39 protein-coding genes and 1 pseudogene (2 of these 40 cut by a window edge) are annotated in these 57,671 nt (G+C 73.4%); 10 read left to right on the top strand and 30 right to left on the bottom strand.

Going from position 1 to position 57,671, the window contains the following annotated elements:
- From ACZ42A_RS28190 to ACZ42A_RS28170, 5 genes are all read right to left on the bottom strand, one after another.
- A protein-coding gene (locus ACZ42A_RS28190; protein ID WP_468530076.1) for an arginine deiminase crosses the window boundary here: on the bottom strand, positions 1-1,021 show its 5' portion. The gene continues 203 nt to the left of window position 1, outside the view; only the first 1,021 of its 1,224 coding nucleotides appear in the window; it begins with the start codon at positions 1,019-1,021; the stop codon falls past the left edge of the window.
- Positions 1,022-1,087: 66 nt separating this feature from the next.
- On the bottom strand, positions 1,088-2,782 hold the full coding sequence (locus tag ACZ42A_RS28185; protein ID WP_468530075.1) for an HEXXH motif domain-containing protein: 1,695 nt from the start codon (positions 2,780-2,782) through the stop codon (positions 1,088-1,090).
- Between the two features lie 237 nt (positions 2,783-3,019).
- On the bottom strand, positions 3,020-3,259 hold the full coding sequence (locus tag ACZ42A_RS28180) for a hypothetical protein (RefSeq protein ID WP_468530074.1): 240 nt from the start codon (positions 3,257-3,259) through the stop codon (positions 3,020-3,022).
- A 100-nt stretch (positions 3,260-3,359) separates the two neighbouring features.
- Positions 3,360-4,478 (bottom strand): effector-associated domain 2-containing protein, encoded by a 1,119-nt coding sequence (locus tag ACZ42A_RS28175; RefSeq protein WP_468530073.1) that lies wholly within the window; start codon positions 4,476-4,478, stop codon positions 3,360-3,362.
- Complete coding sequence (locus tag ACZ42A_RS28170; protein ID WP_468530072.1) at positions 4,475-5,656, bottom strand: alpha/beta fold hydrolase; 1,182 nt, start codon at positions 5,654-5,656, stop codon at positions 4,475-4,477. The genes ACZ42A_RS28175 and ACZ42A_RS28170 overlap by 4 nt, the downstream gene beginning before the upstream one ends.
- 119 nt (positions 5,657-5,775) lie before the next feature.
- Here ACZ42A_RS28170 and ACZ42A_RS28165 point away from each other — a divergent pair, with 119 nt between their 5' ends.
- Positions 5,776-7,077, top strand: coding sequence for a cation:proton antiporter (locus ACZ42A_RS28165; protein WP_468530071.1), 1,302 nt, complete (start codon positions 5,776-5,778; stop codon positions 7,075-7,077).
- A 553-nt stretch (positions 7,078-7,630) separates the two neighbouring features.
- On the opposite strand, the gene fxsT is transcribed toward ACZ42A_RS28165, so the two are convergent.
- The 6 genes from fxsT to ACZ42A_RS28135 form a co-directional block, all read right to left on the bottom strand.
- Entirely contained in the window at positions 7,631-12,208 is a 4,578-nt protein-coding gene (gene fxsT / locus ACZ42A_RS28160) for an FxSxx-COOH system tetratricopeptide repeat protein (RefSeq protein ID WP_468530070.1), read from the bottom strand.
- The gene (locus tag ACZ42A_RS28155; protein ID WP_468530069.1) at positions 12,209-13,261 is read right to left on the bottom strand and encodes an AAA family ATPase; all 1,053 of its coding nucleotides are present in this window, start codon (positions 13,259-13,261) and stop codon (positions 12,209-12,211) included.
- An 11-nt stretch (positions 13,262-13,272) separates the two neighbouring features.
- Positions 13,273-14,808, bottom strand: a complete 1,536-nt coding sequence (locus tag ACZ42A_RS28150; protein WP_468530068.1) for a VMAP-C domain-containing protein — start codon at positions 14,806-14,808, stop codon at positions 13,273-13,275.
- A gap of 165 nt (positions 14,809-14,973) precedes the next feature.
- On the bottom strand, positions 14,974-17,547 hold the full coding sequence (locus ACZ42A_RS28145) for a polynucleotide kinase-phosphatase (RefSeq protein WP_468530067.1): 2,574 nt from the start codon (positions 17,545-17,547) through the stop codon (positions 14,974-14,976).
- Positions 17,544-19,061, bottom strand: a complete 1,518-nt coding sequence (locus ACZ42A_RS28140; protein WP_468530066.1) for a 3' terminal RNA ribose 2'-O-methyltransferase Hen1 — start codon at positions 19,059-19,061, stop codon at positions 17,544-17,546. The genes ACZ42A_RS28145 and ACZ42A_RS28140 overlap by 4 nt, the downstream gene beginning before the upstream one ends.
- Positions 19,062-19,225: 164 nt before the next feature.
- Entirely contained in the window at positions 19,226-20,149 is a 924-nt protein-coding gene (locus ACZ42A_RS28135; RefSeq protein ID WP_468530065.1) for an LLM class F420-dependent oxidoreductase, read from the bottom strand.
- A gap of 262 nt (positions 20,150-20,411) precedes the next feature.
- Between ACZ42A_RS28135 and ACZ42A_RS28130 the strand changes: the two genes are divergently transcribed.
- Positions 20,412-20,606: a hypothetical protein gene (locus tag ACZ42A_RS28130; RefSeq protein ID WP_468530064.1), complete on the top strand. Its 195-nt coding sequence runs from the start codon at positions 20,412-20,414 to the stop codon at positions 20,604-20,606.
- 204 nt (positions 20,607-20,810) lie between these two features.
- Here ACZ42A_RS28130 and ACZ42A_RS28125 read toward each other — a convergent pair whose 3' ends face one another.
- The 6 genes from ACZ42A_RS28125 to ACZ42A_RS28100 all read right to left on the bottom strand — a co-directional run bounded on the left by ACZ42A_RS28125 (position 20,811) and on the right by ACZ42A_RS28100 (position 24,945).
- A complete protein-coding gene (locus tag ACZ42A_RS28125) occupies positions 20,811-21,281 on the bottom strand; it encodes a DUF6099 family protein (protein ID WP_468530063.1) in 471 nt (156 codons plus the stop codon).
- Positions 21,282-21,452: 171 nt separating this feature from the next.
- On the bottom strand, positions 21,453-21,818 hold the full coding sequence (locus ACZ42A_RS28120; RefSeq protein WP_468530062.1) for a nucleotide pyrophosphohydrolase: 366 nt from the start codon (positions 21,816-21,818) through the stop codon (positions 21,453-21,455).
- Positions 21,815-22,984: an AAA family ATPase gene (locus tag ACZ42A_RS28115; RefSeq protein WP_468530108.1), complete on the bottom strand. Its 1,170-nt coding sequence runs from the start codon at positions 22,982-22,984 to the stop codon at positions 21,815-21,817. Before ACZ42A_RS28115 ends, ACZ42A_RS28120 begins: the two co-directional genes overlap by 4 nt.
- Before the next feature lie 109 nt (positions 22,985-23,093).
- Entirely contained in the window at positions 23,094-23,489 is a 396-nt protein-coding gene (locus tag ACZ42A_RS28110) for a cell division protein SepF (RefSeq protein ID WP_468530061.1), read from the bottom strand.
- Positions 23,490-23,713: 224 nt separating this feature from the next.
- Positions 23,714-24,505, bottom strand: a complete 792-nt coding sequence (locus tag ACZ42A_RS28105; RefSeq protein WP_468530060.1) for a thioesterase II family protein — start codon at positions 24,503-24,505, stop codon at positions 23,714-23,716.
- On the bottom strand, positions 24,502-24,945 hold the full coding sequence (locus ACZ42A_RS28100) for a type II 3-dehydroquinate dehydratase (protein WP_468530059.1): 444 nt from the start codon (positions 24,943-24,945) through the stop codon (positions 24,502-24,504). The genes ACZ42A_RS28105 and ACZ42A_RS28100 overlap by 4 nt, the downstream gene beginning before the upstream one ends.
- A 222-nt stretch (positions 24,946-25,167) precedes the next feature.
- Here ACZ42A_RS28100 and ACZ42A_RS28095 point away from each other — a divergent pair, with 222 nt between their 5' ends.
- From ACZ42A_RS28095 to ACZ42A_RS28075, 5 genes are all read left to right on the top strand, one after another.
- Entirely contained in the window at positions 25,168-26,334 is a 1,167-nt protein-coding gene (locus ACZ42A_RS28095) for a DegT/DnrJ/EryC1/StrS family aminotransferase (RefSeq protein ID WP_468530058.1), read from the top strand.
- Positions 26,331-27,434, top strand: coding sequence for a Gfo/Idh/MocA family protein (locus ACZ42A_RS28090; RefSeq protein WP_468530057.1), 1,104 nt, complete (start codon positions 26,331-26,333; stop codon positions 27,432-27,434). The genes ACZ42A_RS28095 and ACZ42A_RS28090 overlap by 4 nt, the downstream gene beginning before the upstream one ends.
- 47 nt (positions 27,435-27,481) lie before the next feature.
- Positions 27,482-28,195, top strand: coding sequence for an HAD-IA family hydrolase (locus ACZ42A_RS28085; protein ID WP_468530056.1), 714 nt, complete (start codon positions 27,482-27,484; stop codon positions 28,193-28,195).
- A 253-nt stretch (positions 28,196-28,448) separates the two neighbouring features.
- Positions 28,449-31,190 carry a helix-turn-helix transcriptional regulator gene (locus tag ACZ42A_RS28080; RefSeq protein ID WP_468530055.1) on the top strand — a complete coding sequence of 914 codons (2,742 nt, stop codon included), beginning with the start codon at positions 28,449-28,451 and terminating at the stop codon, positions 31,188-31,190.
- Between the two features lie 79 nt (positions 31,191-31,269).
- Positions 31,270-32,040, top strand: coding sequence for an arylamine N-acetyltransferase family protein (locus tag ACZ42A_RS28075; protein WP_468530054.1), 771 nt, complete (start codon positions 31,270-31,272; stop codon positions 32,038-32,040).
- On the opposite strand, the gene ACZ42A_RS28070 is transcribed toward ACZ42A_RS28075, so the two are convergent.
- Positions 31,998-33,107: a terpene synthase family protein gene (locus ACZ42A_RS28070; RefSeq protein ID WP_468530053.1), complete on the bottom strand. Its 1,110-nt coding sequence runs from the start codon at positions 33,105-33,107 to the stop codon at positions 31,998-32,000. The two genes, ACZ42A_RS28075 and ACZ42A_RS28070, sit on opposite strands and share 43 nt — an antisense overlap.
- Positions 33,108-33,362: 255 nt before the next feature.
- Positions 33,363-34,841, bottom strand: coding sequence for an MFS transporter (locus ACZ42A_RS28065; protein WP_468530052.1), 1,479 nt, complete (start codon positions 34,839-34,841; stop codon positions 33,363-33,365).
- Positions 34,842-34,958: 117 nt separating this feature from the next.
- On the opposite strand from ACZ42A_RS28065, the gene ACZ42A_RS28060 reads away from it, so the two are divergent.
- On the top strand, positions 34,959-35,402 hold the full coding sequence (locus ACZ42A_RS28060) for a winged helix-turn-helix transcriptional regulator (protein ID WP_468530051.1): 444 nt from the start codon (positions 34,959-34,961) through the stop codon (positions 35,400-35,402).
- A gap of 28 nt (positions 35,403-35,430) precedes the next feature.
- On the opposite strand, the gene ACZ42A_RS28055 is transcribed toward ACZ42A_RS28060, so the two are convergent.
- From ACZ42A_RS28055 to ACZ42A_RS28045, 3 genes are all read right to left on the bottom strand, one after another.
- Complete coding sequence (locus tag ACZ42A_RS28055; protein WP_468530050.1) at positions 35,431-37,068, bottom strand: FAD-dependent oxidoreductase; 1,638 nt, start codon at positions 37,066-37,068, stop codon at positions 35,431-35,433.
- Positions 37,069-37,114: 46 nt separating this feature from the next.
- Positions 37,115-38,653 (bottom strand): FAD-binding oxidoreductase, encoded by a 1,539-nt coding sequence (locus ACZ42A_RS28050; protein ID WP_468530049.1) that lies wholly within the window; start codon positions 38,651-38,653, stop codon positions 37,115-37,117.
- 214 nt (positions 38,654-38,867) lie between these two features.
- A complete protein-coding gene (locus ACZ42A_RS28045) occupies positions 38,868-39,785 on the bottom strand; it encodes an ROK family protein (protein ID WP_468530048.1) in 918 nt (305 codons plus the stop codon).
- A 240-nt stretch (positions 39,786-40,025) separates the two neighbouring features.
- Between ACZ42A_RS28045 and ACZ42A_RS28040 the strand changes: the two genes are divergently transcribed.
- Positions 40,026-40,847: a lantibiotic dehydratase C-terminal domain-containing protein gene (locus tag ACZ42A_RS28040; protein ID WP_468530047.1), complete on the top strand. Its 822-nt coding sequence runs from the start codon at positions 40,026-40,028 to the stop codon at positions 40,845-40,847.
- Positions 40,848-40,945: 98 nt separating this feature from the next.
- Positions 40,946-41,992, top strand: coding sequence for a 3-dehydroquinate synthase family protein (locus ACZ42A_RS28035; RefSeq protein ID WP_468530046.1), 1,047 nt, complete (start codon positions 40,946-40,948; stop codon positions 41,990-41,992).
- 84 nt (positions 41,993-42,076) lie between these two features.
- On the opposite strand, the gene ACZ42A_RS28030 is transcribed toward ACZ42A_RS28035, so the two are convergent.
- From ACZ42A_RS28030 to ACZ42A_RS27995, 8 genes and pseudogenes are all read right to left on the bottom strand, one after another.
- A complete protein-coding gene (locus tag ACZ42A_RS28030) occupies positions 42,077-42,484 on the bottom strand; it encodes an Mpo1-like protein (protein ID WP_468530045.1) in 408 nt (135 codons plus the stop codon).
- The gene (locus tag ACZ42A_RS28025; RefSeq protein ID WP_468530044.1) at positions 42,481-44,205 is read right to left on the bottom strand and encodes a DUF6875 domain-containing protein; all 1,725 of its coding nucleotides are present in this window, start codon (positions 44,203-44,205) and stop codon (positions 42,481-42,483) included. Before ACZ42A_RS28025 ends, ACZ42A_RS28030 begins: the two co-directional genes overlap by 4 nt.
- On the bottom strand, positions 44,202-45,566 hold the full coding sequence (locus tag ACZ42A_RS28020) for a cytochrome P450 (RefSeq protein ID WP_468530043.1): 1,365 nt from the start codon (positions 45,564-45,566) through the stop codon (positions 44,202-44,204). The genes ACZ42A_RS28025 and ACZ42A_RS28020 overlap by 4 nt, the downstream gene beginning before the upstream one ends.
- Positions 45,563-46,678 carry a UbiA family prenyltransferase gene (locus ACZ42A_RS28015; protein WP_468530042.1) on the bottom strand — a complete coding sequence of 372 codons (1,116 nt, stop codon included), beginning with the start codon at positions 46,676-46,678 and terminating at the stop codon, positions 45,563-45,565. The genes ACZ42A_RS28020 and ACZ42A_RS28015 overlap by 4 nt, the downstream gene beginning before the upstream one ends.
- 227 nt (positions 46,679-46,905) lie before the next feature.
- Positions 46,906-48,519 (bottom strand): bifunctional 3-(3-hydroxy-phenyl)propionate/3-hydroxycinnamic acid hydroxylase MhpA, encoded by a 1,614-nt coding sequence (gene mhpA / locus ACZ42A_RS28010; protein WP_468530041.1) that lies wholly within the window; start codon positions 48,517-48,519, stop codon positions 46,906-46,908.
- A 43-nt stretch (positions 48,520-48,562) separates the two neighbouring features.
- A pseudogene (locus ACZ42A_RS28005) lies at positions 48,563-51,670 on the bottom strand (type I polyketide synthase); the annotation flags it as partial.
- 24 nt (positions 51,671-51,694) lie between these two features.
- Entirely contained in the window at positions 51,695-57,001 is a 5,307-nt protein-coding gene (locus ACZ42A_RS28000) for an SDR family NAD(P)-dependent oxidoreductase (protein ID WP_468530040.1), read from the bottom strand.
- Between the two features lie 40 nt (positions 57,002-57,041).
- Positions 57,042-57,671, bottom strand: the 3' portion of a protein-coding gene (locus ACZ42A_RS27995) for an SDR family NAD(P)-dependent oxidoreductase (protein WP_468530039.1). The gene runs 14,076 nt beyond the window's last position; the window shows 630 of its 14,706 coding nt (coding positions 14,077-14,706); the start codon falls outside the window, past its right edge — the gene reads right to left on this strand; the stop codon is at positions 57,042-57,044.

The raw sequence follows: 57,671 nt of genomic DNA, 5'->3' as shown, positions 1-57,671 counted from the left end.
CGGCGTGCACGTCCTGGGTGGCGGTCAGCACCCGGATCTCGCTCAGGCCCAGCGCGGCGGCGATCGCGCGGTGCATGTGCTCCGGCGGATGGTCGGTGACCTTCAGCTCCTTGTCCCCCGCGCCGGGTTCGATGGTGTAGGAGCGCAGCATGCCGAGCCCGGCGTACTGGGTGAACGTATCCCCGTCGACCATGGTCATCACGGTGTCGAGATGCATCAGGGCGCGCTTCTTCGGCATGTCGAGCGCCACGATCGTCTGCGCGGACCCGGCCGCGAACAGCTTGTGCGCGAGCATCTCGACGGCCTGCGGGGTGGTGCGCTCGCTCATGCCGATGAGGACGGCGCCGTTGCCGATGACAAGGACGTCGCCGCCCTCGATGGTGGACGGGTAGTCGGCCTGGCCCTCCGACCAGAGGTGGAAGTCCTCGCCGCGGAAGAGGGGATGGTGCCGGTAGATCGCCTCGAAGTGCACCGTCTCGCGCTGGCGGGCGGGCCAGCGCATGGCGTTGATGGAGACGCCGTCGTAGATCCAGGCGGAGGTGTCCCGCGTGAAGAGGTGGTTGGGCAGCGGGCGCAGCAGGAAGTCGTCCAGGTCCATCACATGGAACCGGACCGAGACCGGCTCCGGATGGGTGTCCAGGAACTCCCGCTTGGTCATGCCGCCGACCAGCGCCTCGGCCAGCTCGCGTGCGGGCAGCGTCTCGAAGGAGGCGCGGAGGTGGTCGGTGGCGAGCGGGCCGTACTCCTTCTCGTCGAAGACCCGGTCCAGGACGAGCGCGCGGGCCGCCGGGATCTCCAGGGCCTCGGTGAGCAGGTCCCCGAAGAGGTGGACGGTGACGCCGCGGTCGCGCAGCACGTCGGCGAACCCGTCGTGTTCGGCCCGCGCCCGGCGGACCCACAGCACATCGTCGAAGAGCAGGGCGTCCTTGTTGCTGGGGGTGAGCCTTTTGAGCTCGAGATCCGGCCGGTGCAGGATGACGCGGCGCAGCCGCCCGGCCTCGGAGTCGACATGCAGTCCCATGCCTCCATCCTGACCATTCGGGCGCGTGTTCACCCGCCTTTCGGGAGGACGGGCGCCGTCGGCCGCTCAGCCGCTGGGCTGCGGCTGGAGCAGCTCCGGCCGCGCCAGGAGGCGGCGGGCGGCGGGGCCGGGCTCCTTGGCGGCGCGGGCGACGATCCAGCCCGCCAGGAGATGGGGATCGGACGGGTGCTCGGCCAGGGCGTCGGCGTAGCGGGTGAGCGCGCCGGCCGGGTCCGCGGCGGCCAGGTGCTCGTCGGCGGTGCGCGGGGTGGCGGGGCGGACCGCGAAGGCCTGGGTGCGGCGGTCGGGCCAGTACTCCCGGGCGGCGCGCAGCCGGGGGGCGTCGCCCGGCCCGGGGGCGACGTTGCGCAGCCGCCATTCCGTGCGGTGCAGCGTGGCGGCCGTGCGGGCCCGGGCGAGGGCGTCGGGGGCGACGGGCTCGCGCAGCCAGACGTCCAGGGTGCGGGCGAGTCCGGTGACGAGCCGCCGCCCGGGCGCGGTGAGCCGGTCGCTGGTCAGCAGGGTCCGTACGACCAGCCGGCTCTGCAGGCGGCGCAGCGCGAAGTGGTACGCGGCCAGGTCGGCGTACCGCGGCTCGGCCATGCGGTCGCGCCAGAAGCCGGTGACGGCGGTGAAGGCGTAGGCGCCGTGCAGGAGGCCGGACAGGTGGCGCGGATCGGCGCGCCAGGGAGCGTAGTAGCGCTCGACCCGGTCGTCGTCGAGGAGCGGGAAGAGGTGGAGCAGCGCGCCGAGCTTGCTGTGCTGGAACTCGTGGACCAGCGTTTCGGCGAGGGCGAGCGCCGTCGCCGGGCGGGATATCACCATCCCGCCGAAGGAGTCCCCGCTGGAGGCGGACAGCGGCACGGTCGGCGGGGCCGGGGGCAGCAGGCTGGTCCGCCCCCAGGGCACGACGGCCCGGATGAGGGAGGGGTCGAGCCGTCCGGGCTCACTGCCCTCCGCCCCGGCGAGCAGCGTGGCCGCCTCCTGGAACAGGTGCTGCCATGCCTCGGCCTCGTCGGCGTCGAGCCGGGCGGGTGGCAGCGGGACGTCCAGGTCCCGGTAGGGGTCGAGGTCGTCGAGGGGTATGGCCACGGTTCCGGCGGGGCCGGTGTGGGTGAGGGTGCGCAGGGGGACCCAGTGCGGGTCCAGGACCGAGCCGGGTTCCGCCGCCCCGGTGATCGCCGCCGTGCGCGGACGGCAGGTCACGGTCACCGGCCGACCGTCCCGGCGGGGGCCGGTCAGGGTCAGCTCGCCGCCCCGGGTCACGGCCCGGCCGACCGCCGTCCCGCGCGGCGCGTCGGGGAGGCACACCAGGCCGAGGCCCGGCAGTTGCAGTCGCCCGTCGGTGAGCGGCACCCGCAGATCGGTCTCCGTACCCGCGTGCACGGCCGCCGCCGCGGCCACCGCACACAGCTGTCCGGCCTCCGCCCACAGCGGCGGACCGGTCGCCGAACCGCGGTGCACCCGGCGCAGGATGTGGGCGATCCAGCGGCCGGTCGCGGGGCCGAGCAGCAGCCGCTCCACCGGTTCCGGCGCCCGCGAGGCCGCCGCCTTCACGGCCTGCCAGGCCTCGGCGGCCGGGGCCAGCGGAGTGGACATCCCCTCCAGCCGGTCCAGCAGGGTGCGCAGGAGCAGCAGCCGCCGTGCCCGCTCCCCCCGCGCGAGGAAGGCGACCGCCTCCGCCGAGCCGCCGCCGGTGGCCAGCTCCGCGAACAGCCGCTCTGGCATCCGGAACGGGGCAGGGTGCCGTTCGCTGCTCATGGCCGGGACCTCCGTCGTGTGTGCGGGCAGGGGTACCGCGCCGGGAACCCGCGGCCGGGCGCGGCCGGGGCCGGTCGTGCGGGTCAGGCCGGCTGCACGAACCGGGTCGGACCGGCTGCCCGGAACGGCGCGTTGCCGAGCGAAGCCGAGAGCTGGGGGGCAGCCGGCGACCGACGACAACGGCGGCAGCTGTGCGGGCCTGGCCCCGCGACGCCGGCGTGACCCGGAAGGCAGGCCCTATCTCCGGTCACCATCGCCACCGCCGCCCGTCTCGCCGCCGCCCCGGACGCCGCCGTGCGAGCGCAGGACTTCCTCGAGCAGACGGGCGGTGGGATCGAGCGGGGCGAGACCGTCCACGGCGGTCAACGGCAGCGCCGCCAGATCCGCCAGATCCGACTCCCAGCCGAGCACACCCGCCGTGGTGAACGGCTCACTGGCGGCGGCTTCGGCAGTGTGCAGTGCGGGCGGCTGGTCCAAGGTGCGTCCCCCTTCTCGCACGGTGGCACGCGATGCCCCGTGTCCAGTTCCATCATGGCCACTCATGCCCGCATCGGAAACCGTACGATCACGCCACCGATCATCCACGACCGCTACGACGGCCATCCCCCGACGCCAACTCCCGGAAGGCTGCGGCGAGTTCCCTTTGCCGCTCCGGATCGTCATCGACGGAGACCATGGCGTCGTACAACTCCCACAGGGCCTCGGGATGGTGTCGGGAGAGGGTGGTGAGGATGCCGGCGGCATCCGTGCGCGCCTTGGGGTGACGGGGCAGTGTCGCGGTGACGCGTGGGCTCAACGCGGCGACCACCGTCTGCCGTTCGGTGGGGTCCGCCATCAGCGGATACGCGAGCAGCGCGGCCACCGCCCGGACCAGCGGTGAGCCGGTCCGCTCCGGCTCCGCCCCTGCTGCGACCTGCACGATCTCCTCACGCTCGGGGCTGCGCAGTCGGATGTGCGGATACTGCAGAGTACGGCCCGCTTCTCTGAGGGCCGCGATGCGTGCCCGTACGGCCGGAAACAGTTCCTCCGGATCCGGCGGAGCGGGCAGCACGGCGGCGCGCTCCGCCAGCAGGCCGAGGAGGACCTCGGAGAACAGCCCGGTGGCCCGCACCGGGTCGTTGGCGGCGGCCCGGCCGCGGCCCGCGGCGCCCAGCAGGATCTGCCGGTGGACGAGGCTGCGCCGGCCCACGGGCAGCGCCTCGGCCGGCAGCGGATCACGGAAGTTGAGGGCCTCCTCGAAGGTCTCGCAGGCGTCCACGATCCACAGCTGCTCGGCGAATCCGGGGACGGCGTCACCGGCGTACCGGGTGAGCGCGGACTCCAGGTCGATGCCCACCTTGTCGGCGGTGGTGGCGTCGGCGCAGAACAGCCGCAGCCCGCCGGAGCGGTCCAGGACGCCGTGCCCGCCCCACCACACCCACAGGATGTCGCCGGGCTCGGCGGGCAGTTCGCGCACCAGGACGCGGCGCAGGGTGGCGTGGTCGGCGGGCTCGTACGGCACGTCGGGGACGTACGCCGGGAGCGGGGCGAGGTGCAGCCGGAGCCGGTCCTCGGGCACCCCGGCGGCGCGCAGCAGCCGGTGGAAGGCCACGGCGTCCCGGGCGGGCCCGGGCAGGTCCCAGCCCTCCCCGGCGTCGTACCGCTCGATCCCGACGATCAGGGCGTGCACCCGGGCCGGCTCGACGGGGCCCGTCACGGCAGCCGCTCCACGATGTGCCGGTACACGTCCGGGTTGGTCCAGTACGCGCTGTGCGCGGCCGGGAACGGCTGACGGCTGTCGACGGCGACGTCGGTGACCCGGCCGGGGAACAGCGCGCCGCCCAGATAGGCGAGGAGGTCGCGCGGGTCGTAGAGATTCAGCCAGTCGGGAACGTGCGGCGGCAGCGGCGCGGGGTGCTCCAGGGACGGCAGCGCACCGGACTCGTACAGGAACGCCCCCTGCGAGCCCGCCGTCACCAGCAGCCGCACGGCGGGCAGCGGCTCCTCGACCAGGGTGTCCAGCGCGATGATGCCGCCGAGGCTGTGCCCGACGAGGACGACGGGCGGCTCCAGGCCCGCCACCAGCGTGCGCAGCTCGGCGCGGACGGCCGCGCCGCGGCTGAGGTAGCGCATGATGTCCCCGGCGGTGGGATGGGCGGCCTCCGTCAGGGCGCGTCTGCGGCGCAGCGCGGCACGGGAGGCGGCCGCGCCCGCCGCCCGCAGCAGCAGGGAGCGCAGCCCCCGTTCCGTGCCCCGGGGTGGTGCGCCCAGTGCCACCGCGAGGCGTTCGGTGACGGCGTCCCGCACGTCACCGACCGGCACCAGTGGCGCGTCGGCGTCGAGGAGGCCGGCGATCAGCCGTGCGGTCAGCGCGCGGGCGGCCAGGACGGCCAGGTCCTCCGGCGGGACGGCGTGGGCGGCGGGGCCGAGCAGCGGGTGGGCGGCCAGTTCACGGACGGCGCGCGGCAGGCCGGGGCCCAACTCGGCGGCGGGTGCGTCCCCTTGGGCGGCGAGGGCGGCCAGCCGCGCCTGGATCAGCTCCTCCGGGGGCTGCCGGCCGGGGGGTGATTCCTCCGCGGTGCGTGCGGCGCCGGCGGCGCGGGACAGCTCGTCGTACGGGTCGGCGTACCGGGCGGCCCAGGCGGCGGCCGTGGCGTCGGCGTCGTCGGGCGCCGGGGCCTCCGCGAGGGCGGGGCCGCGGCCGGCGGCACCGGGGGGCGGCGGCAGGCTGGCGCCGCCGGCGGCGAGCGTGGCGCCGTGCACCGCGCCCCAGTAGTACGGCACGATACGTAATCCGTCGCGCAACGCGGTCAGCCCGGCCGCCACGCGCCCCGCCAGCGCAGAGAAGCCCGGTTCGCGTACGCCCGTGCCATGTATGAAGACGACCGCTGTCATGTGCCCCCCGTGAGCCCGGATCAGGGCTGTGTACGACTTCCGTCGGGACGTCAAATCAGAAGTATTCTAGGGAAGTTGACGCAAGTTCTGCCCCGACGACCGGACAGCGGGGAGACACCGTGAGCCCTGACGCGATGATCGCGCATTTCGTAGGCGCCTCGGCCCTGATCCTGGTGGCCGCCCATGCCGGGGGCTGGCTGGCCCGGCGCCTCAAACAGCCCTACATCGTCGGCCAGTTGGCGGCGGGCATCGCGCTCGGCCCCACCCTGCTCGGCGCGCTGACGCCGGACACGTACGACGCCCTGTTCCCCGACGCGATCCAGCCGGCGCTGACGGGTTTCGCGCAGTTCTCGCTCGTGGTCTTTCTGTTCGCGGTCGGTTACGAGCTGGATCTGAAGGTGCTCGGCGACCGGGCGCGCACGGCGGTGGTCACCGCACTGGCCGCCTTCGTGGTGCCCATGGCGGTGGGCTGCGGCCTCGCGCTGCTGTTCCAGGACTGGCTGCACGGGCTGGGCATGCCCCGGACCCTCACGCCGTCCATGGTGATCTTCGCCGGGGTCGCGCTGTCCATCACGGCGGTTCCGGTGCTGACCGCGATCGTCAGGGAGAACGGGCTGGCGCCGACCGTCCCGGGAGTGGTCGCGGTGTCCGCCGCCGGTCTGCTCGACGTGATCGGCTGGACGGTGCTCGCCGGGGCCCTGCTGAACAGCGGGCACGAGCAGTCGCTCGGCTGGGCCTGGCGGGCACTGCTCGCCGTCGGCTTCATCGCGCTGATGCTGGTGGCGGCGCGGCCGCTGCTGCGACGGCTGCTGTGGCGGACCCGGCTGGAACCCTCGCTGCGGCTGGCGCTGCTCATCGGCTTCGCGCTGGGATCGGCGTGGGTGACGCACACGCTGGGGCTGCATGTGATCTTCGGGGCGCTGCTCGCGGGGGCGGTGGTCCCGCGTGAGAAGGGCGGCACGCTCGATCCGGACCTGGTCCGGCCGCTGCACGACGTCGGTTCGCTGCTGCTGCCGTTCTTCTTCGTGATCTCGGGCCAGTCGGTCACGCTCCAGGGCGTCGACGGCGCGGGCTGGCTCACCCTGCTGGTGGTGACCGTGCTGGCGGTGGTCACCAAGGTCGGCAGCGGCACCGTGGCGGCGCGGCTGAGCGGTCTCGGCCGGCATGACGCGCGCACGGTGGGCGTGCTGCTGAGCGCCCGCGGCCTGACCGAGCTGATCGCCCTGAACGCCGGCCACCAGGCGGGGCTGCTGAGCGCGCCGCTGTACACCGTGCTGGTGTTCATGGCCCTGGCGACCACGCTGCTCACCCAGCCGTTGCTCCACCTGGTCCGCCATCTCGCCGCCCGCGCCCCGGAACCGCAGCCCGACCCGGCATCGGCCGCGGCACAGCCTTCTGCCCCGGCTCCCGAGGCGAGCTGACGCGCCTCGACGGCACCCGGTGCCCCGGTACACGGACCCGCCGCCGCCCACCGCCCTCCGGCGGGCAGGGCGGCGGTCGCACGTCCGGGGCGCGCCTGGGCCGTCCCGCGGCTAGGCCGTGTCCGCAAAGTCCCGTCGTCCGCCCGGAGGGCGGGCCCCACGGCGTCTGGTGCGTGCTCTCGGCGTGCCGGGCGGAAGCCCTCGTACTGGACGTACTTGGGCTTTCGCTCGGTGCGGCGAGAGCACGTGCCAGGCGTCGGGGGGCAGGCGGGACTTTGCGGACACGGCCTAGGGCCTGTCTTCCGGATCAGGCGGCTGCAAGAAGCGGTGCGTCTTGGCCGACCCGAGCGGGGGCGATGGGGGTGCCCCCGCGCGAGCCGAGCGAAGCCGGTTCGAGCGTGGGGGAGCGTGCAGCTGCAAGGCGGAGGAGGGAGTCGACGCGATGGGGGTCCCCCCTGCTCGAGCGAAGCCGAGAGCTTGGGGGAGACCGACGACAACGCGGCAGATGCGCGTGCCAGGCCCCGCGACGCCGGCATGATCCGGAAGACAGGCCCTACAGCGGCATCGGCGCCATGTCGCACTCGATCCGCCGCCGCTGGCGAGCCGCCAGCAGCCAGGGGTGGTTCGCGCGGACGACCCGGGTGAAGCCGTCCACCGCCCTGCGCTGGAGTTCGTCGGCCTCCGCGCCGCGGCCGAGGCCGCGCAGGTCGAGGGCGAGATTGGCGGTGCAGGACAGCGTCAGCGGGTGGTGCTCACCGGCGACCTGCGCGAGCTTCGGCAGATTGGCCTCGTCCAGCTCGTGGGCGCGGTCGAAGTCCAGCTGGGCGTAGGCCGTGTTGGCCTGGCCGATCGCCACGGTCAGCGTGGTCACGTGATCGGCGCCCACCGTCTCGACGAGCCGCTGGGCCGCGTCGTCCTCCAGTTCCTGTGCCGCGTCGAGGGCGCCGAGCGCCCGCAGGGTGGCGGCCAGGTTGGCCTTGGTCAGCAGCGTGTACGCGTGCTGCTCGCCGAGCCGTGCCGCATACCGCCGTGCCGTGGCCTCGCCCAGCTGCCGGGAACTCTCCAGCTCACCGGCGAGCCGCTGGTCGACGGCGTAGTTGACGGCCGTCGACAGCGAGTCGGCGTGGTCGGGGCCGTAGCGGGCGTTGAATCGCCGCAGGGTCTCCGCGGCCAGTTCGGCGGCCTCTTCGATCGCCCCGTCCCGGCGCCGGCACACCGCGAGGTTGCGGGCGATGCGCAGGGTGAGCGGGTGCTCGTCGCCGAACGCCGAACGCGCGCTGCGGTAGACGCCCTCCTGGAAGTCGCGGGCCTCGGGATAGTTGCCGTTCTCCCGCATGTCGATGGAGAGCCCGTTGAGGGTGTTGAGGGTGAAGAAGCTGGCCGGCCCGAGCAGCAGCTCACGCTGCCGGGCGTTCTCCTGGTCCAGCGGCAGCGCCTCCCGGAACTGGCCGCACAGCCGCAGGTCGACGCCCCAGCTGTGGGTGGCCCGCAGGGTAGTGGGGTCGTCGGGCCCGAACAGCGAGCGGGCCAGCTCGGTGGCCTCCTTGCCGAGGTCCCGGGCCTCCGCGAACCGGCCCTGGTACCGACGGGCATCGGCCATCTCGCACAGCGAGTCGATCAGGACCTCGGGGTCGACGTCCGTTCGCCGGGAGGCCTCCAGGGCCTGCTCGGTGATCGGGATGGACTCGGGGATCTGGCCGATCTGCCGCAGCATGAACGCATAGCTCTTCGCCATCCGCAGGACGTGCCCGTCCTCCTCGCCGGAGGCGGCGAGCCAGGCGGTCCAGGCCTGCCGGCCGAGGTCCGCGGCGCCCTCGTGGTCGCCCCAGTAGTAGAGGAACAGGGCGGTGGAGTAGACCAGTTCGCGGACGAACGTGTCGGTGCTGGTCACCGCGCGGGAGGCGAGGATGTGGGGCAGCAGCCGCTGATAGGCGCGCCACTCCAGGGAGGATCCGTAGTCGCCCGGCTTGGCGGCCGACAGCAGCAGGTGCGCCGCGTCCCGCATCCGCTCCCGCTCCGCGGGGGCGAGCTTGGCGAGCAGCACGGTCTGCAGCAGACGGTGCATCTGCAGGGTGTCGGACCGCGGGTCCACCTTGATCAGGGAGAACTGGCTGAGGTCGCGGATGGCACGGTTGAGTTTGATCGACTCGCGCAGCAGCGGGTCGACCTCGGGCGTGATGCTGATGCCGCGGCTGCCGCGCAGCATGGACCGCGGGATCGGCTCGGGCGCCATGCTGGCGCAGATGTCCAGGAGCTGGCGGGCGCCCGGGTTCTTCTCCTCGATCCGCTCCAGCGAGATGTCCCAGGCGGCCGCCACGTTGACCGGGTAGTCCGGGTGGCCGGTGTCCAGCTCCAGGATGTCGGGGCTGCGCTGCTCCAGCATGTCGAGGTACTCGTCGACGAGCATGCCGGTGACGGCGAGCCAGGCGCCGGCCTGCTCCACGGCGAGCGGCAGGTCGCCGAGGGCCCCGGCGAGCCGGTCGGCGTCCTCGTCCGCGAGTCCGGGCAGCCGCCGCTGGAGGAGTTCGATGGACTCCTCGCGTTCGAAGACGTTCACCGGGAGCGGGGTGGCGACCCGCTCCCAGCCGCGGTTGCGGGAGGTGACGATGACCTTGCCGGGCCCGTTGGCCGGGAAGTACCGCCGTACCACCTCGATGTCCTCGGCGTTGTCGAAGACCAGCAGCCAGTTGTCGTACGGCGCTCCGGCGCGCAGCGCTTCCAGGACGGCGGGCACGGCGGTGTTGGCGGTGGGGGCGCCCACGCTGTCCTGGCGCGGTGCGACGCCGAGTTGGGCGGCGAGGCCGGCCAGCGCGGCCAGGATCATGGGTTCGCGTTCGGCGGGGATCCAGCAGATCACCTTGTACTCGTGCTGGTGGGTGTAGATGTACTCCAGCGCCAGCTGCGACTTGCCGACCCCGCCGAGGCCGTGCAGCGCGTGCGGCAGCACGGCCGCGGTGTCCTGGGCGCTCAGCTGCTCCTCCACGGCCCTCAGCAGCGCCTGGCGGCCGACGAACGAGTTGTTCCGCAGGGGAACGTTCACCAGAAGGGCCGGCGTTGCGGTCGTGGTGCTCTGCATGAGCGGCTCAGCCTCCGGGGCTTCGTGTTGGGTCGCTTCGGTCAGCGGGCTCGGCACGGGTTCTCCAGGTGGATCAGGTGGATCGGATGGATCGGGGACGTTCGCCCCTGGATCACTGCCTGTTCCGCCGCCGGATGATCCCCCGTCGCCCTGGTGGTTCACCTCACCGGGTGTAATTCCGGACAAACCGGAGTATGTATCGGCGTCCACCCGTTCGGATGTCTCGGGCCCGGTCCCGGAGAGGCTGGGTTCGATCCGCTTCGCGCGTTCGGAGTACGGCCCCGACAGCGCCCGCATGACGGCCAGTTCGCTGCGCGCCCAGGCGCGCTCCGCCGGGTCGGGCAGGCTCGCGCCCATCGGGTCGCGCAGGGCGGCGCGCAGCGCGACCCCGCGCTCACCGGCCGCGGGCAGCTCGCCCACCAGGCTGACCGTGCGGGCGAGTTGAGTGCGGGTGGTGGTGGCGAGCAGCGCCTCGCGCACCCCTTCGGCGAACTCGGGGCGGCCCTCACCATCGCTGTCCCAGTCGATCAGCCCGCCCATCAGGATCTCGGCGAGATGATCCGGCCCCGTCTCGGGCATGGTGCGCCGCCGCAGCTGCTCCATGAGGTCGAAATCGAGGGGCACGGCGGCCAGTTGGGCGGCGAGTCGGCGCGCGGCGGGGGTGGCGAGGGTGAAGAACCGGCGGACGGCGGCCCGGGCGGCGCGCGGGAGGCGCGGGGCACGCAGTCCGGGCGCGGGCGCGCCCTTGGTCAAGGTGCCGGCCAGCACGACGGGCAGCGCGCGGCGCACTCCGCGATCGCCGGTGACGAGGTCGGCCCAGGCGGCGAGGGAGCCGGGCTTCAGGGACAGTACGGGCACCGGCACGGAGTCGTCGCCCCCGTCGGGCAGCGGACGCAGCGGGTCGGGTCCCTCGGCCGGCGCCCAGTGTCCGAGGCCGTCGTTGGGGGCGCCGAAGCCGCCCGCGTCCAGGACCGCCTGGTAGGGGTAGAGGGAGGTGCGGTGGCGCAGGTGGGGCGGCAGCAGGTGCACCAGGGCGGTGGGCCCGGCGTGGGCGAGGCGGCTCAGCAGGGCGTCGGCGGCGGAGGTGGCCCAGCCGTGGGCGAGTCCGTCGGTGACGACGAGGAAGATGCGGCCGCCGCGGCCGTCGAGGAGTTCGGCGGGGTCGGTGGCGGCCTGGCCGGTGCCCCAGCGCAGGGTGGCGGTACCGGTGCGCGGCACGTGCACCCGGACGGCGCGCACGCCCCGGAAGGCGCCGCTGTGCTCGGCGGCCTCGGTGAGGCGGGCGGTGGTGCCCTCCCAGATCCGCATGGTGGGGGCGTCGTCGACGAGCAGCACCAGGTCGAAGGCGGTGGTCCGGGCGGGGCGCAGGAAGGGTATCCACAAGCCGTCGACGACCCCCTGCTCGGCGGTGGTCTCCTCGTCCAGCTCCAGGGTGTCGCGGGAGGGCACGCGGCGGGCCAGCCGGTGCAGGGCGCGGGCGAGCAGCGCGGTGGGCCGGCCGGGAGAGGGCGGCGCGGGCTCGGTCTCGGGCAGCAGGGGGCGCCCGACGTGCAGGGTGAACGGCCCCTCGGGGTCGGGGACGGGTAACCGGCGTGCGGGACCCGACGGCAGCGGTCCGCCCGTGGCGGTGGCCGGCTCGCGGGGCGGCCTCCCGCCGGGCTCCCGGACGAGGTGTACGTCCGCCTCGGCGCCGGGGGCCGACGGCTCGGCGGGCGGTTCGGCGTCGTCGGCCGGGGGTGTCCGAGGGCGCGCGGCGTCCTCGGCGAAGGGCCCTTCGGGGCGTGGTCCGTCGGCGGCGTCCTCGCGGCCGGGGCCGGCCGGGCCGCCGTGCCGGTCCCAGTAGGCGGCGAGCCAGACGGCGTCGGCGACCTCCTGCCAGCGCGGCAGGAACTCCGTTTCGGCGTACGGCTGTGCGCGGTCGGGCGAGTCGCGCAGCGAGGCCTCGTCCTCGCGCGCGTACTCGTCGGACTCGGGGAACGCCGAAGGAGGCGACGAGCCCGAGGCCAGGCCACCGTCGCCGAGTCCGGATGCGCGCTCCCTGGGAAAGCCGTTCATTCAGCGGCCCTTCGCGAGGTCGCGGAGGAGCATTTCCACGAGCTTACGCCCGTGACCGTCGCTCTGGAAACCACCCACCGTAGTCATCTGGACAGCGTTCAGTAGCTGGTCCAGGGAGTGGGTGCCGCCCGCCTGGACCCGCTGGACGAACAGGTCCACCAGATCCTCGGCGCCCCGTGGACGCGTCCCGAGGTGCCCTTCCACCATGGCCAGAAGTTGCTCCCGGCTGGGCACGCGCATCTCCAGGGGCAGACAGCGCCTGCGGAAGGCGGCCGGGAACTCCCGCTCCCCGTTGCTGGTGATCACCACGACCGGGAACTCCCGGCACTCGACCCGCCCGTCGCGCACCACGGCGTGGCCGCCGGGGTCGTCGGTGTGGACGCGGGCGACCTCCGCGGCGTCGCGCACCAGTTCCGGGACGTCATAGCTACCGTTCTCCAGGACGTGCAGCAGGTCGTTCGGCAGGTCGATGTCGCTCTTGTCGAGTTCGTCGACGAGGAGCACACGGGGACGATCGTAGGGCAGAAGCGCGGTGCCGAGAGGCCCCAGGGTGATGAAGTCTCCCAACACAGGGGGGAGTTGAGCATCGCTGTGCTCGGACTCCGGTTCGGCCGCCTCGCGCAGTCCGGCCTGCCAGGCGGCGATGGCCTGGGCGCGGCCCATCGCGTCGTGGACGTAGAGGCCGTCGCGCAGGGTGGTGCGGCTGACCACGTTCCACTCCAGGACCCGGCCGAGCCCCAGCTCACGGGCGATCACATAGGCGAGTGTGGACTTGCCGACGCCGGGCGGGCCGGTGATCAGCAGCGGGCGGCGCAGCAGCAGGGCGGCGTTGACGGTGTCGATCTCGTCCTGGCCGAGCTGCGGGGTGATCTCGCCGGGGCCGAGCCGGCGCTCGGCGGCCTCCGGGTCGTCCGGCGGCGCGGGCTGGAGCGGGCCGCCGCGGAACCGGCGCCAGGGTGGAGGCTCGGGCAGGGCCGGGGGCACCTCGGGCGCCCGGCCGGTGGCGTGGAAGACGCGCCAGCCGCCTGGTTCCGTGTGCTCCTGCACGGTCATCCCGGTGCCTCCTAGCTGGCGAGGTCGTCGTGATCGAGGGGGTGGATGTCGACGGGACGCGTCGGATCGTCCCAGAAAAAGGCGATATGTCTACCCAGAAGATGCGGCTGGCTGTGGAGTTCGGCCTTCTGGCGCAGGCGGTGTATGGCCATCGGTATCTGCGCCGATGTCGGTACGGAGGCGAAGACGGCCGTGACCACTTCCCTGCGCTCCTCCATGAACACCCCCCTGCGATCCCAGACCGCGAGCCCTATGCCCTCCGCGATGGCCGCCTTCAGCGCCTCCCGGGCGAAATCGTCCGCCGGTGCGTCCAGCACCACCGCGGTATGTCTCGATTCCCCGGCGAGGGACATCTGCCACGCGTCGAGCCGCTGTGCGTCCGGTCCGCTCCAGCCGTGCACGGTGACGCCGTGCTGGCGCAGGGCGCGCCAGCGCTCCCGCCACTGGTGCCGGACCAGGACGTCGTCGGTACGCATCCGCTCCAGACTGCGCAGGTGGACCCCGTACTTCAGGCCGAGCGGCAGTGGACGCCCGTCGCCGGAGCGCACCGGCAGTCCCGCGACATCATGGTTGAGCAGGTCGTACGGAAGGACGAACTCGATGTACGGCGGCGGCTGATCGCGTCCGCCCGGCTCGGGGCCGCGCTGTGCCGCCCAGAGCCGGGCGCCCTGCTGGAGGGCTCTCTCCACGGCCGGTCCGAGGCCGTCCAGGGTGGTGACGGCCGGTTCCCCGGGCTGGGGGTCCCAGTGACCCGCGACGGTGTTGAGCCAGGTGCGGACGACGACCTGGTCCGAGCCGTCCCGGGTGGGCTCGACCGCGATGATCAGGCAGCGGGGGACATCGGGGTCGCTCGTCACGGCGGCCCGGTCGGCACGGCGCCTGCGGACCGCCTCGGTGAGTCCGGCGCGGTGGGCCCAGCCGTCGACCCAGGCGGTGAGGGCGGCGCGGTGGGCGGCGGGGGCGAGCCGGGCGGCGTGGTCGATCAGAAGCACGGCGGGCGGCAGTCCGTCGAGCTGGGTGCTCCACTCGACGACGTGGGTGAAGAGCTGTTCGGGGGTGAGGTTGTCGGGCAGCTGGAGGCCGTTGAGTTCCTCGACGAGGCCATCGCGCAGGCGGGTCGCGGACACCTCGCCCCGGACCTCGGTCAGTAACGCGCGGGCGGTGGCCTCGTCGTGGCCGGAGAGCGGGCCCGGCACGACGGGGGCGGGCGGGGCGGCCGGCTCGATCAGCCGGTGGAGATCGTCGGCCGCGGCGGGCCCCTCGAAAATTCTCACCACGGTGACCAGCACGCGCTCACCGTTCGGCACGTTCAGCGCCGCACGGACCAGCGTCACCACGTCCTCGCGGAGTTTGACGCCGCGGATGTCGACCGGCCGGTTCAGATGCTCGCCGAGGACCAACGCGAACTGCATCCGCTCCTGTGGGTCCGCCATGCAGCCCAGTTCGCAGAACGCGTCGGTCAGCCGTAAGAGGAGTTCCAGGCCCCGGGCGCGCGCGGCCTCGTCGTCCGGCTCACCCGCCGTACCGAAACCCGCGCCTGTCGTCACCGACCTTCCCCCTGAGCCGGTATGCCTGCCTGACCGACCAGCGAAGTTAGCACGGCATCAGCGGTTAAGACAGAGACGAGTGGGACCAGGACCAGGGGAACAGCGGGTCCGGCCGAGATCGCCCCCTTACGAGGACGACCTGGCCGGAAACCGTCGCTGCCACGCTCAGAGCCGGGGGTCCACCGGCTCCGACTCCAGTGCGAGCACCCCGAACACCGCTTCGTGCACCCGCCACAGCGGCTCGCCCTCCGCCAGCCGGTCCAGGGCCTCCAGACCGAGGGCGTACTCGCGGATCGCCAGCGACCGCTTGTGGTTCAGGAACCGCTGCCGGAGCCGGGCGAGGTTGTCCGGGCGGGTGTACTCGGGACCGTAGATGATGCGGAGATACTCCCTTCCGCGGCACTTGATACCGGGCTGCGCCAGACGCCCCTGTTCGTCCCGGACCAGCGCGCCGAGCGGCTTGACGACCATGCCCTCGCCGCCGCGTCCGGTCATCTCCAGCCACCAGTCGACGCCGGACTGGACCGACTCCGGGTCACCGGTGTCGACGTAGAGCCGCCGGGTGGTCTGGAGCAGTCCGGTGCCGTCGTGCTCGACGAGGCGGTCGAGCAGGGCCAGCTGCTCGTCGTGCGGCAGCCCGGCGAGGCTGCGGCCCTGCGCGGCGAGGATCTGGAACGGGGCGAGGCGCACGCCGTCCAGGCCGTCGGTGGTCCAGCAGTAGCGGCGGTACGCCGCGGTGAACGCGGCCGCGTCGGCGGCCCGTTCGCGCTGCCGGTCCAGCAGGTCGCCGACGTCGACCCCGCGGGCCGCGGCGCCCTCCAGCGCGGTCAGCACGCCCGGGAACACCGCCCCGGAGGCGGCGCCGACCGCGGCGTACTGGCTGCGGAGCAGTCCGGACGCCTTCAGCGACCACGGCATCAGCTCCGCGTCGAGCAGCAGCCAGTCGGTGTCCAGCTCCGACCACAGCCCGGCGGCGCCGATCGCCTCACGCAGCCGGTCGAGGATGGCCTCGGTGACCGTGTCGTCGGAGAAGAACGGCCGCCCGGTGCGGGTGTAGAGCGACCCGGTCGGACCGTCCACCCCGAACTGCTTGCGCGCGGCCTCGGCGTCCCTGCACACCAGCGCCACCGCCCGCGAGCCCATGTGCTTCTCCTCGCACACGACCCGGGCGACGCCGTCGCGGGCGTACTGCGCGAACGCCTCCGCCGGGTGCTCCAAGTAGCCGTCGACCTGGCTGGTCGCCGTCGGGGCCATGGTCGGCGGGAGGTAGGGCAGCAGCCGCGGGTCGACCGCGAAGCGGCTCATGACCTCCAGGGCGGCGGCCCCGTTCTCCTCGCGCACCGAGATGCGGCCCGCGTGCCGGGTCTCCACGATCCGCCGGCCGTGCACGTCCGCCAGGTCCAGCGGCCGCCCGTCGTGCCCGCCGGGGGCCTCGCTTCTGAGCGGCTTCGCCGGCTCGTACCAGACCCGCTCCGCCGGTACGTCGACCAGCTGCCGCTCCGGCCAGCGCAGCGCGGTGAGCTTGCCGCCGAAGACGGCGCCGGTGTCCAGGCAGATGGTGTTGTTCAGCCAGGTGGCCTCCGGCACCGGGGTGTGGCCGTAGACGACGGCCGCCCGGCCCCGGTAGTCCTCCGCCCACGGGTAGCGCACCGGCAGCCCGAACTCGTCGGTCTCCCCGGTGGTCTCGCCGTACAGGGCGTGCGAGCGGACCCGGCCGGAGGTGCGGCCGTGGTACTTCTCGGGCAGACCGGCGTGGCAGACCACCAGGCGGCCGCCGTCGAGGACGTAGTGGCTGACGAGTCCGTCGATGAACTCGCGCACCTCCTGCCTGAACTCCTCGCTCTCGCCCTCCATCTGCGCGATGGTCTCGGCGAGGCCGTGCGTGTGCTGGACGTTGCGGCCCTTGAGGTGGCGGCCGTACTTGTTCTCGTGGTTGCCGGGCACGCACAGCGCGTTGCCGGACTTCACCATCGACATCACCCGGCGCAGCACGCCCGGGCTGTCCGGGCCGCGGTCGACCAGGTCGCCGACGAAGACGGCGGTACGGCCCTCCGGGTGCACGCCGTCGACGTAGCCCAGCTTGCCCAGCAGCGACTCCAGTTCGGCGGAGCAGCCGTGGATGTCGCCGATGATGTCGAACGGGCCGGTGAGGTGGGTGAGGTCGTTGAACCGCTTCTCGGTGACGACGGTGGCGTGCTCGGCCTCCTCGACGCCCCGCAGGACGTGCACCTTGCGGAAGCCCTCACGCTCCAAGTGGCGTACGGACCGCCTGAGTTCGCGGATGTGGCGCTGGATGACCCGGCGGGGCATGTCGGCGCGGTCGGTGCGGGCCGCGTTGCGCTCGGCGCACACCTCCTCGGGCATGTCGAGCACGATGGCTATCGGCAGCACGTCGTGCTGCTTGGCCAGGTCGATCAGCTGCCGCCGGGACTCCTTCTGCACGCTGGTGGCGTCCACGACCGTACGGCGGCCGGCGGCGAGCCGCTTGCCCGCGATGTAGTGCAGGACGTCGAAGGCGTCCTTCGTCGCGCTCTGGTCGTTCTCGTCGTCGGAGACCAGGCCGCGGCAGAAGTCGGAGGAGATCACCTCGGTGGGCTTGAAGTGCTTGCGGGCGAAGGTGGACTTGCCGGAGCCGGAGGCGCCGACGAGCACGACGAGGGAGAGGTCGGTGACCGGCAGCGTGCGCGCCTTCACGGGGGACTCGGGGGACTCGGGGGTCTCGGTGGTGTCGGTGCTCATGCGGCCTTCGCCTCCTTCTCGTTCTTCTCGTTCTTCTCGTGCTTGTCGCGGTTCTCGGGCTTCTCGTTCTCGGTGTTCTTCAGGGTGAAGACGGCCATCTGGGTGGGCGGGCCGACCTCGGGGTCGTCGGGGCCGACGGGGCGGAACTCCACGTCGTAGCCGTGCCGGGCGGCCACCTGCGCCGCCCAGGTGCGGAACTCCTCGCGGGTCCACTCGAAGCGGTGGTCGCCGTGCCGGACGTGGCCGGCCGGGAGGGACTCCCAGCGGACGTTGTACTCGACGTTCGGGGTGGTCACGAGGACCGTGCGGGGGCGGGCCGCGCCGAACACCGCGTACTCCAGGGCGGGCAGCCGGGGCAGGTCCAGATGCTCGATCACCTCGCTCAGCACGGCGGCGTCGTAGCCCTTGAGCCGGCTGTCGGTGTAGGCGAGCGAGCCCTGGAAGAGCGTCACGCGCGAGGCCTGCCGCTCCCCCATGCGGTCCAGCCTCAGCCGCCGGGAGGCGATGGTGAGCGCGCGCATCGACACGTCGACGCCGACGATCTCCGTGAACCGCGGGTCCTTCAGCAGCGCCTGCACCAACTGGCCCTCGCCGCAGCCCAGGTCCAGGACGCGGGCGGCGGCGGACTCGGTGAGCGCCGCGACGATCGCGTCCCGCCGCTGCACGGCGAGCGGGGTGGGCTTCTCCTCGGCCTCGGTCTCCTCGGCGACGGCGTTGTCGATGGTCTCGACCTCGCTGTCGTCCGTCTCGGCCAGCCGCACCAGTTCCAGGCGCTCCATCGCCTGCCGGGTCAGCGACCAGCGGCGGGCCAGATAGCGGCTGGTGATCAGCTTCTGCTCCGGGTGCTCGGGCAGCCAGCCCTCACCGGCCCGCAGCAGCTTGTCGACCTCGTCGGGCGCCACCCAGTAGTGCTTGGCGTCGTCCAGGACCGGGAGCAGGACGTACAGATGGCGCAGGGCCTCGGCGACCGTGCGGGTCTGCGACTCCAGGGTCAGCCGTACGTAGCGGGAGTCGCCCCACTCCGGGAACGCGGTGTCCAGGGCGACGGGTTCGGCGGTGACCGTCCAGCCCAGCGGCTCGAACAGGCGCCGTACCAGCTCGGGGCCGCCGCGGGCGGGCAGCGCGGGCACCTCGACGCGCAGCGGCCGGGCCTGCTCCGGCAGTTCCGGCCGGGCGTGGCAGACGCCCCTCATCGCGCTCGAGAAGACGGCGCTGAGGGCTACCGCGAGCAGCGAGGAGGCGGCGTACGGGCGGTCGTTGACGTACTGCGCGAGCGCCGCGTCGGGGGCGCCGCCGCGGCCCTTGCCCTTGCCGCGCCGGACCAGTGCCACCGCGTCCACCTCGAGCAGCAGCGCCGCCGTGCACCGCTGCTCGTCCGCCTCGGGGTAGAGGACGTGCGCGGTGCCGTAGGAGGTGGAGAACGCCTGCGCCTTCTCGGGATGCTTGTGCAGCAGGAAGCCGAGGTCGGTCGCCGGGCGTTCGGGGGTGCCGGTGGTACTGATCGTCAGGAACATGCGAAGGGCCTCTCCGGCCGGTGGACAGGATGCGGTGATGGGATGCCGTGCGCGCGAAAGCCCCCGGGAAGGGTGATCCCGGGGGCCCGGCAGGACGACGGTCATACTGTCGCACATGCGGCGCGACCGGCGCCTTTGGTTATTCCGCCGGTTGTTCCGCGGCGCTACGACAGCTGCGACTGCACCTGCGCGGAGATCAGCTCCAGGTGGTCGAGGTCGGCGAGGTCGAGGATCTGGAGGTAGATCCGGCTCGACCCGGTCTCGGCGTAGCGGCCGATCTTGTCGACCACCTCGGCCGGGGAGCCGGCCAGCCCGTTGAGCTTCAGCTCGTCGACCTCGCGGCCGATGGCGGCGGCGCGGCGGGCGACCTCGGCGTCGTCCTTGCCGACGCAGACCACGAGGGCGTTGGAGTAGACGAGGTCGTCGCCCTTGCGGCCGATCTCCTCGGCGGCGGCCCGCACGCGGCCGAACTGGCGCGCGGTGTCCTCGACGGAGGCGAAGGGGATGTTGAACTCGTCGGCGTACCGGGCGGCGAGGCGGGGGGTGCGGGTGGCGCCGTGGCCGCCGATGAGGACGGGGACCTTCGGCTGGGCGGGCTTGGGCAGGGCGGGCGAGTCGGTCAGCTCGTAGTACGTCCCGTGAAAGTCGAAGGTCTTGCCGACCTCCGTCTCCCACAGGCCGGTGACGATCGCCAGCTGCTCCTCCAGGCGGCCGAACTTCTCCCTCGGGAAGGGAATGCCGTACGCCGTGTGCTCCTCCTCGAACCAGCCCGCGCCCAGTCCCAGCTCCACCCGGCCGCCGGACATCTGGTCGACCTGCGCGACCTGGATGGCGAGCACGCCGGGCAGCCGGAAGGTGGCGGCGGTCATCAGCGTGCCCAGACGGATCCGCTTGGTCTCGCGGGCGAGGCCGGCGAGGGTGATCCAGGCGTCCGTGGGGCCGGGGAGCCCATCGACGGAGCCCATCTTCAGATAGTGGTCGGAACGGAAGAACGCGTCGAACCCGAGATCCTCGGTGGCCTTCGCCACGGTGAGCAGGGTGTCGTACGTGGCGCCCTGCTGGGGTTCGGTGAAGATTCGAAGATCCATGGCTCCATCCTGCCTCGTGGGGCGGTGGGCGGGGTGGTGCGGGGTCCGGCGGGGCGCCCCCTGGGCCCTGCCGTGCGCCCGTCGTCCCCGGGCGGGTGAAAAACGTCAACCCCGGGGCGGGGGCGTGCCCGGGCCAGTGACCCGGTCTGGCGGTGATCGTTGGCTCGGGCGGAGTCGGACCGCCCGGCTCCCGCACCGGCGTGTCGCCGCCGGGCGCCACCCGTACCGGCTCCTCGTGGGGCCACGGGCCGAGGAGGCCGTCATGTCCGAAGAAACCGTGCCGCAGCAGGGCGGGTCCGCCCAGCCGAAGGGGCTGCTGCAGCAGATGGAGGAGCTGATGGCGGCCCTGAACGCGGACCTCTCCGCCCTGGACGCAGACCTCCAGGCCGCGGGCCGGGAGCCCGCGGGGGCGATCGAGGAGCGGGGCGGCAAGGGCACGGAGCCGCCTGTGGCGTGAGAGGGGGTATCCCGGTGTGAGAGGGGGATTCCTTTCACTCCGGCGCGGGGGCTCCGGTAAGGGGCGCGGGGCTGTGACATGTGCGGCTCCGCCGCGTGGGCGCGACCAGCCACATACAGCCCGCACCCGCGAGACGGCGTCGCACACAACGGCGAACAGGCGTCACAGCACCCCGGTGGAACCGAAGTTCGCGGGAGGGGGGACTCAGCCCGCCTCCCGCTGAGGTATCGCCTGCTCCCGATCCGCCAGCCTGCGCAGCAACTCGCGGACCCGGTCCCGCGACTCGTCCGCCGCGTCGATGGCTTCCATGCACTGCCAGTACGTCGCCTCGTCGGGCGCCGCGCAGGCGATGCCGACGAGGGCGATGCCGACCTCGCCGAGCAGCCCGCCGAGGTAGATCAACGCCTGGCGGGCGTCGCCCAGTTCGGTGAGCTGGGCCGCGCGCAGTTCGCCGGGGGCGAGGTCCGGTGCGTCCAGCACTCCGCAGCCGCGGCCCGCCAGTTCCGTCAACCCCAGGGCCTCGCCGCGCAGTTCCGGCGGGCCGAAGACGGCGAGGCGGCTGCCGATCGCCTGCGCCAGCGCCTGGGCCTGCCACACCTCCGTCATGATCTGCGGCACTTCGCCGCTCGCCGCAAGGGCACGCCTGCTCGTCACGATGAGCCGCACCGCGTCCATGCGCTGCCCCCGTCCGTCCCGACGCGCCCTCGACGCGTCCGCCCGACCTCCAGTGGTTCACTACCCAGAGTGAGGGCCCTTGAGACGAAAAGCCAGAGGAAGACGGAAATCTGTGGACAACAATTCGGATTCGGCAGGGGATTTGACTCCGGAGAGTGATAACGGACTGCCTTACTCCGGCGCCGGGAACCTCCGCTCGTTGCGGTCGATCTTCGCGGCCAGCGCGGCCAGCGGGTCGATGCCGAGCACCTCGCAGAGCTGGAGCAGATAGGCGAGGACGTCGGCGACCTCGTCCCTGACCCGGTGCGCGGTGTCCGGATCGGCCATCACCCGCGCCGACTCCTCCGGCGTCAGCCACTGGAAGATCTCGACCAGTTCGGAGGCCTCCACGCTGAGCGCGGCCACCAGGTTCTTGGGAGTGTGGTACGGCTGCCAGTGGCGGGCCGCGGCGAACTCGGCGAGCCGGCGTTGCAGGCTCGCCAAGTCCAGCGGTTCACGAGGGGATTCCTGGGGCTCTCGCGGTTCTCGGGAGGTCACGGCTTCAGGTGTACCACCGTCACTCCGCGCTCCCCCGCCGCCCAGGACGCGTCGCTCACCGCGCCGAGACAGCGGATGTGCCCGTCCTCCGCCGACCGCACCGCCAGCCGCAGCAGCGCCAGCCGCTGGGCCACGTCCACCTGCCGGTCGAAGCCGTCGGCGAGCACGGTCAGCGCCTGGAGCGCGGCGGGCACCTCGCCGGGCGGGTCGACCTCCAGCACACCGGGTCCGGTGAGCAGGACCAGCGCCAGGGCGATGTACCGCAGTTCGCCGTCGCCCAGCCGGGCGACGTCGGTGCGGAAGCCGTCGCCCCGGTCGAGCAGGGCGCGCACGGTGCCGTGGCCGGTCGGTTCGGCCAACACGTCCGCGACCGGCCCGGCACAGCCGGCGGCCACCGCCGCCACGAACCGGGCGTGCCGCCGCCCGCACTCCGCGCGGGTCCGCCACAGCACGTCGGCGAGGTTGTCGCAGCCGCCGAACAGCCGTCCGGAGCCGGTGGGCACGGGAGCGCGCATCCGGTCGGGCAGCGGGTCGCAGGCGAAGACGGACCGCAGGGCGACCACCATCTGCTCGGCGGCGGCGAGCACATGGCGCTGCCCGTCGGTCTTGCCCGCGACGCGCAGCGGCAGCAGCGCGGTGCCGAGCCGGTCGTCGGGCAGCGGCGCGCGGGTGACCGGCGCCGAGCCGGCGGTGTGCCAGGCGGCCTGGACGGTGCGCCGGGCCGGGTCGCGCAGGGCGGTCTCCAGCAGCACGACCCCGCGCGCGGTGAGCCGCTCCCCCACGATCCGCAGCTCCGGCTCGGCCTGCACGGCGACGTCCAGCCGGACCGGCCCCTCGGGCCCGTCGGCCGTGCAGCCGATCCGGAAGCCGCGCCGCTGCTGCGCGTCGGGCCGCGCCCGCTCGGGCACACAGGCCCCCGGATCCCGGAACGCCTCCCGCAGCCGCCCGCCCGATCCGAGCCGGGCCAGCGCCTCGTACGCCCGCAGAGCACTGGTCTTCCCGGTCCCGCTGGGCCCGGCGAACAGGGTCACGGGGCCCAGCGGAAACGCGGCCCGGCGGTGCCCCGCGAAGGCCGAGAGCCGCAGCTCGGTGAGGTGGGGGCGGGGTGGGCGGGGCGGGTCGCCGCCGGGTCGTTCCCGTGCGGGCGGGGTACGGGTGCCGGGCATGGGCGCCGTGGAGGAGACAGCCATATCCGGACCGTAGGACCCCGTCGCCGGGCGAACCGTTCCGCTTGTGCGCCCTTCCTACGATCGGGCGACCTGACCGGCGCGGTGCTCAGACGCCGGGCAGTCCCGCGCCCTCCATCAGCCCCTGGACCTCGGTGCCCGGCGGGGTGAGCAGGAAGACGTTGCGGTCGACGCGGTGCATGCCGCTGGCCAGGCCGAAGACGACGCCCGTGCTGAAGTCGAGGACGCGCTTGGCGACCTCGGTCTCCGCGCCGGTGAGGTCGAGGAGGACGGGGATCCCCGCCATCAGGGTCTCGGCGACCTCGCGGGCGTCCGCGAAGACGTTGACCCGCAGCACCACGAACCGGCGGCGGCGCTCCGTCTCCGCCTCGGGAAGCGTGCGGTGGTTCACCGCGGACGGCCAGGCGTCGCGGCCCCGGAGCGGCACGACCTGGGCGAGCCCTTCCCATTGTTCATCGGTGACGTCGTGATGGTGACTGTTCACCGGCTCCCCCCGATCTGACTCGCATTTATCGCCTGCACCAGCCAATTCTTACGCCAAGTCACCCGTTCGGCCCAACAGCGACACGGTGTGCGACAGGGCGTGGCGGCCGTCGTACGACAGCCCCGCACACGTACGCGCGGGGCGGACCCGGCGTGTCGCCCGGTCCGCCCCGCTCGGTGCCCGCGGGTGTGCTCCGCCTCACCCATGACCCGCGGTACCGGCTCTCACCCCCGTCCTTCGGCGACCGAGCGGATGAGGCCGAGGACCTCGGGGATGTGCTCGGTGAGGTAGAAGTGGCCGCCCGTGAAGGTGTGCTGGGCGAAGGCGGCGGTGGTGTGGGCGGCCCAGGCGGCGGCCTCCTCCGCGGTGACCTGGGGGTCGGCGTCCCCGGTGAGGACGGTGACGGGGGTCCGCAGCGGCGGGCGCCGCGGGTGGCGGTAGGTCTCGATCGCCTCGTAGTCGCTGCGGATGGCCGGGAGGATCATCGCGCGCAGTTCGGGGTCCTCGAGGAACGACCGCTCCACGCCGCCCAGCAGCCGGAGTTCGTCGACCACGCCCTCGTCGGGGCGGAGATGGACGGACTCGTTCCGGTAGCGCGAGGGGGCGCGCCGCGCGGAGGCGATCAGCGCGCGGGGCGCGGTGCCCGCCGCCTCCAGGCGGGCGGTGACCTCGTAGCCGAGCAGGGCGCCCATGCTGTGCCCGAACAGGACGAGCGGGCGGTCGGTCCAGGGGGCCAGGGCCTCCGTGACCAGGTCGGCCAGCCGGTCGAGCCGGGTGATGCCGGGTTCGTGCCGGCGGTCCTGGCGGCCGGGGTACTGGATCGCCAGGACGTCGACGTCGGGGGCCAGCGCCCGGGCGACCGGGTGGTAGAACGCGGCCGAGCCGCCGGCGTGCGGCAGGCAGACCAGGCGTACCGGTGCCTCGGGGGCGGGCTGGACGCGACGGACCCAGGCGTCGGGGTCCGCCGGGGGGCCGCCCGCGAACGGGCGGCCCTCGGTGAGCACGGTGCCGGTCATCGGACGCCGGCCGGCGTTTTCGCCATCAGCGCACGGGCCGCGAGCCGGTAGCCGTCGGCGCCGAGTCCGGCGATGAGTCCGGTGGCGATCGGGGCGATCACGGATTCGTGCCGGAAGGATTCCCGTGCCCAGATATTGGAAATGTGGACCTCGATCCACGGACGCGGGTAATTCGCCAGCGCATCGCGCAGACTCCAGCCCGCGATCATCAGGGCCCCGGGATTCACAATGGCCCCAACCGTGTCATAGCTTTCCTGAATCGCTCGTACCAGCTCTCCTTCCACGTCGTGCTGTACCTGCTTGACTTTCCAGCCCCGTTCCGCGACCTCCTCGGCGATCGAATCGGCGATGTCGGCCAGGGTCTCGGTGCCGTAGATCTCGGGCTCGCGGTTCCCCAGGATGCCCAGGTTCGGCCCGTTCAGCAGTAGCAGTTCGCTCATCTCGCCTCCAAGGTGACTCCACCAATGAAAAGGCTATTGCACACCTCGGGCGCACTTAATTGAGGCGGCTTCAGAAGTCCCATTCCCAGGGTGTATTAGGGGTCCCAGTAGGGGGATGACTGGCACTGCTTTCAGGCCTTACATTCGCTTTCGACAGCGGGTACGGACCCCAGCAGGATCCAGCCGCATCCAGCCGGATCACCACAAGGAGCGGAATACAAAATGACCCAGGATTCCCGGCCCAAGCCGAACTTCCCCGTGTGGCCCCAGTACGGGGACGAGGAACGCGTCGGCCTCATCCGCGCCCTGGAGCAGGGCCAGTGGTGGCGCATGGGCGGCAGCGAGGTCGACACCTTCGAGGAGGAGTTCGGCGCCTATCACGGCACCCCGCACGCCCTCGCCGTCACCAACGGCACGCACGCTCTGGAGCTGGCCCTCCAGGTGCTGGGCGTCGGCCCGGGCACCGAGGTCATCGTGCCCGCGTTCACCTTCATCTCCTCCTCGCAGGCCGCCCAGCGGCTCGGCGCGGTGGCCGTCCCGGTGGACATCGACCCGGGCACCTTCAACATCGACCCGACCGCCGCCGCGAACGCCATCACCCCGCGCACCGCCGCGATCATGCCCGTCCACATGGCCGGCCAGATCTGCGACATGGACGCGCTGGGCAAGCTGTCCGCGGACAGCGGCGTGCCGCTGATCCAGGACGCCGCGCACGGCCACGGCGCCGAGTGGGACGGGAAGAAGGTCGGCGAGCTGGGCGCGGTCGCCGCGTTCAGCTTCCAGAACGGCAAGCTGATGACGGCCGGCGAGGGCGGTCTGGTCACCTTCGAGGACGCCGAGCAGCGCGAGACCGCGTTCCTGCGGCACAGCTGCGGCCGCCCCAGCACGGACCGGCTGTACTACCACAAGACCTCCGGCTCCAACTTCCGGATGAACGAGTTCTCGGCGAGCGTGCTGCGTGCCCAGCTGGCCCGGCTCGGCGGGCAGATCGACACCCGCGAGCGCAACTGGCCGGTGCTGTCGCGGCTGCTGAGCGAGATCGACGGGGTGCAGCCGCAGGTCATCGACGAGCGCGTCACCCGCAACCCGCACTACATGGCGATGTTCCGGATGCCCGGCATGAGCGCCGAGCGCCGCAACCAGCTGGTCGACGCCCTGATCGAGCGCGGGCTGCCGGCCTTCGCCGCCTTCCGCGCGATCTACCGCTCCGACGGCTTCTGGGAGTACGCCGCCCCGGAGGAGTCGCTGGAGTCGATCGCGGCCCGCTGCCCCCACACCGAGGCGGTGTACGCCGACACGATCTGGCTGCACCACCGGACCCTGCTCGCCGAGGAGGAGCAGATGCACGTGATCGCGGACATCGTCGCCGACACCCTGGCCACGCTGTGACGCCCCCCGTCCGAGTGGCCGTGGTGGGGCTCGGCTGGGCGGGCCGGGAGATCTGGCTGTCCCGGCTGGCCCAGCACCCCCGGTACCGGGTGACCGCCGTGGTGGACCCCGCCCCGACGGCCCAGGAGGCCGCGGCGGCGGCCGGTCCCGACGTGCGGGTGCTCGCCGACGTCGGCGAACTGACCGCGCGGATCGCGGACCTCGCCGTCGTCGCCGTACCCAACCATCTGCACACCCCCGTCGCCGCGGGGCTGCTGCGCCGGGGCGTGAACGTCTTCCTGGAGAAGCCGGTCTGTCTCAGCTCGGCCGAGGCGGAGGACCTGGCGGCGGCGGAGCGCGAGGGCGGTGCGGTGCTGCTGGCGGGCAGCGCGGCCCGGCACCGCGCGGACGTGGCGGCGCTGGCCGCCGCGGTGGACCGCGAGGTGGGCGAGGTGCGGCACATCGAGGTCGCCTGGGTCCGGGCCAAGGGCGTCCCGGACACCGGCGGCTGGTTCACCCGCAGCAGCCTGGCCGGCGGCGGGGCCCTGGTCGACCTCGGCTGGCATCTGCTGGACACGGTCGGCTCGCTGCTCGGCCCGGTCGGCTACGAGCAGGCCCTCGGCACCGTCTCCGGCGACTTCATCAACGCCGCCTCGCACGGCACCTCCTGGCGCCGGCGCGACGAGCCGGCCACGGCGGGCGGCGGCGACGTCGAGGACACCGCGCGCGGCTTCCTCGTCACCTCGGGCGGCGTCTCGGTGGCGCTGCGCGCGAGCTGGGCCTCGCACGAGGCGCTGGACACCACCACCATCCGGGTCGAGGGCAGCGCGGGCGCGGTGTCACTGCGGTGCACCTTCGGCTTCAGCCCCAACCGGGCGGGCGGCTCCGAGCTGCTGCTGACCCGGGCGGGCACGACCGAGCCGGTGCGGTTCCCCGAGGAGCCCGTCGGCGCGGAGTACGACCGTCAGCTCGACGGACTGCCGGACCTGCTCGCCGATCCCGCGCAGCGGGGACGGGCCGTCGCCGACGCGGCGCGCACCATCGCCGTCATCGAACGCCTCTACGGCTCCGCCCGCCGGGCCCGGTCCGCTCTCGCGCGGCCGGCCGCCGCGGCGGTCTGACACCGCAACACGAGCTGCATGCGCACACCTTCGTCAGGGAGATCCCCGTGAACACTGGTACCGCCTTGTCCTCCGGAACCGTCACCGGCACATCCACCGGCCCGTTCCAGCAGCCCAAGAGCGTGGTCGTCTTCGATCTCGACGGTGTGATCGTCGACAGTTTCCCCGTGATGCGGGAGGCGTTCACCATCGCCTACGCGGAAGTCGTCGGGGACGGGCAGGCGCCGTTCGACGAGTACGAGCGCCATCTGGGCCGATATTTCCCGGACATCATGAAGATCATGGGGCTGCCGCTGGAGATGGAGCAGCCGTTCGTCCGGGAGAGCTACCGGCTCGCCGACCGGGTGCCGCTGTTCGACGGCGTCACCGGGATGCTCGACGAGCTGCGGCGGCGCGGCTTCCGTACCGCGATCGCCACCGGCAAGGCCGGCGACCGGGCCCGGCACCTGCTGGACAAGCTCGGCGTCATCCACTACTTCGACCATGTCATCGGCTCCGACGAGGTGGCCCGCGCCAAGCCGGCGCCCGACATCGTGGTGCACGCGCTGGACCTGCTCGGCGCGCGGGCCGAGGACGCGCTGATGGTCGGCGACGCGGTCACCGACATCCAGGCGGCGCGCGGCGCGGGGGTCGACGCGGTGGCGGCACTGTGGGGCGAGTGCGACACGGTGGAGCTGCTGGGCGCGGCCCCGGACGCGACCCTGTTCCGCCCCTCGGACCTGCTGGCCCTGTGCCCGGCGGTGGCGGAGGTGGTCGGCTGATCCCATCAACTGTCGAGCGCACTTCGCGGCGGGCTTCGGCGCCCGGACGGTGGCTCCCCCACACCGGCCGGGCGCCCTCGCGCGCCCGCGCGCCCCTCGGTTTCACGCCACGCCGCACGGCCCCCACCACCCCCTTCGACCCTTCGTTCATGGGCTTTTGTGTTCGAGTGGATGGGCGATTCCCGGCCGATGGCACACCCCTGCGGATAGTGGAGCGCGCCGCGAAGCGGCAACCATCAATGGGGGATCAGCCATGCTTGTCGAACGCGAGGAACATCTGGAACGGCTGCTCCGCGTCCAGGAAGCCGCGCTCGCCGGAAGAGGGCGGATGGTCCTGGTCGACGGCCCGTCCGCCACCGGGAAGACAGAACTGCTGCACGCCGTCGCGGACCGCGCGGAGGCCGCCGGGTTCCGGCTGCTGCACGCCATCTGCGCACGGCCCGAACGCACCCACGCCCTCGGCGTGATGCACCAGCTGTGCCGCTACGCCGGGATCCCCGGCTACGGCACGCCCGGCGGTCCCGGCCCCGACGCACAGTCCGCCGACGATCTGTGCGCCGCCCTGCTGGAACGTTCCGCCGAACAGCCTCTGCTCATCGCCGTCGACGACGTCCAGCACGCCGACGAACCGTCCCTGCGCCTCCTGCTCCACCTCTCCCGCCGGCTGCGCTCGGCCCGGATCGTCGTCCTGCTCACCGACAACACCGACGTCGCGTCGGCCAACCTCCAGCTGCGCGCCGAGCTGCTGCGCGAGACCGGGCTCACCCGGCTGCGCGTCGGCCCGCTCGGCGAGGCCGGGATCACCGCCTTCCTCACCCCCCGCCTCGGACCGGAGACCGCGCGGCGCCTCACCCCGTACTTCCGCGCCTCCACCGGCGGCAACCCGCTGCTGCTCGGCGCCCTCGCCGACGACTGGGAGGGCTCCGACGGCGACGAGGAGGCCGGCCACTCCTACGGCCTGGCGCTGCTGAGCTGCCTGCACCGCGGCGACGAGGCCGCGCTGGCGCTCGCCCGCGCCCTCGCCGTCCTGGACACCGAGGCGGACGACGACACGCTCGCCGCCCTGGCCGGGGCGCCCGTCGAGCCGACCGCCCGGGCGATGGCCGCCTGCGGGCTGCTCTCCGAGGAGGGCCGGTTCCGCCACCCGGCGGTGCGCCAGGCCGTCCTGGACGACCTCGCCCCGCGCGAACTGTCCGCCCTGCACCGGCGGGCCGCCCGGCTGCTCTACGACTCCGGGGCGCAGCCCGGCCGGGTGGCCCGGCATCTGCTGGAGTCCGGGCGCGCCGACGAACCCTGGGCCGTACGGGTCCTGGTGGAGGCCGCCGACCACGAACTGCTGGCCGACCGGCCCGCCGCGGCCGCCGCCTGCCTGGAGCTCGCCCAGCGCTCCAGCGGCGACCTCGCCGAGCGGGCCGAGATCCTGGCCCGGCTCGCCCACACCGAGTTCCAGTCCGACCCGGCCGCCGCCGCCCGGCATCTGCCGCAGCTGATCACCGCGGACCGGGCCGGACGGCTGCGCTTCCCCGAATCCGCCCTGCTGATACGGCAGTTGCTGTGGCACGGGCGGACCGAGGAGGCCGTGGACGCGCTGGAGCGCATCCGCAGCGGACCGGCCGGCCGCGCCGACGCCTCCGGCGAGATGGCCGACCTGGAACAGTGGCTGTCCTGGGCGTACCCGCCGCTGGCCCGCCCGGCGCGCCCCACCGTCCCCGGACCGCGCCGCGCCGGGAGCGGCCGGGCGGGCGAGGGCGCGGTGGTGGCGATGCTGCGCAGCGAACCGTGGCTGGGGCGGGCCGCCGCGCTCGCCGGACAGCTGGTCCGCGACCACCCAGAGGCGGTGGAGCGGGCCGAACAGGGCCTGTGGGACCTCCGGTTGAGCCGGTCCGCGTACTGGTCCGAGGAGGCCGCCGTCCTCGCACTGCTCACCCTGCTGCACGGCGACCGCGCCGACAGCGCCGCCGAGTGGTGCGAACGGCTCGCCGTCGACGCCGCCGAGCGCGCCACCCCGACCTGGCAGGCCGTCTTCCTCGCCGTGCGCGCCGAGGTCGCGGTCCGCCAGGGCGACCTCGCCACGGCGGCCGACCGGGCCCGTGCGGCCCTGGGACTGCTGCCGGCCAAGGCGTGGGGCGTGGCCATCGGGCTGCCGCTGTCGTCCCTGGTCGTGGCCACCACCCGGATGGGCCGCTACGACGAGGCGCTGCGCCATCTGTCCCAGGCGGTGCCGCCGACGATGTACGAGAGCTGGTACGGGCTGTCGTTCCTCCAGGCGCGCGGCGTCCACCACCTGGCCACCAACCACCACCGCGCCGCCCTCGGCGACTTCCTGTCCTGCGGGGAGCTCCAACGCAAGTGGGGCATCCAGGCGCTCGGACCGGTGCCGTGGCGGGCCGGGGCCGCCGAGGCGTGCATCCGGCTCGGCAACACCGACCGGGCCAAGCAGCTCATCCACGAGCAGCTGACCCGGCCCGGCGCGAGCGGCGGCCGCACCCGCGGCATCGCGCTGCGTCTGTACGCCGCGACCTGCGCGCCCGGACGCGGGCTCCAGCTGCTCGCCGAGGCGCTGGAGCTGCTGGAGTCGGCCGGTGACCGGTTCGAACAGGCGCGGGTGCTGGCCGACATGAGCCGGCTGTACAACGCGCTGGGCGAGCAGCGCCGGGCCCGCATGCTGTTCCGGCAGAGCCTGCACGTGGCCAAGGCGTGCGAGGCGCAGCCGCTCACCCAGGAGCTGCTGGCCGGATCCGACGGCATCACGCCGGTCGGCGCGGAGCCGATGCCGGAGCACCACCGGGCGCGCATCGACGAACTGACCGGCTCCGAGATGCGGGTCGCCTCGCTCGCGGTGATGGGCTACACGAACCGGGAGATCGCGGCGAAGCTCTTCGTCACGCCGAGCACGGTGGAACAGCATCTGACCCGCGTGTACCGCAAGTTGAAGATCCAGCGGCGTCAGGACCTGCCGTCGGATCTGTGGCCGAACGCGTCGAAGGCCGGCTGAGCCGGCCTTCGCACCTCTCTCACTCCACCACCTCCACCTCCACCACCACCGATGACAAGGCCAACCAAGGAGGCCCACCATGTTCGACGCAGACGCCTATCTGAAGAAACTGGGCTACGACGGTCCGCTGGAACCCACTCCGGAGCTGCTGCGCACCCTGCACAAGCTGCACCTGATGCGGGTGCCGTTCGACAACGCGCTGAACGCGGGACGCGGCCTGGACATCTGGGAGTACGTCGACATCGACGTCGACGCGACCTTCGACGCGGTCATCACCGGCGGCCGCGGCGGGGTCTGCCACGAGATCAGCGGCCTGTTCCGCACGCTGCTCGGCCGACTGGGCTTCGATGTCTCCATCATGTCGGCCGGGGTGCGGATGGCGAACGGCGAATTCGGCCCCGAGCTGGAACACATGTTCCACGCGGTGCGGTTCGGCGAGGAGCGCTGGCTGGTGGACGTCGGGTTCGCCGGGCCGTCGTTCATCGAGCCGCTGCGGCTGGCGGAGGGCGTGCAGGAACAGTACGGCTGCGCGTACCGCCTCGACCGGGACGGCGACTGGTGGGTCCTCAACCGCCGCCCCGCCGAGGGCGCGTGGGAGGTCATCTACCGCTTCCACGACGTGACCCGGGACCTGTCCGAGTGGCGCGGCGAGCCGAGCCTGCGCGAGTACGCCCGCGAGCTGAACTCCGCGGTCACCCTCATTAAGGGCCGCGCCCTGGAGAACGGCCAGCTCACGCTGATCGGCAAGCGCATGATCAAGGTGGTCGACGGCAAGCAGGAGATCCGCGTCCTGGTGAAGCCGGCGGACTACGAGGAGGCCGTCCGGACCATCCTGGAGCCCGCGTCCTGAGCCGTCCCCCGCTCCTCCCCCATGGACGATGCCCCATCCGGCCGAGCCGGGTGGGGCATCGTCAGTGGTGTGTGGACGGTGCCCAGGCGCTGAATGGTGAAGGTGCCGGACTGCCGGCCGGCGCCGTCGGACGCGGCGTCACCGTGGTAGCGGGTGGTCAGACCGTGGTAGTTCAGATTGCCGCTGATGAGGTGTCCGAGTTCCCTGAGATAACCGGGCACCGCGGAATGGACCGGCGTGTCGCGCCGCATGATTTCGGCACAGGTGCGGGAGAACTCATCCTCGGTCTCTCCGATCAGTTCGACGAGCCGGTCGACCGCCTGCTGCAGCGACAGTGACTCGCTCCGCATGAGGATCCACATGGCGTTCAGGGCTTCCCCTGCTTCGTATTCCTTGGGGAACGAATAGAGGTCGTTGACCAGTGTCATGTGATTGATGGCCAGGTCCCGGGCCTTCCCCAGCGCTTTGTCGGAGTCGAGTTCGTCGGTGAGGTCGCAGCCGAGGGCGTATTCGGTCTGGCAGGTGGACCAGTAGCCGAAGAGGTTGACGAGCCGGAGTTCCATGTAGTCGTCGAACGGCAGGACCTCGTCGTGAAGGCGGGCGCCGGCCTCGGTGACGGCGGACGCGACGATGTCCCGGTACGCCTGGCGGTAGCGCGCCGCCAGGTCCGGGGCCATCTGCGGCCACGCCGGAGCCAGTGCGTCGCCCAGCATCCGGCCGGCCGGGAAGTCGGGGCCGGCCGGCTCGCCGTCGAACACGGCGAGCCAGCGTCGCCGCAGCTCCTCGGCCCGGTGGAGGCTTTCCTGGATGCCGGGGCGGGAGAAGGAATCGTCGCAGATGCCGGCCGGAATCATGATGTTCGGCAGGGTGACGCACCGGTCGTCGAGCATGTGCGGATAGCAGAGGCAGGCCCAGTACGTCATGCGCTGCCGGATATAGCGGTCGGTGAGATCCTCGTCGGCGAAGTAGTCGACGAGATGCGGGCGGGCCCACGCGTAGCACTTCTTCTCGATGCGGAGGTGATCCGGGTGGGCGAGGAGAGGCAACCGCAGGGGAATGCGGGGCATTTCGTAGCGCGTTCCGGGCGCCAGCGAGACAAGCATGCTGTCGGACGAACTCATCGTTGCTCCGGGATTGTTCGAGCACCAGACGTCGGGTACTGAACGCTAGCCAAAGCGTGCTGGATCACCACGGAGACAGAACCGCCGAGTCGCGAAAAGACGGGTGGCGAAAAGACGAGTCGCCAAAAAAATGGGGCCCGCCACCGACGACGGGGGAGGCGTCGGTGGCGGGCCGTTCGGGGGGAGGGGATGGACGGGGTGTTACGCGGAGTGCGCGGTCTCGCGCTCGGGGGCCTCGGTGACGGCGTCCGTGGCCGCCTCCTGCTCCGCCGCCTTCTGGGACTTGATGCGGAAGGCCAGGAACGCGCCGGCGATGGCGGCGATACCGCCGACCAGGGCGGACAGCTGGAGGCCGTCGACCACGTCGCCGATCGGGTTGGAGGCGCCCTCGCTCAGGTCCAGGCCGGCGTTGGCGACGGCGATGAGCAGGGCCATGCCGACCGCGCCGCCGATCTGGGCGGACGTCTGGGTGAGGCCGGAGGCGACACCCTGCTCGTCCGGCGCGGCGTCGGAACCGGCGGCCATGAACATCGCCGGGTAGATCATGCCGGCGAACAGACCCCACAGCAGGACGCCGGGGAGCAGCGGCCAGAAGCTGGCGTTGGTGGACATGGTCGCCGACAGGACGATCATCGCGGCACCGACACCGATCAGGCCGGAGAACAGCGCCCCGCGGACGCCCCAGCGCTTGACGACGGCCGGCAGCAGCTTGCTGGATCCGAGCATGGCGACCGCGCTCATCGGCAGGAAGGCGAGGCCGGCCTCCAGCGGGCTGTAGCCGAGGACGTCCTGGAGCTGGATGAAGAACAGGTAGTGCAGGGTGTTGATGGCGCCCTGGAAGACGAAGATGATCAGGATCGCGGTGAGCAGGCCGCGGTAGCCGAACAGGCGCGGCGGGGCCAGCGGGTCGTTGGTCTTGGCCTCCAGGGCGAAGAACGCGACGCCCAGGACCAGGCCGACCGCGATCGTGGTCAGCGTCTGGGTGGAACCCCAGCCCGCCTCCGGGCCGTTGATCAGGCCGAAGACCAGCAGGGTGGAGGCGGCGGTGGCGAGCAGCGCGCCGGGGATGTCGAACTTGCGGGAGTCACCGGCGGTGACGTCGGTCGCGAGCCAGGCGTAGCAGCCGATGATGGCGAGCACGCACAGCGGCACGTTGACGTAGAACACCCAGGCCCAGCCCAGGTAGTTGGTGAGCAGACCGCCGACCAGGGAGCCGATGATGGCACCGGACGCGCCGGCCGTGCCCCAGACCGCGTACGCCTTGTTGCGGACCGGGCCCTCCTCGAAGCTGGTGTTGATCAGCGAGAGGGTGGCCGGGAAGAGCAGGGCGCCGCCGAGGCCCTGGACGACGCGCGCGGCGACGAGCAGGCCCGGGTCGGTGGCGAGACCGCCGGCGATCGAGGCGATCGCGTACAGGGCGAGGGCGAGGACCAGCATCCGGCGGGCGCCGAGCCGGTCGACCGCGCGGCCGCCGAGCAGCAGGGCGCCGCCGAGGCCGACGGAGTAGGCGCTGACGACCCACTGGAGGGACTGCGCGGAGAAGCCGACCTCACGGCCGATCTCGGGCAGCGCCACGTACACGATGTTGTAGTCGATGGAGAAGATGAGCATGCAGAAGGCCAGCAGTGCCATCTTCGGCCCGGGCCGTCCTCCGGGCCGGGCGAGAGCTTCGGCAGACATATGCCGTTTTCCTTTCTGAGGGGGGTTTATCTAGGTCCCTGTTCGTGAGCCCGGGTTACGGCTTGTTACTGGACTCATCATCTGTAACGATGGCTGACCAGGGAAGGAGGCACTTTCATGTCCCAACGGAACAGCGGTGTAACCGTCGAGGTCAGCCCGGACGTGGAGTTCGAAGATGTCGGGGAACCGTGTGCCGTGCGCGAGGTGCTGGACCGCATCAGCGGCAAGTGGAGCATCCAGATCATCCTCGCGGCGGCCGAGAAGCCGGTCCGCTTCACCGAGCTCGAACGCTCCATCCCGGGCATCAGCCGCCGGATGCTCACCCTGACGCTGCGCAGCCTGGAACGCGACGGTCTGCTGGTGCGCACCGTCTACCCCACCGTGCCGGCGAAGGTCGTCTACAGCGTGACCGACAGCGCCCGCGAACTGCACGACGCCTTCCTCACGTTGATGGACTGGGCGGAGCGCAACCGCAGCGCGATCAGCGCCTCCCGTGCCGCCTACGACGCGGCGCAGCTGGCGGAGCAGGATCAGGGAGAGCCGGCGGGCGGTCCGGCGTGAGCCGGAGGCCGCCCGCGTCCGGCGGCTGTCAGCCCGCATCGCCCGGAGCCTCGGAGGGCACCACGCGGAGCAGGGTCGGGTCGTCGGCGTCCGGGGTGGCGGTGAAGCCGGCCTTGCCGATGGCCTCGGCGTAGCGGTCCAGCTCCCCGGCCGCGATGAGGTCGCCGTCCAGGCAGGCGACCAGGATCGGCTCGCCGCCCTCGACGGCGAAGCCGGTCTGCCGGTCGCTGAACTCGCGGCAGCCCGCCTCGCGCAGCGCGGCGCGGACCGTCTCGGCGTCCCGGTCGTACGTCGTCCACAGCGGGCGTCCGTGGCCGCCGTACCCGAACTCGGGCTCGGCGCCCTCGGGGGCGTGCCGGGCGGCGCGGACCGCCTCGGCGATCACCGACGGCGCCCACAGAGCCATCGGCGGCTCCAGCAGGTGCTGCACCGCGAGGACCAGTTTGCGGACCTCGCCGGAGACCTGCGCGGCCAGCTGCACCTGGGTGGAGTAGCGGCCGAACAGCTCGGCGGCGGAGGGCCGTTGGCCGGCCGTCTCCGGGTAGTCGAAGTCCCCGCCGATGGCGGCCTGCCACGGCACGAACAGCACTCCGGCGGCGGCCTGGTAGAACGCCTTGGACAGCTCGGCCGTGACGCCCTCGTGCTCGCCGAGCAGCTTGCCGAGGGCCAGTGCCTCCTGGGCGGCGCAGGTCATGCCCTGCCCGTAGAGGGGGTTGAAGCTGCAGATCGAGTCGCCGAGCGCGAGGTAGCCGCTCGGGACCGTCTCCAGCTGCTCGAAGTGGCGGCGGCGGTTCGCCGGGTACTGGAAGGCGACCGGCTCGGTGAGCGGCTCCGCCTGGGCGATCAGCTTGGCGATGATCGGGTCCGGCAGGCTCTCCGCGTGCTGCCGGAAGCCCTCCTCGTCGGCGCTGGGATAGTCCCGGTGCCAGCCGCCGACCGACACCAGCCAGCGGTCGCCCTCGACCAGCAGGGCGGCGCCGATGCGCTTCTCGGCCGGCGGGGTGGGCTGCACGAACGCCGCCTGCACGGGCAGGTCGCCAGGCTTGGCCCGGTAGAGCCGGCTGACGTAACCGACGTTGACCTTGACCTCCTCCACCTCGGGGGTGGGGAAGCCGAGCGCCGACAGCCAGCGGTCGGAGCGGCTGCCGCGGCCCGTGGAGTCCACGACCAGGTCGGCGGCCAGCAGTTCGTCGCCGTCCAGCAGGACTCCGGTGACCCGGCCGTCGGTGTCGGCCAGCCCGGAGACCGAGGTCTTCGCACGGATCGTCACATTGGGCAGGGCCTCGACCCGCTGACGGAGCGTGTACTCCAGCAGCGGACGGGTCATCGACACGAAGGGCTGCCCGCTGTGCACCGGGTTCCAGGACGCGCCCAGCCGGTACAGGTGCAGGTCCTCACCCGAGTCGAAGATCACCGCGCCGCGCTCGGTCAGCTCGTCCATCAGGCCGGGGAACAGCTCCCCAAGCGCCCGCTGGCCGGCGACGAGCAGCACGTGCGAGTGCTGGCCCTGCGGCACACCGCGCCGCGGCTCGCCCGACTGCGGCAGCTCGTCGCGGTCGACGACCACGACCTGCTCGAACGCGTCGGACAGGGCCTTGGCCGCGGACAGGCCCGCGATGCCGGCGCCGATCACCACCGCGGTGCCGCGCCCGGTCGACTTGCTCATGATGGGTTCCCCTCGGTTCCGTCGGGTCGGTACGTCACTGGGTGGTTCACTGCGCGGTGCTGCCGATGCTGCGCGGGTGCCGGAAGAAGTTGGCCGGGTCGTAGCGGCGCTTGACGTCCTTCAGTCGCAGGTAGTTGTCGCCGTAGTACTGGGTGGCCCAGTCCGGCAGGTTCGAGCCGGGGAAGTTGACGTAGGCGCCGATGCCCAGCGGGTCCAGCAGGTCGGATCCCTTCTGTACGAAGGCCTCGGCCGCGGCCTCCGCGTCCGGCGCGGTCGGCTGGTCGAGCTGGGTGGTGAAGCCGACGATGAAGTTGGCCGTGCGGTGCGGGAAGGCGGTCGCCGTGGGCGAGATCCGGTTGGCGTTGCCGCCGACCGCCATGCAGTGCAGGAAGCGGCGCTGGCCGGCCACCCGGTCGCCGTCCCAGGCGGTGATGATCCGGTTCAGGTCGCTCGCGGAGAACGGCCGGTCGAAGAACCGGTACGCCTCGCGCAGCCAGCCGGTGCGGTGCAGCAGGGCGTCCGGGCCGGTGCCCTCGCGGTGGCACTGGTCCTGGGTGAGGTCGCCGCAGCCGTAGGCGGTCTTCATCGCCTGGTGGTACGGCAGGTCGCTGTGGAAGCGGCTGGTGGGCTGGGCGCCGACCAGGGCGGTCAGCTGGTCCAGGGCGGCGATGGCCTCGGACTCCGGGCCGTGGTAGCCGCCGGTGACGATGATCTCCGGGACGGCGCCCGGGGCGGCGTCGGGCAGCATGAAGATCAGCGCGGAGCCGAGGTTCACGGAGCTGGTCAGCTGCCAGGTCTGCCAGGCGGCGAACACCTCCTCCGCCTTGTCCCACGACCAGGTGGTGTTGAAGAACACCATGGTCGGCGCGGCGATCGGGGCTACTTCGAACTCGGTGACGATGCCGAAGTTGCCGCCGCCACCGCCGCGCAGACCCCAGAACAGGTCGGAGTACTGGCTGGCCGAGGCGCGCACCAGACGGCCGTCGGCGAGGACCAGCTGGACCGAGCGGAGCCGGTCGCTGCCCATGCCGAACTTGCGGGTCTGGTAGCCGATGCCGCCGCCGGAGAGGAAGCCGCCGGGGCAGACGGTCGGACAGGTGCCGGCGATGACCTGCTTGCCGTGCGGGGCCAGGGCGTGCAGGGCGTCGATGGACTGCAGACCCGGGCCGACGCGGACGGTGGTGCTGCCGACGGTGGCGTGGCGGATCCGGGAGACGTCGACGACCAGGCCCTCGCCGGTGGACCAGCCGCGGTAGTTGTGGCCGCCGCTGCGGGTGCGCACGGATATGCCGTTGTTCCGGGCGAAGTTGACGCACGCCTGCACGTCGGCGGGGGTCTCGCAGTAGGCGACGGCCGTCGGGTTGACCGCGTCGAACTCCGCGAACTGGTTCTGCTTGGCGAGGGCGTAGCCGCTGTCTCCGGGGAGGACGAGGTCGCCCTGAAGCTGGGGGGCGAGGCCGCTGAAGTCCGCGGCGCTCGCGGCGGAGGCCTGCGCCAGGGTCACGCCGCCGGCGACGGCGGCGGATGCCGTGAGCGCCAGTCCTGCTCCTGCTCCGGCCCGGAGAATCGTTCGTCTGGTGTGCACGGCACTCCTAAGGAAATTCGGTGGGACGCAAGGGATTTCGGAAGGCGGGCCAGGTGGGCAGTCGCATCCATGGCCTGAGCAGTGACCACTATCCGGGCGTCGGTCCACTGGCCGGGAATCCGTCGCCCACTGGCCGTCCGGGGCGGCCGGAAGCGCGGGAATCCGCAGGTCACAGCTCCGAAATCCCATGACGTGAAGAAAAGTTGATGGGCCATCAGCCGACCGGGGCGGGCGTCGGCAGTGTCCGGGCCAGGTGCAGGGCGCCGTGCAGGGAGGAGAGGCCGCCGAGGCGGGCGGGATGGTGGGGCGGGGCCGGGCTGCCGGGGCGGGCCAGGGCACGTGCGTGGCGTTCGACCAGCGCTGTGACGTCGGGGAACGCGTCGGCGAAGCCGCCGCCGATCACGACCGCGGCGGGGTGCAGGAGTTCGGCGGTGCCGACGACCGCCGTGGCGAGGACCGCGCAGGCCTCGTCGAGGGCGATCACCGCCCAGGACTCCCGGCGCCGCCAGGCGTCGCCCAGCTCGCCGGGGTCGACCGGCGCGTCCCGCAGCTCGGCTGCGCGGCGCAGGATCGCCGGGCCGGAGGCACGGGACTGGACACAGCCGATCCGCCCGCAGTCACAGCGTCTGCCGCAGCGGTCGACGACCAGGTGCCCGATCTCGAACGACCCGCGCCCGGCCCCGGGGAACAGCTCCCCGCCGATCACCGCGCCGCCCCCCACACCGGTGCCGATGCCGAGGTAGAGCAGGTCGTCGTGGCCCGCGGCCCGGGCCTCCGCGAGCGCGGCGAGATCGCCGTCGTCGGCGCAGGCCACGGCCGTGCCGGGCAGCATCGCGCGGAGTTCGGCGGCGAGGTCGAGGCCCGCCCAGGAGGGCCGGTTGGGCCAGGTCGTGACCCGGCCCGCGGCGTCCAGCGTGGCCGGCATGGCCACGCCCGCCGCGCGCAAGGGGCCGGGCCAGTGGCGCCGTACCTCGGCGAGGGTGCGGGCGAGGGCCGCCATGTCGTCGTCCACGCCGCCGTCGGCGGACCAGCGGAAGGTGGTCCGGTACGGGTCGGCGCCCGCGCCCTCCACCCGGACGGCGACCTTGGTGCCGCCGACGTCGATGCCGAGAAAACCCGTGATGCCACTCATGGCGGCGAGTGTCCGGATCGCGACCCACCCGCCGGTAACCCCGCGTCCACCGCCCCTCCAGCACGGGACCCGCGCACCCGTGCTCTCGGGGTACCACCGCCCTGCCCTCCCCCTAACTCATCCCTATCTTTCCGCGCGGGCGAACCGGCTTGGCCCGTCGCCGGGTTAGGGCCCCTCGCGCACCTTAATCTCAGCCGGAATCCACCCTTTTCCACCCGACTCACGCGAGGTGTTTCCGCGATGAACCGTCAATGGCTCTTCGTCCGGCTGCCCAACCCGATGCGCAGCCGTCCGGAGGAGCACACCGCCCGCGTGCTCGCCACGATGACCGCCGATCTGGTCGGCCATCTGCGCGCCGAGGACCCGGACGCGCTGTGGCAGTTCCGCCGCCCCGGCCCGGTCGCCGGGCCCGACCTCGGGTTGTGGTTCCACTCGACCGAGCCGGTCCTGAAGGAGCTGGAGCGCCGGCTGCGCGCGCAGACCTCCGAGCACAACTGGCCGATGATCACGGGCGCGCACATCCCGGAGACGGCCAAGTACCGCACGCCCCGGACGCTGCGCCTCGCCGACCGGCTGGCCACGGTGTCCAGCACCTTCGCGCTGGAGCTGCTGCGCGGCGGCCGCCTCGACGAGGAGCGGCGGCAGTGGCTGGCCGCCGCGCATCTGTGGCGGCTGAGCGCGCTGACCGCGCCGGGCGAGCGGGCGGCGTTCCTCTTCCACTTCTGGCAGTTCGGCACCGACCTGCTGGACCCGGCGGACCGGGTGGAGCTGGCGGGTCAGGCGGACGCCTGGGCGCTGGCCCCGGTGTGCGGGCTGCTGCCGGGCGGCGAGGGGCTGTGGGACGCCTACGTCACCGAGGTCCGCGACCTGATCGCCGCGGGCCGGGAGGACGGGGTCCCGGTCAACTTCCTCCTCTACGACCACGTCCTGCTCACCCACGACCGGCTGGGCATCGCCTCCCGCACCGGCGCCCGCGCGGCCCGGGCGGTGCGCACCGCGCTCGCGGCGGGCACGCCGGTCCCGGCGACGCTGGCCGGGGCGACGGCGCTGCAGTCGGCATGAACCTCCAAAGCCTCCGGAGCCTCCGGAGAACCGTTTCTGCACACCCCCTTCGTCCACACCCCCTCCATCCCCTCCCCCACGACCGAAAGGACTCCTAGATGACTGTTGTCACGACCGCGGACACCCGCTCCGCACGCCGGATCGACGTGGCACTGGGCGAGCGCTCCTACCCCGTGCACATCGGTCCGGGCGTACGCCACCTGCTGGCCGGGGTCGTCGCCGGACTCGGCGCCCGGAAGGTGGCCGTGGTCTCCGCCCGGCCGCGCGACATGCTGCCGGACCCCGGTGTGCCCGCGCTGCACCTCGAGGCGCGGGACGGCGAGGAGGACAAACGGCTCGCCACCGTGGACCGGATGTGCCGGGCCTTCGCCGAGTACGGGCTGACCCGCGCGGACGCGGTGGTGTCCGTCGGCGGCGGCACGACCACCGACTCGGTGGGTCTCGCCGCGTCGCTGTACCACCGCGGGCTGCCGGTGATCCACCTGCCGACGACGCTGCTGGCCCAGGTGGACGCCAGCGTCGGCGGCAAGACCGCGGTGAACCTGCCGCAGGGCAAGAACCTCGTCGGGCAGTACTGGCAGCCGACGGCGGTGCTCTGCGACACCGACTTCCTGGACACCCTGCCCGAGCGCGAGTGGCGCAACGGCTACGGGGAGATCGCCCGCGCGCACTTCATCGGCACCGGTGATCTGCGCGGGCGCCCGCTCGTCGAGCAGATCGCGGCGAGCGTGGCATGCAAGGCGAAGATCGTCGCCGCGGACGAGCGGGACGACTCGATCCGGCACATCCTCAACTACGGGCACACGCTGGGGCACGCGCTGGAGCGGGCCACCGACTTCGCGCTGCGGCACGGCGAGGCGGTGGCGATCGGCACGGTGTTCGCCGGCCGGCTGGCCGGGGCGCTGGGGCGGATCGACGAGGCGAAGGTCGCCGAACATCTGGAGGTGGTGCGGTCGTACGGGCTTCCGTACCGGTTGCCGGCCGGTCCGACGGAGGCCGAACTGCTGGAGCTGATGCGGCTGGACAAGAAGGCGATGACCGGACTCGCCTTCGTGCTGTCCGGCCCCGAGGGGCCCGAACTCGTCAGCGGGATACCGGAGTCGGTGATCCTGGACGTGCTGGCGGGGATGCCCAGGGAGGAGTGAGGACGGGACAACAGGACAGGACACGGCACAGGGCCGCCCCCGGTCGTCGGCACGACGGGGGCGGTCCTTGGTCGCCGGAAGCCTTCAGGCGGACGCCTTGCGGACCGCCGGCTCGGGGTCGGGTACGGCGGCGACGGTGGCCTTCGCCGGCGCGCCGGAGTTCTCCTGCGCGGCCGTCAGCCGGGCCACCAGCTCCTTCAGCTCCGCGTTCCGGCCGGTCGCCATCATCCAGATCATCTTCAGGTCCCCGGAGAACGCGGCCACCGGATCGGTCACCCCGACCGGCAGGTTGCGCTCGAAGACCAGGTGGCCCGTCCAGGCGAACGAGAAGAACAGCCCCGGTACGGCCCACAGGTCACGGGCGCGGCGCCGCCGGGCGGCGACCGCCGCGGCGCCGAGCGCCGCCGCCATCCCGGCGACATGCATCCAGCGGCTGGCCTCGCTGGTGTGGCCCAGCATGTACGCCTCGAAACGCTCGTCGAAGTCCCTCACCTTGCCGCACTCCCCTCGGACATGGCCTGCACGGCCTCCTCGTACACCTTTCGGAACAGCGGATCGACGGCGGTGCCGCGTGCGTAGCGGTCGCCGAAGCGGCGCCGGTACTCCGCGAAGAGCGCGGGGTCCCGGTGCAGGAAGAGCACGTCGTGCAGGGCCATCCGGCGGATCGCCAGCAGCGGCAGCGGGGAGCGCGAGACCGGAAAGCGCGGGTTGCGGGCGGCCGGCTCCGGGCAGTCGGGGTGGAACTGGCCCAGCATCAGGCCCCGGCGGGCCAGCTCGGGCTTCACCTCGGCCTGCACCTCGTCCAGCAGCGGCCACAGCGGGCGCGGCAGGTCGGGCAGGGCCGCCACGACCGTGTGCAGCGTCCGGTTGGAGTGCGCCCAGTCGCCGGTCTCCAGGTCGTCGGCGAGGTCGCCGACCAGGGCGAGCAGTTCCTCGCGCGCGGGTCCGGGCCCGATGCCGGAGACCACCCGGGTCCGCACCGTGCCGGCCCGCAGCGCGGGCTCCACGAAGGGGCACACCGCGCCGGGGCGGCCCAGCTCGGGGTGCGGCTGCGCGAGATAGCCGGTCATCCAGTGGAGTACGGCGTCCAGGGCCCGGCCCGACTCCGCGACGGACGCCACCCCGTGCGGGCGGGCCTCCACGACCGCCGAGCCGCCCGGCAGCCGGGTCACGGCGGTGACCGTGAAACCGGCGGTCCGCAGCAGGGCCTCGGTCTCCGCCCGGCCGCGCTCCCGGCCCCCGCCGAACAGCGTCATCATGTACAGGTCCATGAGCGCGCCCCACTCGGCGCGTTCCGGGTCGTCGGCGGGCTCGGCCAGGTGGTCGACCAGGGCCAGCCGGGCGCCGGGCGCCATCGCCGCGCGGCAGGAGCGCAGCAGGCGTACGCAGGAGTCGTCGTCCCAGTCGTGCAGGATGTGCCGCAGCACGTAGAGGTCGCCGTCGGGCGGGAGCGTGCCGAAGAAGTCCCCCTCGACCGTCGTGCAGCGCTCGTCCAGTCCCGCCGCGGCGAACCGGGCGCGGGCGGCGGGCAGCGCGGCCGGCCGGTCCACCAGGACGCCGCGCAGCCGGGGCCGGGCGGCCAGCAGCCCGGCGAGCAGAGCGCCGTCGCCGCCGCCCACGTCCACCACGAGACGGGCGCCGGTGAGGTCCAGGGCGTCGAGCACGCCGCGCAGTTCGAGGGCGAGGCCGGTCTCCTGGGAGCGGTCGAAGACGGCGCGCAGCCAGGGGTCCTCGTCGAGGTGGGCGAAGAAGTCACGTCCGTGTGCTGCGGCGTAGGCCGGACGGCCCTCCCGCACCACCTGGGGCAGCCGCTGCCAGGCGGGGCCGGTGGCCGACAGCGCGAGCAGCGCGGTGGGCAGCGCGGAGCCGGGCGCGTCGGAGCGGAGGGTCGCGCCGAGGGGGGTCAGCGCATACAGCTCCCGTCCTGTGGTGTCCTCCGCTGTCTCCAGCACCCCGAAGGAGGCCAGGGCGCGCAGCAGCCGGGGCAGCAACTCCGGGTTCGCGCCCGTGCGTTCGGCTACGGCTCCGGCGTCCAGCGGGCCTTCCGCGGCCAGCAGGTCGGCGAGGCCCAGCTCGGCCATCGCGCACACCGCGCGGGAGCGCAGCTGGCCGTAGATCATGCGCCGCATCCGCAGCGCCTCGCGGGTCTGGTCGGCGTCGGGCAGCGGGACGGCGGGTAACGCCCCCGTCTCCGGCCCCACCGCGGCGGTCACGAGTGCACCGCCGGGGTGCGGGTGACGCGCGCCATCAGGCCGTCCCTGGGGAACAGGGCGGGGATGCCGGCGGGCTGCGGGTCGGTGGTGAGGAGTTCCAGCGAGGTGGCCTGGACCAGGCGGGACAGCACGGTGGGCACGACGAGGGCGGCCAGGCCGCTGCCGATGCAGCGCCGGGTGCCGTATCCGTAGGGGAAGTACTCGAAGGGGGTGGGCGCCCGGTGTCCGGGCCGCTCGCGGTCCCAGCGCTCGGGGCGGAAGGCGTCCGGCTGCGGCCAGAGCTGCGGCAGCCGGTGGGTGATGTACTGCGAGACGGCGACCAGGCTGCCCGCGGGCACGGTGTGGCCGTCGTGGGTGAAGGGGCGCAGGGCCCGGCGTGGGCTCATGGTCACCGGCGGGTGCAGCCGCATCGACTCCTGGACGACCCGGTTCAGGTAGTGCAGTCGGCGGGCGTCCGCCGGGCCGGCGGGGGCGTCGCCGAGGACACGGGCGGTCTCCTCGCGGGCCGTCTCCCACACGCCCGGCTCGGACACCAGGTGGTAGACGGCCCAGCCGACGCCGGAGCTGACCGGGTCGTAGCCCGCGATCAGCGCGCTGACGACCATGTCCCGGATCTCCTGGTCGGTCATCGCCGAGCCGTCGTCGGCGCGGGCGCGCAGCATCACGCCGATCAGGTCGTCCCCGTCCGGGGCGCTCTCTCCCGATGTCTCCCGGCGGCGGCGCGCGATCTCCGCGTACACCAGGGACTCCACGCCCGCGACGCCGTCCAGCGCGCGCCGCCGGGCGCGGCCGGGCAGCCGCCAGGCGAGCAGCTGGCGGGGCAGCGGGTAGTCCATCAGGTCGTGGATCCGGTCCAGGTGGGCGGTCAGTTCGGGGCTGCGGCGGGCCAGTTCGGGGCCGCAGAAGGCGCGGATCATCGCGGTCCGGACGGCCTCGCGCAGCTCCTGGTAGACGTCGATACGGCGGCCCGGCGTCCAGCCGCGCACGGTCGCGTCGACCTGGTCGACGATCAGCCGGGTGGCGCGTTCCACGGCGGCGCGCCCGAACGCGGGGCGGGCGGCCCGCCGGACCCGGTCGTGCGGCGCCCCGTCGGTCACCACGAGGGCGGTGTCGCCCGCGATGGGGAGGAGCATGTCGTAGGCGCCGGTGAACACGAAGGTGCCGGGGTCGCCGAGGACCCGCGCGTTGGCGGCCGGGCCGAACAGGAAGACCGTACGGGCGGGTCCGAAGCCGAAGGCGCACACGTCGCCGTAGGTCCGCGCCAGGTGGGTGAGCCCGTGCGGCAGGGACCGCTGGAACTCCCGCAGGGCGCGGGCGTACGCGGCCGGGGTGCGCGGTCCGGGGATGCGGCTGCGGGTCATGCCGCGCTCTCCTTCCTGGGGGTTATCGGGGCCGGTCCGTCGGCCGGCCGGTTCCGTACGTCCTCGGAGCGGCGTGAGTCGAGGGCCACGCGGTCGCTGCCCAGCAGCACGGCAGCGCCGAGGGCCACGGCGATGGCGGTCGCCCAGCCGGGGACGGTCAGCACGAGGAGCGTCGCCAGGAACGCGGTGGACAGCAGCATGTCCCGTTTGAGGACCTGGTTGGCGGTGGCCGCGTCCGGTGCCTTGGCCATGGCGCGGCACTGCGCGTACGCCAGCACCGCCCAGGGCAGGGCCAGCAGGGTGAGCGGGGGCAGCGCGCCGCCGAGCACCAGCAGCGGCAGGCTGAGATAGCCGACGAGGGTCATCGTGGTGGCGGCGCGGGCCGCGGCGGCGCGGTCGGGGAAGACGGTGGCCGAGGTGCGCAGGCCCGCAGCGCGGTCGCCGTCGTGGTCGGGGAGGTTCTTGACCATGCCCTTGGCGACGAACCACACGATCAGGAAGCCGATGAGCGCCCAGCCCTCCGCGTCCGGCGCCTTCACGCCGTGCGGTCCGGCGAAGTAGCCGAGGACGAACGGCCGGAAGACGGCGAGGCTGAAGGCGAACAGCCCGGAGACGGGGCGGGCCTTGAGGCGCAGTGGCGGATACGAGTACTGGTGGGCGCCGATCAGGGAGAGCACCGCCGCGGTGATGTAGTCCCAGCCGTACAGGGGCGCGGTGACCAGGATCGACAGGCTGAGCAGGTGTCCGGCGGCCACGACGCGGCGGTCGCCGGCGCGCAGCAGCAGCCAGACGCGGCCGGGCAGGTTGCGGCTGTCCTCCTCCAGGTCGGTGTGGGCGTTGTAGAGGTTGGCGAGCAGCCCGTAGGCGAGGGTGAGGACGAGCCCGAGCACATACCGCCAGTCGAAGCCGGGCCCGGCCACGGTCCAGCCGAGGGAGAAGGCCAGCAGGCCGGGGACGCAGGTGCGCGGGCGGCCCAGCATCAGCAGGATCCGCACGGTCTCGGCGGCTCCCGCGGTGCCCCGGCTGCCCCGCGCGACGCGGACCCGTTCGTCGGGGGTGAGCGCGGTGAACTCGGCCATGCCGAGCGGTCGTTCGGTGGAGTACGTCGTCACACGAGTCCCTTTCGTCGGTGCGAGGGGGGTGCGGCGGGCCGGGGCACCGGGGGCATGGGGTGGGCGTGGGCGCCCGGCGGTCGTCGGCCGGGCGCCCGGGGCGCACCGGGAGGCTGACCCCGGGGGTTCGACGACGGCTCGAGCATCACCAGAGGACCGCTGGAATGCCGGAAGCCCGCGCAGCACGTGGCTGCGCGGGCTTCCGGCTCGGGGTGCCTCCTTTCGGGTCAGGCGGTCGCGGCCGCCAGCGGGGCCGAGAGGGCGGTGTGCGCCTCCCGGATCAGGGCGCGGACGTCGTCGGGGCCGGTGGCGGCGCCGTAGACGTAGTAGTCGGGCCGGATCAGCGCGGTGGTCGCGCCGGCGGCGGTGAGGAACGGCAGGTAGACGTCGTCCACGTCGACGACCTCGCCCGTGCCGGCGGTCTCCGGGGCGGTGCCGGCGGGCAGCACCCGGACGGTGTGCGCGCCGAGCCGGCCGAGGACGTCCCGCTCCGCGTCGCCCAGCAGGGTGGCCGGGTCCTCGGTGGTGAGCAGGACGAAGCCGAGGCCGACGACCTCGTCGAACAGCGCGGACTGCCCGGCCCGGGCGACCCGGGCCTGCGGGGAGAGGGAGCCGGCCGGCTTGGCGGGCCTGCCGTTGGCCCCGCGGTGCAGGAAGCCCTTGGTGAGCGGCTGGAGCGGGGAGCGCTGCTGGGACTCGCCGCGGGCGGCGGCGCGTTCGGCGGCGGCCTTCATCACCAGGTCGCGGTCGGCGGCGGCCTTGGGGTCGGTCTGGCAGATGATCCGGCCGAGGTTGACCGACATGGTGATGGCCCACTTGACGTGGGTGCGGCGCTCCTCCTGGTAGTCGTCGAGCACCTGGGGACCGGCAAGCCCGGACAGCAGCGCGTCCAGCCGCCAGGCCAGCGCGCCCGCGTCCCGGAAGCCGGAGGACATGCCCTGCCCGGCGAACGGCGGCATGACGTGGGCGGCGTCGCCCGCGAGCACCAGCCGGCCGCCGTGCCAGCGGTCGGCGTGGCCCGCCCTGAAGCTGTACACGTGGTGGCGGCGCAGCGTGGAGTTCTCGGGGGTGGCGTCGAAGAGCCTCAGCAGCTCCCAGGAGGCCTCGGGGGTGTTCAGGCCCTCGATGGTCTCCCCCGCGACCCGCATGAACTCGTAGCGGCGGTTGCCGGGTCCGGCCGAGACCGAGGTGCGCGGCCGGGCCGGGTCGCAGATCTGCAGGTTGTTCGGCTCGAAGGTACGGCCGTCGTGGTGGACGACGTCGCAGACCAGCCAGTCGTGGGAGAAGCCGAGGTCGGACAGCTCGCTGCCGAGGGCGCGGCGGACGAAGCTGTTGGCGCCGTCGCAGCCGACCACCCAGGAGGCGGTGAACACCCGGGCGTTCCCGTCCCGGTCGACGGCGGTGACCTCGACGGTGTCGCCGTCCTCGGCGAGGGCGGTCACCTCGTGGCCCCGGTGCACGGTGATGTTCTCGAGCCGGGCGCCGCGCGCCTCCATCTCGGCTTCCAGCGCGGGCTGGTACATCGAGGTGGACTCCGGCCAGCCGGCCAGCTTCCGCTCCGCGCCGTCGATGTGCAGCAGCACCTGGCCGTCGGCGTTCCGCCACAGGTACTCGCCGGAGGGCTCGCCGATCCGGCCGACGAGCCCGCCGATACCGGCGGCGGACAGGGTGCGGGCGCCCTCGCCGTCGAAGGCGACGGCCCGCGGCATCGGGTAGGCCTGCGGCCAGCGCTCGACGACGGTGACGGTGCGGCCCCGGCCGGCCAGCAGCAGGGAGAGCAGCTGGCCGACCGGCCCGTAGCCGACGATCAGGACGTCCGCGTGGGAGTGCGGCTGGGTCATCTCAGGCACCCCCGTTCGCGGTCTCGGCCGCCAGCTGCTCGACCAGGTACTCGGCGACGTAGGCCGGCGTCGGGTAGTCGAACAGCAGCATCGGGCTCAGGGAGATGCCGGTCGCCTCGACCAGCCGGTTGCGCAGTTCGACGGCGCTGAGCGAGTTGAAGCCGACCTCGAAGAAGGGGCTGTCGCCGTCGAGTTCGTCGTCGAAGGTCTCGTCCGGGTTCTGCTGGGTGCGGGCGATCTCGGCCTCCGCGGTGATCAGTTCGATCAGGGCGTCGGTCTGCTCCGCCTCGCTCAGCCCGGCCAGCCGCTCCAGCAGCTGCCGCCGGGTCGCCGCGAGCGCCGCCTCCTCGGGCTCGGCGCCGGGCGTGGTCGTCTCGGTCGCTTCCTCGACGGCGGTGATGGTCTCGGTCATGACGGTGCCGGCCTCCAGCCAGTAGTCGCGGCGCTGGAAGGCGTACGTCGGGAGCTCCACCCGACGCGCCTCCTCGGGGAACAGCGCCGTCCAGTCGATGGGGACGCCCCGGGTGAACAGCCCGCCCGCCGCGGCCAGCGCGGTGTGCGCGTCGGGGGCGTCGACACGCTGGGCGGGGACGAAGGCGACGGCGTCGGCGGCGTCGCCCAGGCAGGCGGGCCCGAGCGCGGAGAGCACCGCGCCGGGACCGACCTCCAGGAAGGTGGTGGTGCCGTGGTCGTGCAGGGCGCGCACCCCGTCGGCGAACCGGACGGCGGCACGGACGTGCGTGACCCAGTACTCGGGGTCGGTCAGCTCGGCCGGTGTGGCGATCTTGCCGGTGACGTTCGAGACGACCGGCAGGCGCGGGGTGTCGTAGGCGAGCCCGGCGGCGATCCGGCGGAACTCGTCCAGCATCGGGTCCATCAGCGGCGAGTGGAAGGCGTGGCTGACGGTGAGCCGCTTGACCCGGCGGCCCTGCGCCCGCAGCCGCTCCCCGATCGCCTCGGCCTCCGCCTCGACACCCGACACCACCACGGACTTCGGCCCGTTGACGGCGGCGATGCCGACGCCGTCGGTGAGCAGCGGCAGCACCTCCTCCTCGGTCGCCTGGACGGCGACCATGGCGCCGCCGGCCGGCAGGGCCTGCATCAGCCGGCCCCGGGCGGCGACCAGGCGGGCCGCGTCCTCCAGGCTCCACACCCCGGCGGCGTACGCGGCGACCAGTTCGCCGACCGAGTGCCCGGCCAGGGCCTGCGGGCGCACGCCCCAGGCCTCGTAGAGGCGGTAGAGGGCCACCTCGACCGCGAAGAGGGCGGGCTGGGTGAACTCCGTCCGGTTCAGCTCGTCGGCGTCCACCTCCTTCAGCGGCTTCGGCAGATGCCGGTCCAGCTCCGCCACCACCGCGTCGAAGGCCTCCGCGAAGACGGGGTACGTGTCGTACAACTCCCGCCACATGTCGGGCCGTTGCGCGCCCTGCCCGGTGAACAGCACCGCGAGGCGGCCCTTCGTACGGCTGCCACGCGCGATGCCGGGCGCCGAGGCGTCGCCGTCCGCGAGGGCGCGGACCTTCTCGCGCAGGGCGTCCCGGCCGGCGCCGACGACCACGGCCCGCTCGTCGAAGGCGGTGCGGGTCAGCGCCAGGGAGCGGCCGACGGCGTACGGGGTGACGTCGTCGACCGCGTCGGCGAGGAAGGCGTCCAGGCGGGCGGCCTGGGCGCGCAGCGCCTCGGCGGACTTGGCCGACAGCACCCAGGCGACCGGGCGGGCGGCGTCGGCCGCGGGCTCCGCCGGGGGCTCGTCCGCGGCCTCGGCCTCCTCGATCAGGACGTGGGCGTTGGTGCCGCTGATGCCGAAGGAGGAGACACCGGCGCGCCGCGGGCGGCCCTCCTCACGCGGCCAGGGGCGGGCCTCGGTCAGCAGCTCGACGGCGCCCTCCGACCAGTCGACCTTCGGGGTGGGCTCCTCGACGTGCAGGGTCTTGGGCAGCTGCTCGTTGCGCAGCGCCATCACCATCTTGATGACACCGGCGACTCCGGCGGCGGCCTGGGCGTGCCCGATGTTCGACTTCAGCGAGCCCAGCCACAGCGGCCGGTCCTGCGGGCGGTTGCGGCCGTACGTCGCGATCAGTGCCTGCGCCTCGATCGGGTCGCCGAGGGTGGTGCCGGTGCCGTGTGCCTCGACCGTGTCCACGTCCGCCGGGGTCAGCCGGGCGCTGGCGAGCGCGGCCTTGATGACCCGCTCCTGGGAGGGGCCGTTGGGCGCGGTGAGCCCGTTGGACGCGCCGTCCTGGTTGACGGCGGAGCCGCGGACGACGGCGAGCACCGGGTGCCCGTTGCGGCGCGCGTCCGACAGCCGCTCCAGGACCAGAACGCCCGCGCCCTCGGCCCAGTTGGTGCCGTCGGCGGAGGACGAGAACGCCTTGATGCGGCCGTCGGGGGCGAGCGCGCGCTGGGCGGCGAACCCGACGTACGCGTCCGGCGTGGCCATCACCGCGACACCGCCCGCGAGGGCCATCGAGCACTCGCCGCCGTGCAGCGCCTGCACGGCCATGTGCAGGGTGACCAGGGAGGAGGAGCAGGCGGTGTCGACCGTCACGGACGGGCCGGTCAGGTCGTACAGGTAGGACACCCGGCCGGACAGCACACTGCCGGACTTGCCGAGGCCGAGGAAGCTGTCGACTCCCTCGGGGAGCTTGCGCACCCCGTTGGCGTAGTCGTGGTACATCAGGCCCGCGAAGACGCCGGTGTCGGTGCCGCGCACGGTGTGCGGGTCGATGCCGGCCCGCTCGAACGCCTCCCAGACCAGCTCCAGCAGGATCCGCTGCTGCGGGTCGGTGCCCAGGGCCTCCCGGTCGGAGAGACCGAAGAAGCCCGCGTCGAAGGCGCCGGCGCCGTGCAGGACACCGGCCTCCTTCACATACGTGGTGCCGGGGTGGCCGGGCTCCGGGTGGTAGAGGTTGTCCAGGTCCCAGCCGCGGTCGGTGGGGAAGCCGGAGACGGCGTCGCGTCCGCCGGCCACCAGGGACCACAGCTCCTCGGGCGAGGCGATCCCGCCGGGCAGCCGGCAGGACATGCCCACGATGGCGATGGGCTCCTGGGCGGCGGCGGTGATCCGCTCGTTCTCACGCTTCAGCCGCTCGTTCTCGGTGAGGGAGGCGCGCAGGGCCTCGACGAGCTTTTCGTCGGAAACAGTCATGATCTTCTCTCCCGGTCCGAGACCGAATCAGTTGGTCGCGCCGCTGAGGGCACGGGCGACGAGGCTCTCCACGTCCATGCCGGCGATCAGGTCGTCGCCCGCCGCTTCCGCCGCGGGCGCCTCCTCGGCCGACGGGGCGGGGGCGGGGGCCAGTTCCTCGTGCAGTCGCCGGGCCAGCGCGGCCGGTGTCGGGTGGTCGAAGACGAGCGTCACCGGCAGCCGGACGCCCGTGCGGGCGGCGAGCTGGTTGCGCAGTTCGACCGCGGTCAGCGAGTCGAAGCCCAGGTCCTTGAAGGCCTGGTCGTCCTCCACCTGGTCGGCGCCCGCCAGTCCGAGGACCGCGGCGGCCTGCTCGGCGACCAGCTCCAGCAGGGCCTGGCCGCGCTCCTCGGCCGGCAGGGCGGCCAGCCGCTCCGCGAAGGACTCGGCGGCGGCCGGGGCGGACGCGGCCTGCGCCGACCGGCGGGCCGGGCGGACCAGGGCGCGCAGCAGGGCGGGCGTGGCCGCCTCCGCCGTACGACCGCGCAGCGCCGGGAAGTCGAACCGGGCAGCGACCAGGGCCGCCTCCGGGCCGCGCAGGGCGGCGTCGAAGAGGGCCATGCCGTCCGCGCCGGTCAGCGGACGCATCCCGCTGCGGGCCATCCGCTCGCGGTCGCTGCGGGCGAGGGAGTCCTGCATACCGCCGTCCTGCTCCCAGACGCCCCAGGCGAGCGAGACGGCGGGCAGTCCGGCGTCCCGGCGCAGCTGGGCGAGGGCGTCGAGGAAGGCGTTGGCGGCGGCGTAGTTGCCCTGGCCCGCGCTGCCGACCGTGCCCGCGATGGAGGAGTAGAGCACGAAGGCGGACAGGTCCAGGTCCTTCGTCAGCTCGTGCAGGTTCCAGGCCGCGTCGATCTTCGGGCGGAAGACCTTGTCCAGGCGCTCGGGGGTGAGCGCGGAGATGACGCCGTCGTCGAGGACACCGGCGGTGTGCACGACAGCCGTCGGCTCGACGGACGCGAGCAGTGCCTCCAGGGCCGTGCGGTCGGAGGCGTCGCAGGCCTCGATCCGCACCTCCGCACCCAACTCCGCGAGTTCGTCGCGGAGTTCGGCCGCACCCTCGGCTGCCGGACCCCGGCGGCTGGTCAGCAGCAGCCGTCGTGCCCCGTGCTCGGTGACCAGGTGGCGGGCCAGCAGCGCGCCCAGGGTGCCCGTACCGCCGGTGATCAGGACCGTGCCCTCCGGGTCCAGGCCGCTGAAGTCGCCCGCCGGGGAGGCCTCGGCGCGGGTCAGGCGGAGCGCGGTGACGGCCGAGTCCCGGATGACCAGCTGGGGTTCGTCGGACCCGGCCACGGCGGCGGCGATCTCGGCGGGTGTCGCCTTGTCGTCGGCGTCGACGAGCACGTACTGCCCGGGGTTCTCGGACTGCGCGGACCGCACCAGACCCCAGACGGCGGCGGCCGCCGGGTCGGTGACGCCGGCGACGGCACCGCGCGTGCGCAGGACCAGCTTCGCCGACTCCAGCCGTGGCGTGGCGGACCAGGTCTGTACGAGGTCCAGGGCACGGGCGGCGAGTTCACGCGCCCGCTCGGGGCCCTCGGCGGCCTGCGCCCGGGTGAGGTCGGCAATCACGACGGCGGGCACCTCGGCACCCAACTCGCTTATGTCGCTGTGCAGTTCGGCGAAGGAAGGAGCAGCGCCGGAGACCGTCACGGGGATCCGTTCGACGCGGAACAGGGCGTCGTGGGCGGTCGTGCGGCCGAGGGCGTCCGCTGCCAGCGGCCGGGTCACCAGGCCGCCGACGCCGGCGACCGGGCCGCCGGTGTGATCGGCCAGCTCCAGCAGGATGCCGTCGCCGTCCGCGGGGACGGCCCGCAGCCGGAGGGCGGAGGCGCCGGAGGCGTAGAGGGCGACCTGGTTCCAGGCGAACGGCAGCCGCGTCTCGCCGTCCGTGCCGCTCAGGAAACCGGTGGCCTGGAGGGCGGCGTCCAGCAGCGCCGGGTGGATGCCGAAGCCCTCCGGGGACTGGCCCTCGGGCAGCTCGACCTCCGCGTACAGCTCCTCGCCGCGCCGCCAGACCCGCCGGACGCCCTGGAAGGCGGGGCCGTAGCCATAGCCCGCGGCCGCCTTCCCCTCATAGAAGCCCGCCAGGTCCACCTGCTCGGCCGACGCGGGCGGCCAGGCGGAGAGATCGAACGCCGCGGGCAGCGGCTGCTCGGTGAGGAAGCCGCTCACGTGCCGGGTCCACGGGGTCTCCGGGCCGGCGTCCTGCGGGGTGGCGTACAGGCTGACCGGGCGTCGCCCGTCCGCCGCCGGGCCGCCGACGACGACCTGGATCCGTACGCCCTGCCGCTCGGACAGCACCAGCGGCGCCTCCATGACGAGTTCGTCGACCGCGCCGGCCCCGATCTCGTCACCGGCCCGCACCACCAGCTCGACGAGAGCGGCGCCGGGCACCAGGAGGGTGCCGCCGACGGCGTGGTCGGCGAGCCAGGGGTGCGTACGGACCGACAGCACACCGGTGGACAGCACCCCGCCCGACTCCGGCAGCTCCACCGACGCGCCCAGCACGGCGTGCTCGGCGGCGGTCAGGCCCAGCGAGGCGGCGTCGGAGCGGGTCTCCAGCGGGCGCAGCCAGTACCAGTCGCGCTGGAAGGCGTACGTCGGCAGCTCGGCCCGGCGGCCGCCCGCGGCGAGCGCGCTCAGCCCGGTCGGCAGTCCGGCGGCGAACAGCCGGCCGATGGCCGCCACCGCGCTGTGCGGCTCGGCGGCACCCGTCCGCAGGAACGGCACGAACAGCGCGTCCGAGCCGTCCGCGACACACTCCTGACCCATCGCGGTGAGCACACCGCCCGGGCCCAGTTCGAGGAACGCGGTGACGCCCTGCTCCTGGAGCGCCGGGATCGCGTCGGCGAAGCGGACGGCCTGGCGGACGTGGCGGACCCAGTAGTCCGGGGAGGTCAGCTCCTCGGCGGTCGCAAGCTTGCCGGTGACGTTCGAGACGATCCCCAGGCGGGGCGTGTTGTACGTCAGCCCGGCCGCGACCCGGCGGAACTCCTCCAGCATCGGGTCCATCAGCAGCGAGTGGAAGGCGTGGCTGACCGTGAGGCGCTTGGTCTTGCGACCCTGCGCCTCGAAGACGGCGGCCACGGCCTCCGCGGCGGTGTCGATGCCCGAGATCACCACGGAGTTCGGTCCGTTGATCGCCGCGATGCCGACCTCGTCGGTCAGCAGCGGCAGCACCTCGGCCTCGCACGCCTGTACGGCGATCATGGCGCCGCCGGGCGGCAGGGCCTGCATCAGCCGGCCACGGGCGGCGACCAGGCGGGCGGCATCTGCGAGGCTCCACACCCCGGCGACATGCGCGGCGGCCAGCTCACCGATCGAGTGACCGGCCACGAAGTCCGGCTTGATGCCCCACGACTCCGCGAGCCGGTACAGGGCCACCTCGATCGCGAACAGCGCGGGCTGAGTGAACTCCGTCCGGTTCAGCTCCTCGCCGTCGACCTCCTTCAGCGGCTTCGGCAGATGCCGGTCCAGCTCCGCCACCACCGCGTCGAACGCCTCCGCGAACACGGGGTAGGTGGCGTACAGCTCCTGGCCCATGCCGATCCGCTGGGCGCCCTGGCCGGTGAACAGCACCGCCAGGCGGCCGCTGCCCGCCACGGAGGACGTGCCCTGTCCCTCCGCCAGGGCGCGCAGTCCGGCGATCGCCTCGTCGCGGTCGGCGGCGACCACCACGGCCCGGTGTTCCAGCGCGGCCCGTGCGGTGAGCAGCGACCAGGCCACGTCCCGCAGGTCGGCCGAGTCCTCGGCGAGGTGGTCGGCCAGGCGAGCCGCCTGGGCCCGCAAGGCCTGGGCCGAACGGCCGGAGACCGCGATCGGGAGCGGGCCGGTGAACTCGGGCCGTTCGTCGGCGACTTCCTCGGCGGCCGGTGCCTCCTCGATGACCACGTGGGCGTTGGTGCCGCTCACGCCGAAGGACGACACACCCGCCCGGCGCGCACGCCCCTCCTCCTTCGGCCACGGGCGGGCCTCCGTCAGCAGCTCCACCGCACCCGCCGACCAGTCCACCTTCGGCGTCGGCTCGTCCACGTGCAGGGTCTTCGGCAGCTCCTCGTTGCGCAGCGCCATCACCATCTTGATGACGCCCGCGACACCGGCCGCGGCCTGCGCGTGCCCGATGTTCGACTTCAGCGAGCCCAGCCACAGCGGCCGGTCCTCCGGCCGGTTCCGGCCGTACGTCGCGATGACGGCCTGGGCCTCGATCGGGTCGCCGAGCGTGGTGCCGGTGCCGTGCGCCTCGACCGTGTCCACGTCGGCCGGGGTCAGCCGGGCACTGGCGAGGGCGGCCTTGATGACGCGCTGCTGGGACGGCCCGTTGGGCGCGGTCAGGCCATTGGACGCGCCGTCCTGGTTGACGGCCGAGCCCCGCACCACCGCGAGCACCTGGTGCCCGTTGCGGCGGGCGTCCGACAGCCGCTCCAGGAGGAGCAGCCCGGCGCCCTCGGACCAGTTGGTGCCGTCGGCGGCGGCCGAGAAGGCCTTGGCGCGGCCGTCCTTGGCGAGACCCCGCTGGCGGGAGAACTCGACGAAGCCGTCGGGCGTAGCCATGACGGCGACGCCGCCGGCCAGGGCCATGGTGCACTCGCCGTTGCGCAGGGACTGGGCGGCGAGGTGGATGGCGACGAGGGAGGACGAGCAGGCCGTCTCCACCGTCACCGCGGGGCCTTCGAGGCCGAGGGTGTAGGAGACGCGGCCGGCCGTCGCGCTGCCGGAGTTGCCGATGCCCAGCATTCCCTCCACAGACGGCGGGATGTGCCGTCCGGTGGGGGCGTAGTCGTGGTACATGACGCCGGTGAAGATGCCGATGCTCTGACCGCCCAGCGAGGTCGGGTCGATCCCGGCCCGCTCGAAGGTCTCCCAGGAGGTCTCCAGGAGGATCCGCTGCTGCGGGTTCATCGCGAGCGCCTCGCGCGGGGAGATCCCGAAGAAGGCGGCGTCGAACTCGCCCGCGTCGTGCAGGAATCCGCCGTGCCGGGCGTAGGAGGTGCCGGTGTGGTCGGGGTCGTCGTCGAAGAGGGTGTCGAGGTCCCAGCCGCGGTTGTCGGGGAACTCGGTGATGGCGTCGACTCCGCCGGCGACCAGCCGCCACAGGTCCTCGGGGCCGGTGACGCCGCCGGGCAGCCTGCACCCCATGGCGACGATCGCGATCGGCTCGTGCCGCTCCTCCTCGATCTCCCGGACCCGGCCGTTGGCGCGGCGCAGGTCGGTGAGGGCCTTCTTCAGGTACTCGCGGAGCTTGTCCTCAGTGTTTCCGGAGGTGTTCCCTGGGCTGTTTCCGGGACTGTTGCTCATGTCTGCCTCTGTGTCCTTTCGAAGTTTCGGTGTCGTCCGTTCAGGACAGACCGAGCTCGCTGTCGATGAGGGCGAACATCTCGTCGTCGGAGGCGGTGTCCAGGTCCAGCTGGTCCTCCTCCGGGTCCTGCGAGTCGGGGTGCAGGCTCTCCCACTGCGCGGTGAGCGCCTTCAGCCGCTGGGCGACCAGGTGGGCCTGGGCGACGAGGTCGTCGGCGGCACCGGCCGGGCGGGCAGCCATGGCCCGCTCCAGGCGTTCCAGTTCGGTGAGGACGGAGAGTCCGTCGTCGGTCTGCGGCATCTCCGGCTCCAGTTGTTCCAGCAGCAGCTCGACGAGTGCCGCGGGGGTCGGGTGGTCGAAGACGAGAGTGGCGGGCAGCCGGACCCCGGTGGCCTCGGTGAGCCGGTTGCGGAACTCGACCGCGGTGAGCGAGTCGAAGCCCGCGTCCTTGAAGGCCCGGCCGGTGTCGATCGTGGCCGGGTTGGCCACTCCGAGGACCCCGGCGACCTGCACCCGCACCACGTCGAGCAGCAGCTGGCGCTGCTCCTGCGGGGTGCGGCCGGCCAGCCGCTGGGCCAGCGTCTCGCCGGCCGGGGCCGCCGCCGACCTGGCGCTGCGGCGGGCCGGGGGCCGGACGAGGCCGTGCAGGATCGACGGGACGGTGCCGCC

Source organism: Streptomyces sp. NPDC030838 (assembly GCF_055572035.1).
Note: the sequence above shows the minus strand (reverse complement) of the source record. Positions and strands in the feature narration are given on the sequence as shown.

Bases quoted from the DNA above. Each gene is read 5' to 3' on its own strand.
- ACZ42A_RS28185 (WP_468530075.1), bottom strand. From the start codon at position 2,782: ATGAGCAGCGAACGGCACCCTGCCCCGTTCCGGATGCCAGAGCGGCTG.
- ACZ42A_RS28170 (WP_468530072.1), bottom strand. From the start codon at position 5,656: ATGACAGCGGTCGTCTTCATACATGGCACGGGCGTACGCGAACCGGGC.
- fxsT (WP_468530070.1), bottom strand. From the start codon at position 12,208: ATGAACGGCTTTCCCAGGGAGCGCGCATCCGGACTCGGCGACGGTGGC.
- ACZ42A_RS28155 (WP_468530069.1), bottom strand. From the start codon at position 13,261: ATGACCGTGCAGGAGCACACGGAACCAGGCGGCTGGCGCGTCTTCCAC.
- ACZ42A_RS28145 (WP_468530067.1), bottom strand. From the start codon at position 17,547: ATGAGCACCGACACCACCGAGACCCCCGAGTCCCCCGAGTCCCCCGTG.
- ACZ42A_RS28140 (WP_468530066.1), bottom strand. From the start codon at position 19,061: ATGTTCCTGACGATCAGTACCACCGGCACCCCCGAACGCCCGGCGACC.
- ACZ42A_RS28135 (WP_468530065.1), bottom strand. From the start codon at position 20,149: ATGGATCTTCGAATCTTCACCGAACCCCAGCAGGGCGCCACGTACGAC.
- ACZ42A_RS28130 (WP_468530064.1), top strand. From the start codon at position 20,412: ATGTCCGAAGAAACCGTGCCGCAGCAGGGCGGGTCCGCCCAGCCGAAG.
- ACZ42A_RS28125 (WP_468530063.1), bottom strand. From the start codon at position 21,281: ATGGACGCGGTGCGGCTCATCGTGACGAGCAGGCGTGCCCTTGCGGCG.
- ACZ42A_RS28115 (WP_468530108.1), bottom strand. From the start codon at position 22,984: ATGCCCGGCACCCGTACCCCGCCCGCACGGGAACGACCCGGCGGCGAC.
- ACZ42A_RS28105 (WP_468530060.1), bottom strand. From the start codon at position 24,505: ATGACCGGCACCGTGCTCACCGAGGGCCGCCCGTTCGCGGGCGGCCCC.
- ACZ42A_RS28100 (WP_468530059.1), bottom strand. From the start codon at position 24,945: ATGAGCGAACTGCTACTGCTGAACGGGCCGAACCTGGGCATCCTGGGG.
- ACZ42A_RS28095 (WP_468530058.1), top strand. From the start codon at position 25,168: ATGACCCAGGATTCCCGGCCCAAGCCGAACTTCCCCGTGTGGCCCCAG.
- ACZ42A_RS28080 (WP_468530055.1), top strand. From the start codon at position 28,449: ATGCTTGTCGAACGCGAGGAACATCTGGAACGGCTGCTCCGCGTCCAG.
- ACZ42A_RS28075 (WP_468530054.1), top strand. From the start codon at position 31,270: ATGTTCGACGCAGACGCCTATCTGAAGAAACTGGGCTACGACGGTCCG.
- ACZ42A_RS28070 (WP_468530053.1), bottom strand. From the start codon at position 33,107: ATGCCCCGCATTCCCCTGCGGTTGCCTCTCCTCGCCCACCCGGATCAC.
- ACZ42A_RS28065 (WP_468530052.1), bottom strand. From the start codon at position 34,841: ATGTCTGCCGAAGCTCTCGCCCGGCCCGGAGGACGGCCCGGGCCGAAG.
- ACZ42A_RS28060 (WP_468530051.1), top strand. From the start codon at position 34,959: ATGTCCCAACGGAACAGCGGTGTAACCGTCGAGGTCAGCCCGGACGTG.
- ACZ42A_RS28055 (WP_468530050.1), bottom strand. From the start codon at position 37,068: ATGAGCAAGTCGACCGGGCGCGGCACCGCGGTGGTGATCGGCGCCGGC.
- ACZ42A_RS28045 (WP_468530048.1), bottom strand. From the start codon at position 39,785: ATGAGTGGCATCACGGGTTTTCTCGGCATCGACGTCGGCGGCACCAAG.
- ACZ42A_RS28040 (WP_468530047.1), top strand. From the start codon at position 40,026: ATGAACCGTCAATGGCTCTTCGTCCGGCTGCCCAACCCGATGCGCAGC.
- ACZ42A_RS28035 (WP_468530046.1), top strand. From the start codon at position 40,946: ATGACTGTTGTCACGACCGCGGACACCCGCTCCGCACGCCGGATCGAC.
- ACZ42A_RS28020 (WP_468530043.1), bottom strand. From the start codon at position 45,566: ATGACCCGCAGCCGCATCCCCGGACCGCGCACCCCGGCCGCGTACGCC.
- mhpA (WP_468530041.1), bottom strand. From the start codon at position 48,519: ATGACCCAGCCGCACTCCCACGCGGACGTCCTGATCGTCGGCTACGGG.
- ACZ42A_RS28000 (WP_468530040.1), bottom strand. From the start codon at position 57,001: ATGAGCAACAGTCCCGGAAACAGCCCAGGGAACACCTCCGGAAACACT.